General features: G+C 43.9%; 44 protein-coding genes and 2 pseudogenes (2 of these 46 running past the window's edge). 28 read left to right on the top strand and 18 right to left on the bottom strand.

Annotated elements, in window-relative coordinates; all coding sequences use genetic code 11:
- The 3 genes from A8C56_RS02470 to A8C56_RS02480 form a co-directional block, all read left to right on the top strand.
- Positions 1–873, top strand: the 3' portion of a protein-coding gene (locus tag A8C56_RS02470; RefSeq protein ID WP_169818737.1) for a tetratricopeptide repeat protein. Its footprint begins 780 nt before the window's first position; only the last 873 of its 1,653 coding nucleotides appear in the window; the start codon falls outside the window, past its left edge; its stop codon occupies positions 871–873.
- A 148-nt stretch (positions 874–1,021) separates the two neighbouring features.
- The gene (locus tag A8C56_RS02475; protein WP_157097839.1) at positions 1,022–1,465 is read left to right on the top strand and encodes a hypothetical protein; all 444 of its coding nucleotides are present in this window, start codon (positions 1,022–1,024) and stop codon (positions 1,463–1,465) included.
- 647 nt (positions 1,466–2,112) lie between these two features.
- On the top strand, positions 2,113–2,892 hold the full coding sequence (locus A8C56_RS02480; RefSeq protein WP_067751583.1) for a heparin lyase I family protein: 780 nt from the start codon (positions 2,113–2,115) through the stop codon (positions 2,890–2,892).
- A gap of 91 nt (positions 2,893–2,983) precedes the next feature.
- Here the strand turns inward: A8C56_RS02480 and A8C56_RS02485 are convergent, their stop codons facing one another.
- The 3 genes and pseudogenes from A8C56_RS02485 to A8C56_RS02495 form a co-directional block, all read right to left on the bottom strand.
- Positions 2,984–4,045 (bottom strand): alpha/beta hydrolase, encoded by a 1,062-nt coding sequence (locus tag A8C56_RS02485; RefSeq protein WP_067751586.1) that lies wholly within the window; start codon positions 4,043–4,045, stop codon positions 2,984–2,986.
- Positions 3,997–4,388: pseudogene (locus tag A8C56_RS02490) on the bottom strand (YidH family protein). Before A8C56_RS02490 ends, A8C56_RS02485 begins: the two are co-directional and overlap by 49 nt.
- Before the next feature lie 139 nt (positions 4,389–4,527).
- Positions 4,528–5,694: a multiheme c-type cytochrome gene (locus A8C56_RS02495; RefSeq protein ID WP_067751589.1), complete on the bottom strand. Its 1,167-nt coding sequence runs from the start codon at positions 5,692–5,694 to the stop codon at positions 4,528–4,530.
- Positions 5,695–6,400: 706 nt separating this feature from the next.
- Here A8C56_RS02495 and A8C56_RS02505 point away from each other — a divergent pair.
- From A8C56_RS02505 to A8C56_RS02535, 7 genes are all read left to right on the top strand, one after another.
- A complete protein-coding gene (locus tag A8C56_RS02505; RefSeq protein WP_067751595.1) occupies positions 6,401–6,916 on the top strand; it encodes an RNA polymerase sigma factor in 516 nt (171 codons plus the stop codon).
- A gap of 91 nt (positions 6,917–7,007) precedes the next feature.
- Positions 7,008–8,009 (top strand): FecR family protein, encoded by a 1,002-nt coding sequence (locus A8C56_RS02510; RefSeq protein ID WP_169818739.1) that lies wholly within the window; start codon positions 7,008–7,010, stop codon positions 8,007–8,009.
- Between the two features lie 84 nt (positions 8,010–8,093).
- Positions 8,094–11,207: a SusC/RagA family TonB-linked outer membrane protein gene (locus A8C56_RS02515; RefSeq protein WP_067751601.1), complete on the top strand. Its 3,114-nt coding sequence runs from the start codon at positions 8,094–8,096 to the stop codon at positions 11,205–11,207.
- Positions 11,208–11,230: 23 nt separating this feature from the next.
- Complete coding sequence (locus A8C56_RS02520) at positions 11,231–12,883, top strand: RagB/SusD family nutrient uptake outer membrane protein (RefSeq protein WP_067751605.1); 1,653 nt, start codon at positions 11,231–11,233, stop codon at positions 12,881–12,883.
- 26 nt (positions 12,884–12,909) lie between these two features.
- Positions 12,910–14,421, top strand: coding sequence for a sulfatase (locus A8C56_RS02525; protein ID WP_218917230.1), 1,512 nt, complete (start codon positions 12,910–12,912; stop codon positions 14,419–14,421).
- A gap of 51 nt (positions 14,422–14,472) precedes the next feature.
- Complete coding sequence (locus A8C56_RS02530) at positions 14,473–15,981, top strand: sulfatase family protein (protein WP_067751611.1); 1,509 nt, start codon at positions 14,473–14,475, stop codon at positions 15,979–15,981.
- 52 nt (positions 15,982–16,033) lie between these two features.
- Positions 16,034–17,590, top strand: a complete 1,557-nt coding sequence (locus tag A8C56_RS02535; protein ID WP_067751615.1) for an arylsulfatase — start codon at positions 16,034–16,036, stop codon at positions 17,588–17,590.
- Positions 17,591–17,787: 197 nt separating this feature from the next.
- Here the strand turns inward: A8C56_RS02535 and A8C56_RS02540 are convergent, their stop codons facing one another.
- The 3 genes from A8C56_RS02540 to A8C56_RS02550 form a co-directional block, all read right to left on the bottom strand.
- Positions 17,788–18,015, bottom strand: a complete 228-nt coding sequence (locus A8C56_RS02540; protein WP_067751618.1) for a helix-turn-helix transcriptional regulator — start codon at positions 18,013–18,015, stop codon at positions 17,788–17,790.
- Positions 18,016–18,087: 72 nt separating this feature from the next.
- Entirely contained in the window at positions 18,088–18,324 is a 237-nt protein-coding gene (locus A8C56_RS02545) for a helix-turn-helix transcriptional regulator (RefSeq protein WP_067751622.1), read from the bottom strand.
- Positions 18,325–18,408: 84 nt separating this feature from the next.
- Positions 18,409–18,762: a hypothetical protein gene (locus A8C56_RS02550; protein WP_067751625.1), complete on the bottom strand. Its 354-nt coding sequence runs from the start codon at positions 18,760–18,762 to the stop codon at positions 18,409–18,411.
- Between the two features lie 588 nt (positions 18,763–19,350).
- On the opposite strand from A8C56_RS02550, the gene A8C56_RS02555 reads away from it, so the two are divergent.
- Genes A8C56_RS02555 through A8C56_RS02565 form a run of 3 tightly spaced genes read left to right on the top strand, consistent with a single transcriptional unit; the run spans position 19,351 to position 24,587 of the window.
- Entirely contained in the window at positions 19,351–19,944 is a 594-nt protein-coding gene (locus tag A8C56_RS02555; protein ID WP_067751628.1) for a TlpA family protein disulfide reductase, read from the top strand.
- Positions 19,945–19,961: 17 nt separating this feature from the next.
- Positions 19,962–23,186, top strand: coding sequence for a SusC/RagA family TonB-linked outer membrane protein (locus A8C56_RS02560; protein ID WP_067751631.1), 3,225 nt, complete (start codon positions 19,962–19,964; stop codon positions 23,184–23,186).
- 24 nt (positions 23,187–23,210) lie between these two features.
- Positions 23,211–24,587 carry a RagB/SusD family nutrient uptake outer membrane protein gene (locus tag A8C56_RS02565; RefSeq protein ID WP_067751634.1) on the top strand — a complete coding sequence of 459 codons (1,377 nt, stop codon included), beginning with the start codon at positions 23,211–23,213 and terminating at the stop codon, positions 24,585–24,587.
- 34 nt (positions 24,588–24,621) lie between these two features.
- Here A8C56_RS02565 and A8C56_RS02570 read toward each other — a convergent pair whose 3' ends face one another.
- Together A8C56_RS02570 and A8C56_RS02575 are read right to left on the bottom strand one after the other, a co-directional pair.
- The gene (locus A8C56_RS02570) at positions 24,622–25,026 is read right to left on the bottom strand and encodes a hypothetical protein (RefSeq protein WP_157097840.1); all 405 of its coding nucleotides are present in this window, start codon (positions 25,024–25,026) and stop codon (positions 24,622–24,624) included.
- Positions 25,027–25,280: 254 nt separating this feature from the next.
- Positions 25,281–26,267 (bottom strand): helix-turn-helix domain-containing protein, encoded by a 987-nt coding sequence (locus A8C56_RS02575; RefSeq protein WP_067751641.1) that lies wholly within the window; start codon positions 26,265–26,267, stop codon positions 25,281–25,283.
- 89 nt (positions 26,268–26,356) lie between these two features.
- On the opposite strand from A8C56_RS02575, the gene A8C56_RS02580 reads away from it, so the two are divergent.
- The 7 genes from A8C56_RS02580 to A8C56_RS02615 all read left to right on the top strand — a co-directional run bounded on the left by A8C56_RS02580 (position 26,357) and on the right by A8C56_RS02615 (position 38,711).
- Positions 26,357–26,980, top strand: coding sequence for a GNAT family N-acetyltransferase (locus A8C56_RS02580; RefSeq protein WP_067751644.1), 624 nt, complete (start codon positions 26,357–26,359; stop codon positions 26,978–26,980).
- 47 nt (positions 26,981–27,027) lie between these two features.
- Positions 27,028–28,083 carry a heparan-alpha-glucosaminide N-acetyltransferase domain-containing protein gene (locus A8C56_RS02585; protein WP_084489954.1) on the top strand — a complete coding sequence of 352 codons (1,056 nt, stop codon included), beginning with the start codon at positions 27,028–27,030 and terminating at the stop codon, positions 28,081–28,083.
- On the top strand, positions 28,080–29,387 hold the full coding sequence (locus A8C56_RS02590) for a lysine N(6)-hydroxylase/L-ornithine N(5)-oxygenase family protein (RefSeq protein WP_067751650.1): 1,308 nt from the start codon (positions 28,080–28,082) through the stop codon (positions 29,385–29,387). The genes A8C56_RS02585 and A8C56_RS02590 overlap by 4 nt, the downstream gene beginning before the upstream one ends.
- Positions 29,388–29,563: 176 nt before the next feature.
- On the top strand, positions 29,564–30,490 hold the full coding sequence (locus A8C56_RS02595) for a sugar phosphate isomerase/epimerase family protein (RefSeq protein WP_067751653.1): 927 nt from the start codon (positions 29,564–29,566) through the stop codon (positions 30,488–30,490).
- Positions 30,491–30,727: 237 nt separating this feature from the next.
- The gene (smc, locus tag A8C56_RS02600) at positions 30,728–34,258 is read left to right on the top strand and encodes a chromosome segregation protein SMC (RefSeq protein ID WP_067751655.1); all 3,531 of its coding nucleotides are present in this window, start codon (positions 30,728–30,730) and stop codon (positions 34,256–34,258) included.
- A 409-nt stretch (positions 34,259–34,667) separates the two neighbouring features.
- On the top strand, positions 34,668–36,215 hold the full coding sequence (locus A8C56_RS02610; protein WP_067751661.1) for a family 43 glycosylhydrolase: 1,548 nt from the start codon (positions 34,668–34,670) through the stop codon (positions 36,213–36,215).
- 363 nt (positions 36,216–36,578) lie between these two features.
- Positions 36,579–38,711 (top strand): GH92 family glycosyl hydrolase, encoded by a 2,133-nt coding sequence (locus A8C56_RS02615; RefSeq protein WP_245645719.1) that lies wholly within the window; start codon positions 36,579–36,581, stop codon positions 38,709–38,711.
- Between the two features lie 99 nt (positions 38,712–38,810).
- On the opposite strand, the gene A8C56_RS24285 is transcribed toward A8C56_RS02615, so the two are convergent.
- On the bottom strand, positions 38,811–39,071 hold the full coding sequence (locus A8C56_RS24285) for a hypothetical protein (RefSeq protein ID WP_157097841.1): 261 nt from the start codon (positions 39,069–39,071) through the stop codon (positions 38,811–38,813).
- A gap of 464 nt (positions 39,072–39,535) precedes the next feature.
- Between A8C56_RS24285 and A8C56_RS02620 the strand changes: the two genes are divergently transcribed.
- From A8C56_RS02620 to A8C56_RS02635, 4 genes are all read left to right on the top strand, one after another.
- Positions 39,536–40,402 (top strand): beta-1,6-N-acetylglucosaminyltransferase, encoded by an 867-nt coding sequence (locus A8C56_RS02620; protein ID WP_067751667.1) that lies wholly within the window; start codon positions 39,536–39,538, stop codon positions 40,400–40,402.
- 114 nt (positions 40,403–40,516) lie between these two features.
- A complete protein-coding gene (locus tag A8C56_RS02625) occupies positions 40,517–43,150 on the top strand; it encodes a non-ribosomal peptide synthetase (protein ID WP_067751669.1) in 2,634 nt (877 codons plus the stop codon).
- Between the two features lies 1 nt (position 43,151).
- The gene (locus A8C56_RS02630; RefSeq protein WP_067751672.1) at positions 43,152–43,979 is read left to right on the top strand and encodes an alpha/beta fold hydrolase; all 828 of its coding nucleotides are present in this window, start codon (positions 43,152–43,154) and stop codon (positions 43,977–43,979) included.
- A gap of 201 nt (positions 43,980–44,180) precedes the next feature.
- Positions 44,181–44,393, top strand: coding sequence for a dodecin family protein (locus A8C56_RS02635; protein ID WP_067751675.1), 213 nt, complete (start codon positions 44,181–44,183; stop codon positions 44,391–44,393).
- An 84-nt stretch (positions 44,394–44,477) separates the two neighbouring features.
- Here A8C56_RS02635 and A8C56_RS02640 read toward each other — a convergent pair whose 3' ends face one another.
- The 3 genes from A8C56_RS02640 to A8C56_RS24290 form a co-directional block, all read right to left on the bottom strand.
- Positions 44,478–44,930: a DUF6496 domain-containing protein gene (locus tag A8C56_RS02640; protein WP_067751678.1), complete on the bottom strand. Its 453-nt coding sequence runs from the start codon at positions 44,928–44,930 to the stop codon at positions 44,478–44,480.
- A 273-nt stretch (positions 44,931–45,203) separates the two neighbouring features.
- Positions 45,204–45,404, bottom strand: coding sequence for a CsbD family protein (locus tag A8C56_RS02645; RefSeq protein ID WP_067751681.1), 201 nt, complete (start codon positions 45,402–45,404; stop codon positions 45,204–45,206).
- 129 nt (positions 45,405–45,533) lie between these two features.
- Positions 45,534–45,704, bottom strand: coding sequence for a lmo0937 family membrane protein (locus A8C56_RS24290; protein ID WP_157097842.1), 171 nt, complete (start codon positions 45,702–45,704; stop codon positions 45,534–45,536).
- Positions 45,705–46,023: 319 nt separating this feature from the next.
- Here A8C56_RS24290 and A8C56_RS02650 point away from each other — a divergent pair, with 319 nt between their 5' ends.
- The 3 genes from A8C56_RS02650 (at position 46,024) to A8C56_RS02665 (ending at position 50,988) form a co-directional block, all read left to right on the top strand.
- On the top strand, positions 46,024–47,163 hold the full coding sequence (locus A8C56_RS02650) for a class I SAM-dependent methyltransferase (RefSeq protein ID WP_067761517.1): 1,140 nt from the start codon (positions 46,024–46,026) through the stop codon (positions 47,161–47,163).
- A gap of 574 nt (positions 47,164–47,737) precedes the next feature.
- Positions 47,738–49,525, top strand: coding sequence for a cytochrome c oxidase subunit I (locus A8C56_RS02660; protein ID WP_067751687.1), 1,788 nt, complete (start codon positions 47,738–47,740; stop codon positions 49,523–49,525).
- Between the two features lie 380 nt (positions 49,526–49,905).
- Positions 49,906–50,988, top strand: a complete 1,083-nt coding sequence (locus A8C56_RS02665; RefSeq protein WP_067751690.1) for an IS110 family RNA-guided transposase — start codon at positions 49,906–49,908, stop codon at positions 50,986–50,988.
- 331 nt (positions 50,989–51,319) lie between these two features.
- On the opposite strand, the pseudogene A8C56_RS02675 reads toward A8C56_RS02665, so the two are convergent.
- From A8C56_RS02675 to A8C56_RS02700, 6 genes and pseudogenes are all read right to left on the bottom strand, one after another.
- Positions 51,320–52,188: pseudogene (locus A8C56_RS02675) on the bottom strand (IS982 family transposase).
- 444 nt (positions 52,189–52,632) lie between these two features.
- Positions 52,633–53,808 (bottom strand): type II secretion system F family protein, encoded by a 1,176-nt coding sequence (locus tag A8C56_RS02680; protein WP_084489957.1) that lies wholly within the window; start codon positions 53,806–53,808, stop codon positions 52,633–52,635.
- Positions 53,792–54,331, bottom strand: coding sequence for a PulJ/GspJ family protein (locus A8C56_RS02685; RefSeq protein WP_067751699.1), 540 nt, complete (start codon positions 54,329–54,331; stop codon positions 53,792–53,794). Before A8C56_RS02685 ends, A8C56_RS02680 begins: the two co-directional genes overlap by 17 nt.
- Entirely contained in the window at positions 54,318–54,713 is a 396-nt protein-coding gene (locus tag A8C56_RS02690) for a hypothetical protein (RefSeq protein ID WP_067751702.1), read from the bottom strand. Before A8C56_RS02690 ends, A8C56_RS02685 begins: the two co-directional genes overlap by 14 nt.
- Positions 54,701–55,978, bottom strand: a complete 1,278-nt coding sequence (locus A8C56_RS02695; RefSeq protein WP_067751705.1) for a hypothetical protein — start codon at positions 55,976–55,978, stop codon at positions 54,701–54,703. The genes A8C56_RS02690 and A8C56_RS02695 overlap by 13 nt, the downstream gene beginning before the upstream one ends.
- Entirely contained in the window at positions 55,975–56,508 is a 534-nt protein-coding gene (locus A8C56_RS02700; protein ID WP_157097843.1) for a toxin-antitoxin system YwqK family antitoxin, read from the bottom strand. Before A8C56_RS02700 ends, A8C56_RS02695 begins: the two co-directional genes overlap by 4 nt.
- A gap of 429 nt (positions 56,509–56,937) precedes the next feature.
- Here A8C56_RS02700 and A8C56_RS02705 point away from each other — a divergent pair, with 429 nt between their 5' ends.
- On the top strand, positions 56,938–57,671 hold the 5' portion of the coding sequence (locus tag A8C56_RS02705; RefSeq protein WP_067751711.1) for a hypothetical protein. It continues 316 nt past the right edge of the window; 734 of the gene's 1,050 nt are visible here — the first part of the coding sequence; the start codon lies at positions 56,938–56,940; its stop codon lies off the right edge, out of view.

A 57,671-nucleotide genomic window follows, 5' to 3' on the forward strand; every position in this document is an offset into this window, starting at 1 on the left:
GATAGTGCTTTAAAAAATATTGCAAAAACGTTTTACCTGACGCTGAACGACCGGAAACAATATTTAAAATCATATATAGACCTGTACAAAGAATGGGGGAACTATAAAAAAGCACTGGAGCTGTCGGACCAGTTAAAAAAAGTGACCGACTCTATTGCAGAAATGACCAATAAGAGAAATATGGATATCCTGGATGCCCGTTTCCGCTTTCACGAACAGGAAACCCGTATTACTGATTTAAAAAAAGAGAACAACTGGAAAACCCGGCTTGTAAAAATATCCGTTGTGGCAGTCATCATGAGCTTTTTGTTCATCGGTATGCTGATCTATTCAAAAAGACTCAAATCAAGAGTGCTTCTCCAGAAACAACAGGTGCTTAAAGAGGAGAATGCACGCATGAAGATGGAAAAGGCTCTGGCAGAAGAAAAAGCCGTTCGTGTAAAAGAAGACCTGGATCATAAAAACCGGGCGTTATCGGCAAGCGTTGTGCATAGCGAACAAATGGCGCGCATCCTTTTTGGTATTAAAGAGAAGTTATCGGATACCGAAAAACTGAGGGATCCGGCATATGTAGAAGATATACGCAAAATCATTCGGCATAATATTCATTTGCAGGAAGACTGGCAAAAATTTAAAATGCATTTTGAGGAAGTGCATCCATCCTTCTTTAGTAAGCTGGCGCTCATAGCTCCCCAGCTTTCAAAAAATGAACTGAAGCAATGCGCCTATATACGTATGAATATGTCCAATAAAGAGGTCGCCGCCCTGCTAAATGTATCCCCTGACAGCGTTAAAATGAGCCGTTACCGGATCAAAAAGAAACTCGGTCTTCCTTTCAGTACCGATTTAGGAGAATATATTGCTTCCTTATGATAGCGATACTGTATACTGCAATTAAACCGGTTACGTATATATAATATTCATTGTATACAATTTGTAACCTTGGATGGTTACGATTTGTAAACCGGATAAAGTACCCATCACCAGAGCTCTCCGTTATTTTTGGCAAAACGGAAATTTTATGAAAAGAAAATTTGTTACTCTGGGAATGGGACTGTTGCTGCTATCGGCGCTCCTTGTTTCCTGTAAAAAAAGCGATGCCGATATCCGAAAACATGCTTCCGGCACCTTTCATGCCTTTGAGGCTTTTATTAACGGCAAGGATTTTACATTACCTACCAAGGATGAAGCATTTGATATTGAGATCAACATGTCAAATGAATCGGAAGCTACCATTACACTGATTTATTATGCCAAGGGAAAACCACAAAAACTGGATCCGATCCCATGTGTATTTCAAACAGATGAAGATGGCTTTGGTGTTTTAAAAGAGAAAGCATCCGGTAAAGTATTAGTGCTGTACTATGATGCAGATACAATCGATTTTTATTTTCCGGCAGGGCATGGGGATACTGTTTCTGCTTCAAGAGACGGGAAAAAGCCCGGCTGGTGGGATGAGGATTAATCCTTCTACCCGCCGCTTCAGCGTAATTGCGAATAACTGGCAGGTTGCTACATGAAATAATACCGGGCAGTATCTTTGGGTGGAGCGCCAGTGCTGTACTTATGCACCTGCAGGAACGCCTTATTCTTATAAGAGCTTCCTGTCCACCCAAAACTGTTCATAAGTAACAGGAGCTCCCCCGGCGATTAAGGCTGTTCCGGCTGAGCCTGATTACAACGCTTACTGTTTATACTGCAAGAGCGCCTGTTTTTCTTTAAAGATTTGTCGGGGATATGGGGTCCTGTTTTTTACCGCCGGAATATATCGTTAAAAAAGGCGCTTCATTACAGGTATCGGGTCACTGACGGGCTATGCCATAATGCATGAATACTTTGCCAAAATCCGGTAACAGCGGCTGTATTGGAATTGTATCTTAGGGATCGGTTAAAGGCGGCTTCAGTTTAACAGAAAAATTAATGCAGCATTATACCGTATTAAGATAAGAGCAATAAGCCTTATGCCTTTGCCCTTTATTTTAATGCAAGGCCAGAAGCAGAACAGCCTGCCTGACCTGGTATTGGGGAATATGTCTTGCCGGATCGGCTCATTATTTACGATGCTTGTATAACGATTGCACAATTCAATTATAAACCTCTAATTTCAAAAAAATGAAAAGAATCACGACCTGTCTTTTAGGCATTGCCTGTGCTATTGCCCTGTCTCAATGTAAAAAGGAATCAACGACTGAACTCCGGAAGGCAACTGATGAACAATCTATTGCATCTGCAAACGGAACGTTAGGGGCCCTCTCCCTGCTGTTTGATGGAGATGCGTCGCTGGGTTCGGCCAATGTATGGAAGGATATCAATATAGAAGGTGCCGGTACGGTAACAACGATCAACGATGAAACGGGCACCCTGTGCTGGAAATTTTTAAAACCCTCCGGCAGCCATCGTACTGAAGGGCATGGCGCCAAAAATTACCAGGCGGCAGCCGGGGATGAAATATACATTGGCTGGACGAGCAAACTTTATATGCCTTTAACGTTAAAGACCGATGCGGTGTTCCAATGGAAATCCTATCCTACCGGTACTGCTGCCAATCATCCGATTATGCTGCGCACCAGGAGCGGTAATTTAGAGCTGCAATATTTTGATAGCAGTCATGTGGCTTACGTGCCCTGGTCTATACCATTATCAACCAGCACCTGGCAGCAGTTTGTGCTTCGTATGAATTTATCCTACAGTGCTGCCACCGGGTACATAGAGCTTTGGTATAACGGCGTAAAGCAAACATTTTCCAACGGCAGCCAGCGTTATTATTGCCGCACGATGGATGCGGACTACTGCGATCCTAAATGGGGCGTATACGGGGGAGATGATGCACAGGCAACGCATATTGTTAAAGGCATCCGCATTGGTACCAGCTATGCAGATGTGGCGCAGTAATTACGCCCGGGGATGACTGCCGGAGGGCGTATGCCTTCAAAGCTAAAGTGCCGGCTATTACTCTCCCATAGGATATAACAGGGGCGCTTTCTTATTCCCGGGCCTGGCCGGTAATACAGGTAACGGTCTTTTCTACCAGGGCGTCTGTTTTTTCTTTAGGAATATTGTTAAAGCCGTGATCCCCTTTTTTAACAATGATCAGCCCGTTGCTAACCTTATTGGCATCCAGCATCCGGTGCAGCTTCCGGGACTGGCGCAGGGGCACCACCCTGTCCTTTGTGCCATGAAATATAAATGTAGGAACCGTAGCGGCTGTTATATATTTCAGAGGAGTGTACAGGCCGGCTGTTTGCATAACTTTTTGTTTGTCCGGATCAATAGAATAACCGGTAAGCGCATAGGCCAGCTTTTCCCTGTAGGGTAATAGTTTGGGAATAAATATTTTGGCCAGCAGCACGGTAAACCAGCCGGCATCCGGCTTTAAAAGTGCATTCAGGTCAGTAGGGCCAAAAAAGTCAATCACATAATTTGTTCTGGCTGAAAAGGAGGCCAGCTGAGGGCTTCCCGGCCATTTTGTATCATCGGTGTAGGCGGTCAGCAAGGCAAGATGGCCGCCGGCAGAACCACCCCAAAGCCCGATGTTTTCGGGGTCAAAGCCATATTGCTCCGCATGCGCCCGTACCCAGCGCACGGCATCTTTACAATCTGCAATGGGTACCGGCAGGTGTATGGTTTTACTAAGCAGGGTATAATCGATACTGACAACGGCAATCCCGGTTTTATTCAGTTGCTTTTTTAGCTGTTGTGTATAATAAAAGGTTTCAAGCGACCGGTCGCCCTCCACCCAGGCCCCGCCATGTATGATCAGTACCACCGGAAATTTTTTGCCGGCTGCTGTTGGTTCCGGAAGAAAAAGATCCAGCATTAAAGCGTTTCCATTCTCCGATCGTTTATAAGGGAGGTTTTTATATTCCTGCTGGGCGTTTAATACTGCGGTTTTGAATAAAAGGAGGAAAAACAATAAAACAGGCAGGGGCTTCATTTGCAAAGGGTTTTTATAAAAATAATTATTAAAAATGAAAGGGATGGCAAAGCCGGTTGTGGTTAATAGCTGATGTTTCTGAATAAATAAATCAGCAGTAAAACGCTGCATAATAACAATAATACAGCGCTCAGCGTAAGCAGCCGGTCAGACTGGCGGAAGCTGCCTGTATCCAGCAGCTCTTTGGTTCTCCGGTACCGGTAATAGGCAAAAATAATAGTGATGCCGCCCAGGGCGACCAGTATAATGCCAATAGCCTGGGAAAAGCCTGTACGGGGGGCAGTGCCTGTGGGGCATCCAGGGCCAGGGCAAGTTGCCGGATAAACAGGGAAAATTTTACCACCACAAAGCCAAAGCCCATGATGCCGATGCTGGTGCGTATCCATGCCAGGAAGGTTCTTTCATTGGCCAGGTGGTCGCTGGCTCCTGCTTTAGAATTTTTGTTTGCTTCCATTTTTTATAAGTATATACAGAACAGGCCAGGGGCTGTATTTCAAATATAATAAAGATCTCCGGCATATATAGATTTGATGCTGCCGTCAGCCTTAGTAAGCAGGAATTGATGTTGCTTCTTGCAGGAGTTAATAACCCGGCTATTGTGTTTTTGATGCCGGGTATATAGCAATATGGTGTGTTCTTAAACGGTATTGAATATCGCTCCGTTCGGCGCTGTTGCCAAAGTTCAGGCTTTTGGAGGCCTGTAGCGGCATGTGGCAGTTAATGCAGTAGTTATTTGCCTGCCGCATGGTAACGGCATGGGCAGATTGCTGGTGGCAGCTCATACAGCGCTGCACAAAAACCTCCCTGCTGTTGCGTTCATTCATATGCGTATCATGACAGTTCATGCAGGTAAGGTTGCTTTGCAGGAAACACTTGCTTTGCATCAATGATTGCATTTGCATGCCATGCGCATCCGGGTTGGCGGCCGCGCCGGGGTAGTACATGTAATAGTGCGACAAGGTATCGCCCGGTTTAAAGGCAAATATCGTCCGCAGTTCTACAGGATCACCGGAGTGGCAGGTAGCGCACAGGTCTAACTGTTGCTGCCGGCTCAGCGATTTTATGGGTACCATATATTTCGCCGTCCTTACCCCGGGGTGCTCCGTATGGAATGCTACATGCTGCGCTGCCGGGCCATGGCAGCGCTCACAGTCAATACCATATATAATGGTGGCGGGGTCTATTTTTTCGGTATACCGCATGCCCTGCTCCAGGCTTTTTTCAGCATAGGCGTAGGAGCTGTGGCACTCCATACAGCGGCTAACGATCAGGCGCGCATAATCAGGCTGATTTGCCCGAAGGCCCGGGCTGTTCGTCCACCGTTTTAGTTCCGTTAAATAGGTAAGGGGCAGCTCATACAGGGCTTCGTCTTTCCAGTAGCCAAAGGTCCAGGCCTTTTCACCGGAGCCAAAAGCAATATCCATGGTTTCACTGTTTACCTGCTGCCCTTTTAAAATATAGGACTGGGCCAGCTTATTATGAACAGCCTCCAGCTTTACCAGCTGACCGTTCGGAAAATGAACCGTATCATTTAAAGCAGTGATCAGTTGTTTAAATTTTTCAAAATCCACTTTTGAGGAGGTGTTAAAGTGGTTGGTATGCGTATAATGATCCGTAATATTCTTATGACATTGCACACAACTGGCAGCACCTGCATATTGCGGGCCTCTTGCATCCTGGGTGCGTGCATATTTGTTGGTGCATTTCAGCATACAAACAGAAAAGCTCAGCAATACAAGAAGTACAGTAATTATTTTCAAATGGGGCGTTTTTGTTCCGTAAACGAAAATACAATTTTATTTCTGTTGCCCCGCCAGTAAAGCAACTGGCCACATCAGAAAGGGTCTTTTATTAATAAAGGTGGCTTAAGGAAGTGTATGTACAAGGCTGCAAAATAGAAAAAAACAATGAAGTTTCAGAGGGTTTAGGACGACGGGCGCTGCGGAGGAAGCCAGGGCTACCCGTTTCATATTATGATTTCCAAATCCTTTTTTTAGATTGGTACTCTACTTTTTTGGTAGACTAACGAATTGTTCTATCTTTGTTAACTAAAAAGCAAGTGTATGCGCATGAACAGATTTTGTAATAGTAAGCTGTAACTTTACAATAGAGCTACCGTTGTTGTTTTCTTTGTCTATAAAGAGCTTTCTTGAATTTTATTCCATGTTAATTGGTCGGTCAGATGAAAGAGATAGATATAATCGGATTTACTTACTGTAAATCTTTTTTACAGGTGCCTTCTTTTTCTTTAAAGGTATGTCTGTAAGTAAAGGATGGAGTACCTAATACAAGCGTCCGAATTAGTTTCACTTCAGACTATTGTTCTTACAGTTAAATACGTAGTTGAAATGATAAAAAGACATATGTCTTTTTTTAATCCCGGGATTTTGGGTACTGATTTTATTCTTTTTCAACGTCTGCATGGATTACAATTTTTATTAATTTTAATCCGTATTCTCCATTCTGATGAGTGAATTTGATCAAGCTTTTTTTGAATCTGTATTTTATAAGTGCTATGACAGGCTGTATGCCGGCTTTTTAAAAAAAACCCGGTCTGAAACTATTGCAACAGAGCTTACACAACTTACTTTTATAAAGTTTTGGGAATATCGTTCCTCTTATACATTTGAGCTGCCACCCGAATTGCAGCTCAACCGTAAAGCAAAACAGGTATTTATTGACTGGCTGAGGAAGGAAGCTTATCAGCGTAAACTGGCTGCAGCTCTTCGGGAACATTCATTTTCGCAGCAGTCGGAAAGCAAATTTGAATTAAACCATACACTACAGGCAGCACTAGACCGTTTGCCTCCCACACGCCGGAAAGTATTTTCCTTGGCGTATATAGAAGGCTTTTCCCATAAGGAAATTGCCGGATTATTGGGTATTTCGGTAAAAACTGTTGATGCTCACGTGCTTAAAGCCCTGCATCAGTTGCGTAAAATATTGGCTTTTTATGCTGTTTTATGCGTAATAAGCCAATAAATTTTTTTTAGGGCAGTAGGTAATTTTCCAGTTTCAAACGTTCATATCTGTTATGGTGAAGACCCCGGATCCAAAACAAATCGAAGATTTTTTGTCTAACAGAAGCGGCTATGCTGAGGCGGAGGAGGTATATGCCTGGCTGACAGCCAATCCCGGGGAGCTGGATAAGATAATATTGACAGAAGATCTTCAGGCGGAGGAGTTGGTCTATACACCGGACAAAGTTAAAAAGGCAGCACTGGACCGGGCATTAGGCAGAAGCATTGCCAGGAGTGTGCCTATCCGGCGCTGGCTTGCAGCTGCATCGGTAATCGGCCTGATGCTGGCATTGGTGTGGCTATTCCGGGGCGGCAAAAAGGAACAGGGTACAGTTATGGCCTCTGCAATAACGGTAAGAAATAATACCGGTGCAATAATGGATTATCTGTTGCCGGACAGCTCCCGGTTGTCACTGAATCCCGGAGCCACTATTGTTTTTGAAAATGATTTTTCGATTAACAGGTTAGTAATGTTAACAAAAGGCGATGTGTATTTCCGGGTAAAAAAGGATGCCTTCCATCCCTTCCGCGTACTTGCAAATGGTATCAGTACTACAGCGGTTGGTACCCAGTTTTGGGTACAGCAGCTTACCCCTTACCGTGTGAACGTTTCATTAACGGAAGGCAGGGTAATGATCCGGGCTGCGGATCATTACTTTAAAATGGATACGGTTTTCCTGGTGCCCGGGCAGAATTGTACCATAGATAAAACAACGGGATTGGTAAGCGTATGGACCAGTGAGGCTAAAAGCCATCCACAGGACATAAAAGCTCCTTCCGGAAAACAGGGTATTGTTCAGAAAAGGAGTGCCATCGTGTGGACCAACCTTGAGATACAGCTTTCTGATGCGGAGCTGGTAAATGTCTTTTCAAAGCTGGAGAATCGGTATAACGTAAAAATAATAGTACCGGATACCAGTATATACCATGCAACCATTACGGGAAAAATATTTTATAATGATTCGCTGGATGTGCTCATTGCAGCTATTTGCGAGCTTAATCAATTGTCATATGAAAAAAGTAACGATACGATCTTCTTAAAAAGAAAACCATAAACGCGGTAAGCGGTAACAGCACGTAATTTTCGTCCAGAACTGCTGCATTTCCTATCATCAATTTTCGAAATTTAAAAGCCAAATATGCATAAAATTCCAAAACATTTATTACTACTGGCCATTGCTTTTATCCCTGCCATCAGCCTCCTGGCGCAAAAAAAAGTGAATGGTAAAGTACTTTCCGAAGCAGGAGAAAACTTGTCATCCGTAACCATTACTGTTCAAAATGCAACAACAGGAGAAAAAGAATTCCTTATTTCTGATTCCTCCGGTATCTTTTCCATTCCCTCATTAAATGCAGGGGAAAAGTACAACCTGTATTTTGAACATGTTGGCTATGCAAACGATTCGCTGGTCAATTATTCGTTATCAGTGAACGAAGCCAGCTCGTTACTGATCCGTATGAAGCCGTTAAGATCAACCCTGGAGGAAGTAGTGGTCGTTGGATATGGTACACAGAAAAAATCCGAGATGATCGGGTCCGTAGCCCAGGTAGGGGCAAAGCAGATCAACAACCGTACCGCACCGTCTCTTTCCAATATATTAACCGGCCAGCTACCGGGCGTTACGTTGATCCAGCGTTCGGGTCAGCCGGGCAGCGATGGGGCTACCATACAGGTAAGAGGGGTTGGCTCTTTTGGAGCCTCACCCAATCCTTTTATATTAGTTGACGGGGTGCCTGTAAATTCTTTTAATGATATTAATCCGAATGATGTGGCCTCGGTTTCAGTATTAAAAGATGCTTCTACTGCGGCCATTTACGGTTCCCGTGCATCTAACGGTGTTATATTGGTAACCACTAAATCGGGCGAGGGAAATGATGGTAAGGTCAGGGTGAACTACAATGCTTATTATGGTGCACAAAAGCCTACCGCCTATCCGAGGCTGGTAGATGCTGCTACCTATGCAACGCTGATGAATGAAGCCATTCCCAACTCTTACACTGCTGAAGATATTCAAAAGTTCAAAGATGGCAGTGACCCTTACGGGCATCCGAACAATAACTGGATCGACCAGGTATTTAAAAAATCAGCGCCTCAGACGGCTCATAATATCAGTATTTCAAACAAAACAAAGAATACAGATTATTTAATGTCCTTTGGTTTTCTTGACCAGAAAGGCATTGTCAGTAAAAATGATTATGACCGTTATTCTGTAAGGGTTAATATGACGAACCGGATTTGGGATAAACTAACGCTTACTTCCCGCATGAGCGGTGCGCAATATATAGACAATCAGCCGGCTCCACCCGCTAATGTTGATATTAACAACATGCTGGATGCCATTGGCCAGGCAGTAAGAACGCCCCCTGTATATGCTACTGTTTTAAGCGATGGTTCCCTGGGACTGGGTTTGGTAAACAAAGGAACGCCTTACACGTATTTGAACAATCCTTCATTCTATAAGAACAAGCAGACAGACCTGATGATCAATGAGCGGTTGGATTATAATGTGATACCCGACCTGAAACTATCATTGATCGGCGCCTATTCACAGCTTGCGGGCAATTCCAAACGGTACCTTTCTACGTTTATGTTAACCAATAATATCAGTACCGGCCCCGGCAACCTGACACTGCAGAATCAGGTCAATACGTATAAAACCCTCCAGGAGCTGGTTGAGTATAAAAAAACAATAGCCCGCCACCAGTTTTCAATACTGGCAGGGCATACTTACGAGTTTTCAGCTATCAGCAGTTCCTCTGCCAGCCGGTCCGGTTATACCAATAATGATCTTACAGAACTTGTAAACGGCGATGCAGCTACACAGGGGAATACCGGAACGTCTACTGAGTTAGCGCTTGATTCGTATTTTGGCCGTTTAAACTACAGCTTTGGTAATAGGTACCTGATTGAAGGCGTATTGCGTTACGATGGTTCCTCCCGTTTCCCCTCAAGTAAAAAATACGCGGCGTTTCCTGCCGTGGCCGTGGGCTGGCGCCTTTCTGAGGAAAAATTCCTAAAAAATAAAGTTGCATGGTTAAATGAGCTGAAGCTAAAAGCATCTTATGGTACCCTGGGCAACCAAAACCTGCCAACAAATATTACGGGTTTAAATAGTTACTATCCCTACCAGAGTTTATTATCACCGGGCTTTAATTACCCGTTTGGCGGTACAACCGTTCCGGGGGTTGCCAATACCACGCTGGTAGATTCCAATTTGCATTGGGAGTCAACCCGTACAAAAGATATTGGTTTGGAAGCCACTATTTTCCGGGGGCTGAACATCAGCGTAAGCTATTTTGACCGGTATACCTACGATATTATTGTTTCTCCGGGAAGCAGTGTATCAAGTATATTAGGCTTTACACCCGGGCCAACCAATGGCGGAGAGCTCAGTAATACCGGCTGGGAATTTACTCTGGGATATAACAACCATGTGGGCGATTTTTCTTATACTATTTCCGGAAACCTGAGTATTATTAACAATAAAGTACTGGATCTAGGTGTAGGCAATGTTACACAACCTAATGGCCTGGTGGGCAACGGCACCAGTTTATTTATTGGCTATCCTATGCAGATGTATTATGGTTATGTTGCAGATGGCCTTTTTAAAGATGCCAGTGATATTGCCGGCTATGCCGATCAAAAGGCCATTAATCCTACCGTGCAGCCCGGCGACATCCGGTATAAAGACATCAGCGGTCCTGATGGAGTGCCCGATGGTAAGGTGGATGCGACCTACGACCGTACTTTTCTGGGCAGCCAGATCCCGAAATACCAGTATGGAATTAATATCAGCCTGAACTATAAGAATTTTGACCTGTCTGTAACGGGGCAGGGGGTGGCAGCTGTAAAAGGCCAGCTGAACAATTATGCAGGGTATGCCTTTTATAACAATGGCACGGTGCAGCAATTTATTGCAGATGATCACTGGTCAAAAGAGAATCCTAACCCCAATGCCCGCTATCCGCGGTTGGAAGTGCTTACGAACGCAGGCTCACCCAATACCCTGTCTTCCTCTTTTTATCTGCTCAATGCCGGTTATTTTAAGATCCGGAACATCCAGTTAGGCTATTCACTGCCTTCCTCCTTGCTGAAAGATGGTTTTATTAAGTCATTACGTGTTAATGCGAGTGCACAAAACGCGGTTTCATTTAATAAATATCCAAAAGGCTGGGATCCGGAAGTAAATTCCAGCGGCGCTTTTTATCCTATTATGGCGAATTATAGCTTAGGCCTGAATGTGAACTTTTAATACACTCATTAAAAAAGATACTAATGAAAAAATATGTTATTGCCTGTTTATTACTTTTGATGCTGTTTTCGAATGAGTCCTGCAGAAAACAGCTGGACAGGGTACCGCCTGATTCTTTTTCCAGTGAAAATTTCTGGAGCAGCCCGGATAATGTTTTCCAGGCGCTGACGGGTGTATATCGTGGAAATATACAAATGCTGACGCCGCCCGATGCCGATGCGGAATATAACCCTACTGACTGGTGGTCTTATCATGGGCTACTGCTGATTGAATTTGCATCCGATAACGCTTATGACCGGCGGGGCGATAATTCGGCATGGAATACATTAACCAACGGGGCTTTAACAAACAATAACGCCAATATAGCTGCATGCTGGAAATTCAGCTACGCTAAAATTGCCCGTTGTAATTATTTCCTGGAAAATATAGGCAAAGCCAGTCTGGATGCAGCGCTGGCTGCCCGTTATATTGCAGAAGTGCGGTTTATAAGAGCCTGCCAGTATTTTTACCTGTCACAATATTTTGGTTCGGTACCGCTGGTTACCAAAACGCTTAATACGCAGGAGGCCAATACCGTTACCAAAGCCAGCCATGCGGATATTATAAACTTTCTTATACAGGAATACACCGAGGCTGCTGCTGCGTTGCCCCGGTATGGAGCGCTGACTGCCGGTGAAAGAGGGCGCGCCAGTGCGCAGGTGGCCCTGGCTTTTCTGGGCCGCACGTACCTGGCTGAACAAAAATGGGCCGACGCTGCGGCTGCGTATAAACAAATTATCGACTGGAATGAAAATAGTATTGATCCCAATTATACCAGCCTTTTTGATGGTAGCAACGAAACCAGTAAGGAGATCATTTTTGCAACGCAATACCAGCAGGACCTGGCGCCTAATTCAATGCTGCTGCATTGCTACCCCCGGGGATTGGGAGGGTATCATTTATACAACCCGCTGGGCAGCCTGGTAGAGTCTTACGAATTTAATGATGGTACCCCTTTCTCTTACAGTGATTCCCGGTATAACCCTTCAGATCTTGGTCAGAACCGTGATCCCCGTTTAAAGTACAGTATTGTTTATACCAATCAGGTATTTAAAAATTACCTGTACGATAGTAACCCGGATCATCTGACATCGCTGGATCGCGTTTCCACTACCCTGCAGGCTACACGCACAGGGTTCTGCCCCCGTAAATTCAACTCAGAAACTTTTAACGGGGCCCTTGCCAATTCCGGCATTGACCTGCCTATAATAAGGTATGCAGAAGTGCTGCTGAGTTACCTGGAGGCCAAATTAGAAAATGGCGATGCGATGGACCAGGCCTTACTGGATGCAACCATAAACCTGGTAAGAGGCCGGACTTCAGTAAATATGCCAAAAGTTACTGAAACCGATCCTGCAAAATTGCGGGTAATATTAAGAAGGGAACGCAGGGTGGAACTGGCTATGGAAGGCATCCGCCTTTGGGACCTGCTCCGGTGGAAGATTGCAGGAGATGTGCTGCAGGGTAATTTTTATGGCCATCCTTATCCCGGAGCCGCCAACTTAAACACACCCTCCGGTATGGCTGCCGATCCTTACAGCAGGTGGTATGTAACTAAAAAAGCATTCAGAAAAGGACAGGATGAGCTTTGGCCGGTACCCTTATCAGAAGTGAACATTAATCCCAACCTGAAATAATATTCGTGTAACAATATAACATGCATATGAAACGACTATTGTTCCTTCCGGTATTCATGGTGTTTTCATTGCTTACGACCGCGCAGCAGCGCCCCAATATCATCCTGTTTTTAGTAGACGATATGGGATGGCAGGATTGCTCATTGCCCTTCTGGAAAGAGAAAACAGCGTTGAATAAAAAATACCATACGCCTAATATGGAGCGCCTGGCGGCAGAGGGAATGAAATTTACCAATGCATATGGGGCGCCGGTCTGTACACCTTCACGCACCGCGCTGCTTACCGGTATGAGCCCTGCCCACCTGCGTATTACCAACTGGACGGCGCCTGCTAAAAACAGCAATACAGACAGGGAGGATGACCAGTTTGCACCGGCAGACTGGAATATCAATGGCCTCAGCCCGGTGCCAGGCATTCAAAATACAGCGTATGCTACGCCGTTTCCCCGTCTTTTAAAAGAGGCGGGCTATTATACCATTCATGTAGGCAAGGCACATTGGGGCGCTGTAGGCACACCCGGCGCCAATCCCTATAACATGGGATTTATGGTAAACATAGCCGGTCATGCAGCGGGCAGCCCGCAAAGCTATTGGGCCAGCCAGAATTATGGGAATTTTCCCAAACAGCAACCCCGCGCACAGGCGGTACCCGACCTGGAGCAGTATTTTGGAACGGATACGTTTTTGACCGAAGCGCTGACACTGGAAGCGCTGAAAGCGCTTGAAGAACCGGTAAAAAGAAAGCAGCCTTTTTATTTGAATATGGCGCATTACGCAGTGCATACACCTATTATGGCAGACGAACGCTTTATAAAGAAATACCTGGATGCGGGGCTCGACAGCACGGAAGCGGCTTATGCCACATTGGTGGAAGGTATGGATAAAAGCCTGGGCGATATTATGGATTACCTGGAACGGAAAGACATTGATAAAAATACGGTGATCATTTTTATGAGTGATAACGGAGGGCTCAGCCTTGCTCCTGAAAGAGGGGGCAAAGCGCATACCCAGAATCTGCCACTCAGGGCCGGTAAGGGCTCTGTGTATGAGGGCGGCATACGCGAGCCCATGATCGTAAAATATCCAGGTATAACAAAGCCGGCCACCACGGCAGACCAGTACGTTATTATTGAGGATTTTTTTCCAACCATACTGGAAATGGCCGGGGTGAAAAAATATCAGACAATTCAGCAACCGGATGGAAGAAGCTTTATGCCGGTTTTAAAAAACCCCGGATGGAAGGACGATACGCGGGACCTGGTATGGCATTTTCCCAATAAGTGGGTTAAGGATGACGGCCCCGGTATCAACTATTTCAGCGCTATCCGAAAGGGAAACTGGAAGCTGGTGTACAGCATACGCAGCGGTAAAACAGAACTGTATAACCTGGATGAAGACATTGGTGAAGCGAAGGATCTTTCCGCACAGTATCCTGCAAAGGTCAGTGAACTGCGGTCATTGCTGGGCTTTCGACTGAAAAGCTGGAACGCTCCTATGCCGGTTGATAAAAAAACAAAGCAGCCGGCAGCATGGCCATAAGCCTGCTTATAACAGAGGGGACCTTATTTTTTAAAAATAAATTTTTTGATCATGTATAAAGTAGTCCTTTTTTTATGTACGATGTTCTTTGGGGGAAATGTTGCTCTTTACAGTCAGCAACATCCCAATGTAATCCTCATTTATGCGGATGACCTGGGCTTTGGCGATGTATCCTGCAATGGAGGCACCGGCGTCACCACGCTCAATATTGATCAGCTGGCAAAGGAGGGCATCCGTTTTACCAATGCCCATACCACGTCTTCCACCTGCACGCCATCGCGTTACGGGATTATGACCGGTGAATATCCGTGGCGCAAAAAGGGTACGGGCATCCTGCCCGGTGATGCGGCCCTTATTATACCAACCGGTAAGCTCACCCTGCCCGGAGTATTTCAGCAGGCAGGGTACACTACAGGGTTGGTAGGTAAATGGCACCTGGGGCTTGGTAATACCGTGGAGAAAAACTGGAACCAGGAAATAAAACCCGGCCCTAACCAGGTAGGTTATCATTATTCGTTTATTTTCCCGGCCACTGCAGACAGGGTACCTACGGTGTTCCTGGAGAACCAGAAAGTGTTGAATATTGATTCCGATGATCCCATTACAGTAGATTATAAAACCAGAGTGGGAACGGATCCTACCGGGAAGGAGCACCCGGAACTGCTGAAACTGAAATCGGATCCTGAGCAGGGACATAACAATACTATAGTAAACGGTATCGGCCGCATCGGCTATATGACTGGGGGAAAGCTGGCGCGCTGGTCAGATGAAGAGCTGAGCTTTACGTTCCTGGAAAAGGCAAAAGAATTTATCAGGCAGAACAAAAAAACGCCTTTTTTCCTTACTTATAATCTTACAGAACCACATGTACCCCGGATGCCCGCCACCATGTTCAGGGGTAAAAGCAAACTGGGGCTGAGAGGAGATGCGCTGTTGCAGCTGGATTGGGCCGTAGGGGAAATTTTAAACGAATTAAGGGCGCAGGGAATTGAAAAGAATACGATAGTCATTTTCAGTAGTGATAACGGGCCGGTGTTGAACGATGGCTATGAGGACCGTGTTGTAGAGCTTAACGGCGCACATAAACCGGCAGGCCCGTTCCGGGGAGGAAAATACAGCCTTCTGGAAGGAGGTACCCGCGTACCGTTTATAGTAAGCTGGCCCGGAAAAATAAGACCGGGTGTAAGCAATGCCCTTATCGGGCAAATAGATCTGCTGGCATCCTTTGCAAAATATTTGCATCAAACCATACCGGCTGGTAATGCGCCGGACAGCCGGAATATGTGGGCAGCCTTAACCGGAGCTGATCAAAAAGGGCGTGATCATTTGGTGGAGCATTCTGGTACATTGGCCATTGTAAAAGATGGCTGGAAGTACATCCCCGCTAATAATATACCTCCTTATTTTAAAACAACGGGCACTGAATCGGGCGGATCAAAAACTGATCAGCTCTATAACCTGCAAGCCGACCCGGCAGAGAAAGAAAACAGGGCAGCAACGGATCCCGGAAAACTAAAAGAGTTAAAAGCTTTGTTAGCGGCAGAATCGGCAGAGAAATGAGAGCAGTAACAGGAAAAACAAAGACTTTATATAGCTTTAAATAGATAAAATAATGAAACAATGCATAGGTGTTTTCTTATTGATGACCTTTGTTATAGCTGGTTACGGGCAACAGGGAAAAAACAGGGTACTTACAAAAAAACGTCCCAATATTATTTATATATATGCTGATGACCTGGGCTATGGCGATGTGGGCTGTTATGGTCAGGCAAAGATAGAAACACCACATATTGATCAATTGGCAAAAAATGGTATACGGTTTACGCAACATTATGCGTTCCCGGTTTGCGCTCCGTCAAGATATTTATTAATGACGGGCATTCATTCCGGCAAAGCCTATATCAGGGGCAATCATGATTGGGGAGAGCGGGGGCCGGTATGGGATTTTAAGGCAATGGAAGAAAACCCCTATTTGGAAGGTCAGTGGCCGATCCCTGATTCTACGCTTACTATAGCTGAAGTGCTCAAAGATGCCGGCTACACTACCGGGCTGGTGGGCAAATGGGGATTGGGCGCTCCTTATACCACCGGCTTTCCGACACGGCAGGGCTTTGATTATTTTTACGGGTACATCTGCCAGCGGCAGGATCATACCTATTATAACGGGCACCTGTGGGAAAATGAACTAAGGATTCCGCTGGACAATAAAGTGGTGGCCCCTAATGTAACGTTTCCTGATAGCCTTGATAAGATGGATGAACGGAATTATCGGAGCTATCAGCAAAACGTATATGCGCCGGATCTGCTGATAAAAGCCGCCATTCAGTTCATTGAAAAAAATAAGAGCAAGCCTTTTTTCCTGTATTATCCATCGCCTTTGCCGCATGTGTCTTTACAGGCGCCGGAAAAATGGGTGGATTATTATCACAAAAAATTGGGTGACGAGCAACCTTATTTAGGAGGTTCTTATTTCCCGTGCAGGTATCCGCGGGCTACCTATGCGGCTATGATCGCTACATTGGATGAGCAGGTAGGGCAATTAATCGAAGCCCTGAAAAAGAACGGGCTTTACGATAATACAATTGTAATGTTTTGCAGTGATAACGGGCCTTCTTTTCCTGAAATGGGTGTTGACGCGGAGTTTTTTAACAGCGCCGGCCCCTTTTCATCCGCTGCGGGCCGTACAAAAGGTTTTGTGTATGAAGGGGGCATCCGTGAACCATTTATTGTGCAGTGGCCGGGAGTAGTAAAGCCGGGTACTGAGTCAGACATGGTTGCTGCAACTATTGATATAATGCCAACGCTGTGCGATCTTTTAAAACTGCCGGTACCTGCTAATGTAGACGGGTTGAGCATATTGCCCACTTTACTTGGCAAAAAGGAGCAGCAAAAGCAACATGCGTATCTTTATTTTGAGTACCCGGAGTATGGAGGGCAGCAGGCAGTAAGAATGGGCAACTGGAAAGCCGTACGAACAAATATATTAAAAGGGCAAATAAAAACACAGCTGTTTAACCTGGATACGGATATACAGGAGCAAAATGATGTTGCTTCGCAGCATCCGGATATTGTAAAAAAAATAGATGCCATTATGGAAAAAGAACATCATACCCCGGAAGTAAGCCGGTTCCTGATGCCGGCGTTGGAGAAAGGAAGGAAAAAACAGTAAGGCTCTCCCTGGCCCCACCTCCTACAAGAAGCTATAACAGCATTAAAAGAACGCTACTTATTCATTCTTTGCTACTGTTTTTATATAGTTGTTCAGTTCCTGTTCTGTTATGGAATCAAAGGCTCTCCCCAGATTATGCAAAACTATATCCCGGCGCATTTAAAATACCCTGTAACCTTTTACATTCCTGTAATTATTCAATTTTCACTTTTATCATTGGGCCTGGTAGAAACCAGTAACTGGCGTACGTCTTTGTTTACAAACTTTGCAATTTTAAAAAGATCCTGGATAGAGGGCTGGTTGGTATTGGTGCACCAGTTGGAGACAGTAATTACATGTACTTTCATGTATTTGGCTAAATCTGAGTTTTTCTTGTCGGCCTCGGTTAAGACAGTCTTTATCCTGTTATACTTTATTTTTGACATCTTGCACTGATTTTATCAGATTTAAAGCATCGTAATTAGTTTTTAGCATAGATTTTCAGTTCTAAGCGTCAATTATTTTGCCGGTTGAAATACATAGTCTACCGCATCCATCGGGCTTATTAAGCAGGAAGCTTCCACTTTCAGTATACACGCTATTTTAAAAAGTGTCTGGATTTCCGGTTGCTTAAAATTCCGGCACCAGGTAGAAACGGTTCCCGGTGTAACTCCAAGGGCAGCAGCTAAGTCCTTTTGACTGGTTTCCCGTTCCGCCAGCACCACTTTTATTCTATTGAAGTTTTTTCCTTCCATGCCCTTAATTACCTTTTAAATTGAAGCAATCAATTTGAGAGGTTCTGGTGAAAAGCTTCCAAAAAGAAGCGTGCATAGTGCTGTTTATTTATTCTTTGTCTTTGTATCCTTTGTCTTTGCTAACGCTTTTATATATTTGTTCAGTTCTTGTTCTGTTATGGAATCAAAGGTTTCCCCGAATTGTTTGAAGCTATATCCCAGTGTATTTAAAATACGATATAGTGTATAGGTCTTCATTTCAGATTTTGCAGTTATAATGTCTGAAATAGTAGCTTTGCGGATCCCTGTGCTGCTGGATATTTTACTATAGCTGTCATCTATGCCGGGAAAAGAAGGACTGTCAGGAGCGCGGTTTACATCCTTATTTTTAAAAATAAGTTTTTTCAACGCCAACGCATACCTGCACTTAATTGTATACTGCCCTTCTTCCTCAACCATATGGAAAAAAACAGCTTTTCAAAATATTTTTTGTTACGGTGTAGCGTAACATTCGTTTTTTTCCTATATTTACGTTAGAATTGTTGTATTAAATTTGCGATTACTTCATAAAAGCATTTGAAGCATTCGCTTAGAGTCTCGAATAGAAACCTGAGAAATTTCTAATTGGAACGGGATGATAAGACGAATAGCTCACGACCCGGGCGTGGGCTCTCTTATCCGTTCCAGGGCTTCTCAGGGCCTCTATTCGGTAAGTTGAGCACCGCGCCTTTTTTTGTTCGCTTGCCAATAAACGGGACTCATCTAACTTATATGAGATGAGCAAACTGCCTGCATATTATTTTTTGCATCATCAGACCTGCAATTTAGGAGGCCGGCATCACGCCCTGTTTAATGCCAGGTTTGCCTGCAAGCCTAAAAATCCTGTATAAGGTTGGTTATTACCGGGCGGCGGGCTGGTTTTTCTCATGTAACGGCCCGGCCTGCTCCGGTATCGGAGGGCGCTGAAAACACCTTTTGAATGCTGATCTATTTTGCTATGCCCATAATTTTCCTAAATAATATTGCTTCATTCTTAATGCTTAAAATATGAAAAAAATAACGCTGCTGAGCGTAATGGCTGGCCTATGCACCTGCATTTTTAGCCAGGACTATGGTTATGATTTAAAAACTCTTGATGCTCCCTTGTTTATTGGAGACTATATAAAAAAAACAACACCACTGGGTAGGTTTATTAATTATAAAAAAGATACGGCATCTCTTGCAGATTTTGAGGGCCGGTTGGTCATATTAAGCTTCTGGTTCACTACCTGTGGTTCCTGTGTTGCCATGTTCCCAAAAGAAGACGCATTGCAAAAGCAGTTTAATAAAAATATACAGTTTATAATGGTTACTTATGAGCCGGAGCAGAAAGTACGGGCCTTTATTAAAAGCTGGGAGCAGAAAAACAATACCCATTTTAATATGCCGGTAATTGTAGGGGATACAGTGTTGAGAAAAGCCATCCGCAATTTTGCCAATCCAAATTACGCATGGTTGTTGCCGGAGGGTAAGCTGGTGGCCCAAACCACAGAATATTTTATTAACAGCTATGGCATTAATGCTGCACTGTACAGCTGGGCTGAAGAGAACAACCAAACGAGGTACAAAGCTCCGGCGAAAAATAAAAAACCAGTTCGCTAACCTTAAACAAGCACTATATGAGAAGTATAATTACAGCCATTTGCGTGTTGCTGCTGGTGGCAGCTCATGCACAATCCATGCATCCATTAAAAGGGCAGGTTAAAGACTCACTTACCGGAATACCTGTTGCTGGTGCTACTCTTTTTTCCCTGTTTGGCAAAAAAGCTGCGCTTACGGGTGCGGATGGCAACTTTACTCTGGAGGTAACAAAAGAGGACACAGTTATTATATCACATGTTAATTACACTACACAAAGAGTACCGGTAAAGTGGAACCAAAGTTATCTGGTAGCAACCCTGGCTCCCAAAAATCTACAGATGGAAGAAGTAACTATTAATACCGGCTACCAGAAGCTAAGACCTAACGAAGTAAACGGTAGTTTTTCTGTAATTACAAATGAAAAACTGAACGAGCAAAAAGGCACTTCTGTTTTAGACCGGCTTAATGGAGTTACCCCCGGTATGTTATTTAAAACCGGCAAAAATACCAGTAACGTCAATAACCCTTCCGTTATTTCCATAAGGGGAGAAAGTACAATAAATGGTCCGCTTGATCCCCTGATCATATTGGATAATTTTCCATATGATGGAGATATAAATAATATAAATCCGAACGATGTGGAAAGCATCACTGTATTAAAAGATGCTGCGGCTACTTCTATTTACGGAGCAAAGGGTGGCAATGGGGTTATAGTGATCACTACCAAAAAAGGGAAGTTTAGCTCTCCTGTAAAGGTAGATGTAAGCAGCAACGCAATTGTTACCAACAGCCCCGATCTTTATCAATACAATCAATTGAGCGTTGACGAATACATAGGGGTAGAGGAGTACCTGTTTAATAAGGGATACTTCAACAGCACTATTAACGGGTTCTTTAAGCAAGGTATAACCCCCGCCGTAGAAGTATTTTCAAACAGGCGTAAGGGTTTGATAAGTGCAGCAGATTCAGCTGCTCAGATTGATTATCTTAAAACGGGCGATGCACAGGCATCATATAATAGTCTTTATAACAGGAGTACGGTAACCCTGCAAAACAGTGTTTCAGTTAGAGGTGGAAGCAGTGCCATTGCCTGGATGCTGGGAGGCAATTATGACAGAACCGTTAATTACGACCGCTCAAAAAACAACCGGGTAAACTTTCGTTTCAACAGCAGTTTCAAATTAGGAAAGCGGGTAATACTGAATGCAGGCGCTAATTATACCGCTACTACTATTTTGGCAGGCAGCCCTGCTTATAACAGTATCCGGGTTTACAGTAACCGGGCAGTGCCTTACCTGCGCTTTAGAGATGAAGCCGGTAACCCGATAGCTTTAGCAAAGGATTATCTGAGAAGTTATACCGATACTGCGGGGCAGGGAAGGCTGCTCGATTGGAATTATTACCCGGCTACAGATAATGATTTTATAAAGGATAAAACCAACAGGGAGGACCTGATAGGTATAGCAGGTCTTACAGTAAAAATTATAGACGGACTGAATTTATATGTAAACTATCAATATCAAAAACAGACGGGAAGCCAGGAGAGATTGTATAAAGAGGAAAGTTATTATGCCCGCGACCTGATAAACCGTTATACCCAGTTGGGTGCTACGCCATATACAGACACATTCCGTATACCCAGGGGCGGAATTTTGCTGAATAATTATTCCGGCATACTGTCTCATAACGGAAGGGCCCAACTGGCATATGATCACCGGTGGAAAGGTGTTGTTACTGCATTATCTACAATAGCCGGTATGGAGCTGCGTAGCACGGTAAGTGATGGCGGCAGCTACAGCCTGTATGGTTATCAGGAAGATCCGCTTAAAAGCATACCTGTTGATTATTACACTGCTTACCCAACATTTATTACCGGTTTTACATCCCCGGTTCCTTTCGCTCCTCAAAGGAATGCGGTTGTTACTAACCGGTTTGTATCAGTATACTGGAATATGGCGCTTACGCTGTATAACCGCTTTTATGTAAATAGCAGCCTGCGGCGGGATGCAGCAAATATTTTTGGTTTAAAAACCAATGATAAGTGGAATCCTTTCTGGTCTTCCGGTATTGGCTGGGAAATTTCTAAAGAGCATTTTTTTAATGCCAATGTGTTTAACTATCTGAAGCTGAAAGCCACACTGGGTACCAGTGGTATTGTAAACCCTAACAAAACGGCAGATGCCATTATATATCTTTCAGATGCCCCGGTCTCACAATTCTTAAGAGGAAGCGTATCAGCTTTAAATAATCCTACCCTCAAATGGGAAAAATCGAGACAGCTGAATATCGGGTTTGACTTTGCATACAGGCACAACCTTATTACAGGTTCTATCGAATATTATAATAAAAAAGGGAAGGATTTGTACGGACCGGCCCCATTCAATTATACAGCCTGGGGCGGAGCATCAACAATGGAACTAAATGTAGCTAATATGGAAGGAAACGGTATTGATGCAACGTTGAATTTCCGGGTAACAGATGGCGCAGTAAAATATACAACGAGTATTATTTTTGATTATAACCTTGCAAAAACAACAAAGTATTATGGACCTGATGCTGAAAAAACAGCCTTGTTGCTGGGAGATGGAAACACTATAAAGCCAATTGTTGGAAAGCCCTTGTATGCTATTGTAGCATATAAATGGGGCGGGTTAAATGCACAGGGAGATCCCATGGGATATGTAGGCGGCACTTTAAGCACTGATTATGCAGCTATACGCAATGAAGCAAACGATAAAGGCATAGAGGGTAATGTTCTATATATAGGCCCGGCGAATCCTGTAATTTACGGGGCCTGGAATCATACAATCCGCTGGAAGGGGTTAGAGCTTACCTGCAACCTGTTGTACAAACTGGGCTATTATTTCAGAAAAGATGCACTCAACTATCAAACTTTGTATACCACCGGGGTGGGCAATCCGGAGTATACAAAGCGCTGGCAACAGCCGGGAGACGAAGCCATAACAAATGTTCCTGCGCAGGTGTACACGAATTACCCGCAGTTTATACAAAGGAACACTTTTTATAATTCAGCTGAGATCCATGTGCTTCGCGGAGATCATGTGCGGCTGCAATATATCAACCTTGTATACCACCCTGTAATTTCTCATGTTTTTATAAAAGATGCTGCGGTTAGCTTTAATGTAGCCAATCTTGGGATTTTATGGCGACAGAACAGGTATGGCCTGGATCCCGACTATAATTATACCACAACCATACCCCCGCGGCCGCAATTTTCTATAGGGCTTCAGGCAGGGTTTTAAATTCATTTCAAAAAGCACAGACATATGAAAATAATTGTTTCTGTTATACGAGCATTCTATTGCTTTGCAGCACTGGCCTTCCTGGCTTCCTGCAGCAGGTTTCTGGATAAAAAGGCAGATTCCAGTATTGATACGCCTAATTCAATACAGGTTTTACAGGCGCTGCTGGATAATTCTGATGTATTTAATATTTCTATAACTCCGGCCTTCGGAGAAGCGTCAGCAGATGATTATTTTGTTGAAGAAACAACACTTAAAACACTGGAGGAGCGTCTTAGCAGTATTTATACCTGGAATCCGATTCCTTATAAATACAGTAATGATTGGTCTGCCTGTTATACAACGGTGTACTATGCCAATTTGTGTCTTGAATCAATAGAGAAAATTCCGAGAAATCCGGCTAATGAAAGTCAATGGGATTATATTAAAGGCGCCGCATTATTTCACAGGGCATATGCATTCCTGAACCTCGCCTGGACATTTTCGAAAGCATATGATGAGGCTTCTGCAAATACGGACATGGGAATTGACTTAAGATTGCAATCGGATTTTAAAGTACCTTCAAAACGAAGTTCGGTAGCCGAAACTTATGAACGAATTATTTCAGATGCAAAAGCGTCGTTAATTTATCTGCCGGATTCAACCAATCATGTGTTCCGGCCTTCCAGAGCCGCGGCATCGGGGCTTTTAGCCCGGGCCTATTTATCCATGCGCAATTATGATAGTGCATTTAAGTATGCTGATATCTGTCTTTCAATTAAAAGTGATTTGCTGGATTATAATACTGTTACAGATAATGATAATCCTTTTTCAAATACTGCGTATAATGGGGAGACCATCTTTTACTCCTCTATGAATTTCTCATCTCCCCAGGAATTGCTGGAAAGAAACTATGGGAGAGCTATGATAGATACTTTGTTGTATAGCCAGTATGACGAAAATGATTTGAGAAAGACACTGTTTTTTATTTCAAACGGATCCTATTTCGAATTTAAAGGAATGTATAGCGTTGGCGTAAGCCGCTATTTTACAGGGATTGCCTTAGATGAGATTTACCTGATTCATGCTGAGTGCAGTGTGCGCCTTGGCAGGTCCCAGATTGCTCTGAAAGATTTGAACGAATTACTTAGGAAACGATGGAATAAAGATGATGCGTATAAAGAATTAGCTCTGAATGATGATAAGGAAGTGCTGGCATTGGTGCTTAAAGAACGGAGAAAAGAATTGCTGATGCGCGGGCTCCGCTGGGCGGATATAAAACGGCTGAATAAGGAGGGCGCTAATATTGTCCCTGCCCGCTTTGTTGATGGTGCTGTAATAGAACTGCCGGTAAATGATTCCCGGTATGCATTGCCTTTGCCGGATGACATTATTAACATAACAGGCATGCAACAAAACTAAAGGGCTGAGACCCTTTAGTTTTGATAATTTAACCCTACTGATCCTGGTTAAATGCGCTTGCTGAATATGTTCCGTCCTTCGCTTCAGCAACTCTGTAGGTAGAGCCATTGCCCTTGTCGTTCAGTGCTGTAATGGTGAGGTTGGATCCGGCTAAAGTGGAATTTGTAGCATGAGCAGCATCAACGGCAATGGTACAGGCCTTAGGTTTATTAATATCTGAACAGGGACTGGCGGTGCCAATAAATTGCCAGTTAGAGAGGTCTCTGACAGCATCAGGGTCTGTGGCATCGCCCATGAATTCATAAACCTTGTCATTAACAACCGGCGCACGGCTTGGCATCCTTTTGCTACTGAAGGCAAAAGCAGCAAATGTAACAACGATCAGTGCCAGCAAAGGCAGAACAAATTTTAATGTCCGAAGACTTTTTATGTGCAACATAAAAATTGATTTTAAAAGGTTAAACAAAAAGATGTAATAAAGCTTGTTTTACTGCGCAGTAAATATAAGCTGCTGGCTGCTGTATTAAGGTTGATACAGCAAACCGGTTTTGAGGATGTTGCCTACTATTTTCTACAGGTGTTCGGCACCCCCTGGGGAAGCTGCACTAAAGGCAGTTCTTAATAAGTTCTTTGAATCATTTCATTCCAAAGATGCGGCGCAAATAAAGCGTTGAGGTTATCCAATCGTGTTTTTTATTTCCGGTAATGACTGGGCGCAAGCCCGTAATATTTTTTAAATGCCTTGGAAAAATTAGAAAGGGCGGAAAAACCCATATCCAGTGCAATATCCGTGAGTGCCTCATCGGTATTAATGACCCGTGTAAAAGCTTCATCCATACGGTAAGCGTGCCAGTAGCGGTAAGGAGGTATATGAAAACGGAGAGCGAATAGCTTTTTAAGGAAGGTTTCATTCATGCCGGCCTGCCGGGCGAGTTGACGCAAATTGGGTTCTTCTGTTAGATTTTTGAGCAGCAATATACTCACACGATTTACCTCGCTGACCTCATTTAATGTAATAATGCGGTTGTTAAGCTGCAATTCCATTTTGCAGGCCAGTGCGGCGCATAACAACAGCTTTACCAGTAGTTCCAGCATCAGCTCGTTTATCACAGGAGCCCGCAGTAACTGCAGAATCCGTTTGGCAAGGTATACCATATCCTGCGTGGCAAAAAGGTGACGGGGAAATATTTGAACAGCGGTTGTAGCAGCATCGATGGCTTCCAGAAAAGGGTTTACAACGTGGGGAAAGTAGGGAGCCAGTTGCTTTAAGAAGGGAATGGTGCAATGGATATCCAGCGTGGTATACTGCAGGCCCGGTTCAAATAACACACGGTCTTCCACGTAAGGGAGATAAAAGATATTGAACTGAGTTTCCTGCACCAGGCTATTGTACAACGTATTCATTTGCTGAAACACACTGTTGTGGATCAGGAAGCTGAATTCGATAACAGGTACACCGGCCCGTACTTTAAACCAGCGCCGTAGGTGTACACTATAAGTGCTGTACCAAATGGCATACTCTGCCATTTGCCTGTGCTGAAAGAGCATATGTCCCCAGCCGCCGGATAATACCTGACTGGTCATGGAAGGTATAATAAGGGATTGATGCTGGTGTGGTTGTGGTGTGGACCAAAAGAAAGCATCATTGTTGGGCGAGGAAATTTCAAACAGGTTATCCATAGTGTTCCGTATTTGGTTAAGGGTATTGCTTCCGGTTAGTAAAATGCCAGGAGCAGCCCATAGTTATTAATATAAAATTAATTATAAATATGAATAAAAGCAATAAAAATTCAGAGGGCAGCGGTTTTACTGTCCCGGTGAAAAAGCCGTTTTTATACAAAGAACGGTTAAGCGGAGATCGTCTTGAACTGGGCATCCGGCAGGTAGCTTTGCGCAAAGACCTGGCAGTGCTGTACCGCTGGACCAATCATCCACACGCCTACCGTTTTTGGGGCATGCAGGAGCACACACTCAAAACGCTTTATGAATTCTATGATCTAAAGATTACAGCGGGCCGGTTGCAGTTGTTTTTTGCCTGTGTTGATTCTGTGCCTGTGGCATTGATCGAAGTGTATCCTGTGCTGGAATCGGAGCTGGCTGGTAAGGCGGACTTTACTGATGCGGATTATGGCATTCACCTGCTGATGGCTCCTTACCGGGAAATTAAAGCGGCAATATCTGTGAATATTGAGGGCCTTTCCGTATGGGTATTAAAGGCAGTGCAGCGCATGCTGTTTGATTTTGCAGCTGTGACGCGCATCGTGGCAGAGCCGGATGAATGCAATACCAATGCCTGCCGCCTGGCTGAAAAAGCCGGTTTTCGCTATGTAAAAACATTGCCGCTCGCAGATAAAACAGCGCGTCTTTATATGATCACGCGCGATGACTATTGAAATACATCAACTGATTTTTTTATTAAATCCAGTAAAATTTATACGATATGCTAACACAATACCAACGACAAGGCTTTTCACTGGCCAGAGGATTTGTAGTGCTGGTAATGCCGGCCATCCATACCGTACTGTTGTACAGTACCCTTCCGGTAAAGCAGGGCCTCCTGGGCATACTACTCGGTTTTCTGGCAGAGACCTCCGGCGCTCCCTTATTTATGCTATTGATGGGGCTGTTTATAGCGCTGGGGCGCGAAAAGACGGTTGCCTATATTCTGAAACGGTCTGTACTGTTGCTTGCAGCCGGATACCTGCTGAACAGCCTTAAATTCCTAGTGCCCTATTTTCTGGGGTGGATACCCCAACAGTTCTTAACCGATAACGGCCTGGCTATAAATGAAACAACACCAATACAATTATTCCTGACAGGTGATATTCTCCAGTTTGCAGCTATTGCTTATGCAGCCTGTGCATTGTTGAAGAAATGGACAAACAATAAAGCGGCTTATATATTTGTGTTTCTGCTGGTACTGCTGATAACTCCCTATACCTGGAAATGGCATAGCAATGGCGCTTTGGCTGCTCCACTGGCATTGCTGACAGCAAAGCCTCCTTATACCTTTTTCCCTTTATTTCCGTGGTTGTTGTATCCGCTGGCAGGATTGATAACCGGCAGTCTGCTTAAGGAGGCAGAAGGAAAGGCCTTTAATAGACTCCTGGCAGGATTAGCATTAGGATTGGCGTTAACAGGGTATGTAGTAATGCTTACAGAACCTGCGGACTGGCAAACGGAGTTTTACCGGTTGGGCAGGGGGGGCACCGTGTTTCACGTAGGGCTCGCATTAGGCTGGGTGTGGCTGTTTATAGTGCTGGCTAAAAAAGTGCGGGGCAATTACCTGTTTGGCCTGCTGCAATGGCTCAGCGATCATATCCTGCTTTTTTATATGCTGCAATGGATAGTTATTTTTTGGTCCTTCCCGTTATTTGGATATAACCGCCTACGGTTACTTTCATCCTTGCTGGCATTATGCACTACTACTGGTGTCAGTTGCCTGATCCTGTTTTTTACATTACCTGTTTTCAAAAAAAGTAAAAGTATTTTATGAGCAACAGTAATGAAATATATGATATAGCCGGTATCGGCATCGGGCCCTTTAACCTGGGACTGGCTGCTTTGTGCCACCCTATATCAGCATTAAAAACGGTTTTCCTGGAACAAAAACCGGAGTTTAACTGGCATGAAGGCATGCTGTTGCCAGGCAGCACCCTGCAGGTGCCTTATCTGGCAGACCTGGTAACGCTGGTAGACCCATGCAGCCCTTTCAGCTACCTGAATTTTTTAAGGAAACAGGGACGTTTACTGCAATTTGGCATCCATGAAAATAATGTGATCACCCGGCGGGAATACAACCGGTATTGTCGCTGGGTATGCAGTCAGCTGCCCGGCCTGCGTTTTAATTGCCAGGTTACAGATATCTGTTATCAGACGGAGCGGCAATGCTATGTGATCAGCAGCAGGCATTCCGTTACCGGCGCTGTTCAGAAAATTGATGCCCGGCGCATTGTTGTGGGCATCGGAGCGCAACCATCGGTACCGGCCTTTGCAAAGCCTTTACTGGGTGCTCAGGTCCTGCACTCATCCCGGTATTTAGAATATCGTGCTGCCATACTGCGTTCAAAGCAGGTAGCAGTAATTGGATCAGGACAAAGTGCAGCAGAAATATTTTATGACCTGCTGCAGTCGTATGCAGGAAAAAGAAGAGCGCTGTACTGGATGACAAGGTCGGCCCGGTTTTATGCCATGGAACATACAAAACTGAGTTTTGAAATGGCTACACCAGCGTATATTGAACATTTTTATAACCTGCCGGAAGCGCGGAAGCCTGTTACTATACGGCAACAGGACACCTTATACAAAGGCATCAACTACCAGCTGATCAACGCGATCTATGACCGTATGTATGAGCTGATGACGGAAGGCATTGTAGCCCCTGTTACTTTAATGACCAATGCAGCACTGCAGGAAATACGGCCTGCAAATCAGCGGCGTTGGATATTATGCTTTCACCATAGAGAACAGGATAGGGTGTTTGAACAGGAAGCCGAACATGTTATACTGGCTACGGGATATAAAACAGCACCGCCTTCTTTCCTGGAATCACTGGATACTAAAATCCGTTACGACGTCCGTGGCAGTTTTAGCGTATCGCGCCGGTATGCTATTGACGAGGCGGAGACTTTATTTGTACAGAACGCGGAGATGCATACCCATGGATTTACCGCACCTGAACTGGGCCTGGGCCCTTACAGGAACGCGGTGATCATTAATACCATACTGGGCACTACTTATTATCCTGAAGATGAGCAAACCGTTTTCCAGCAATTTGGCGCTCCGGGATATTCTCAATAATTGTAATCAACAGCAGCAGCATTTTTTTACGGATAAATTCAATCCCTGTAAATCAGCTAAAAAATGTAACTTGGATAAGTGGTTTATTTATTGATCCTGATGCCTGCGTCTTTAAATACACCAGAGAGCGGTTTCTTTTTGAATGCTTTGTTCCATAACAATAAAAGACAGGTTACATGATTAACAGAAGAAAATTTATCCGGTCTGCGGGCCTGTTTACCGCAGGAAGCGTTTTGCTGCAACAACGATCCATTGCCTCCGCCTTTACCAGCGCTGCCTACCCGCCCCCGGGGTTACAGCTGTTTACCTTGTTCAACATCATAGACCAGGATGTGCCGGGCACTTTAAAGAAAGTAGCGGATACAGGGTATAAGGAAATTGAGTCGGCCTTTTCCAAAAAAGGGGATTTTTACGGGATGCCTGCAAAGGAATTTTCGGCCCTGCTCAGCAGGCTGAGATTGTCCTGGAGGTCGCACCACGTACTGGGCGCGCCTTTTAAATTGCCCCCCGGGGCCAAGCCCCCAACAGATGCCAATGGCAACCCCATAAAAATTCCGCCCATGAAAAACCTGAGGGAGAACGGGCAGGAAATTGTAGACAGCATCGCCGGAGCTGGGATCCCCTACCTGGTTTGCGCCAGCACCCCCATTGAATCACCGGAAGAAATACAAAAGTCAATAGAAACATTAAATAAAACCGGCGAAGCCTGTAAGAAAGCGGGTATTACCCTGTGTTATCATAACCATTACCATGAATTTGAACCGGTAGAAGGAAAAACGCCTTACGAGCTGTTCCTTGCACAGCTGAGCCCGGATATTAAAATGGAGCTGGATCTTTGCTGGGTTACAAAAGCCGGGGTAGACCCGGTTGACCTGTTTCAGAAACACCCCGGCCGGTTCCCGCTATGGCACGCCAAGGATCTGAACAAAACAAAGGATGGCCCGGCACCGGTGGGTGAGGGAGTGGTGGATTTTAAACGCATTTTTGAACATGCCCAAACTGCCGGGCTGCAATATTATTTTGTAGAGCATGATATGCCCAAAGATCCTTTTGCAAGTATTACCCAAAGTATCCGTTACTTAACTGGAACATTAAAGATATAGCGGCAATACATTTGCCGGCATTGCTGATTGAAAACAAACCGCATCCATAACCGTTATTACAGGAAATAAAAGGGGGCAGCAAGCTTTAAAAAACCGGGGAATTTTATTATAAACAAGATTTATCCACAGCTTTTCCCCATTTTTGAATTGTTTTCCACGCTCCATTGTGCAAAAACAGCCTTTTGCATTGCGCCCGGAACCGTTATTTTCGCCTTCATATTAAATTAGAAGAATACTGTGCGTTTAAAAAGTCTTGAAATAAAAGGATTTAAAAGTTTTGCTGATAAAACGGTCGTGAATTTTGACGATAATGTTACCGGCATTGTGGGGCCGAACGGGTGCGGAAAATCCAATATTGTGGACAGTATCCGCTGGGTGATCGGCGAGCAGAAGATCAGTGCCTTAAGAAGTGAGAACCTGGATGCGCTGGTGTTTAACGGGTCCAAAACCCGCTCAGCAAGCGGCCTGGCAGAGGTAAGCCTCACCTTTGAAAATACACGGAACCTGCTGCCCACCGAGTTCAGCACCGTGCGCATTACCCGTAAGTTTTACAAGAGCGGGGAAAGCGAGTACCGGCTGAATGACGTACAATGCCGCCTGAAAGACATCCAGAACCTGTTTTTGGATACGGGGGTAAGTACGGATTCCTATGCTATCATTGCGCTGGACATGGTAGACGACCTGATCAAGGACAAGGAGAACAGCCGCCGGCGGATGCTGGAACAGGCGGCGGGCATTTCCATTTACAAGACCCGTAAAAAAGAAGCCAAACAGAAGCTGGATGCTACGGAGCAGGACCTGAACCGTATTGAAGACCTGCTGTTCGAGATCAACAACCAGCTGAAAGCACTCGAAAGCCAGGCCAAAAAGGCAGAGAAATACCACGAAATCAAAAAAGAATACCGCGAAGTGAGCATTGAGCTGGCCAAAGCGGCGCTGGAAGGATTTAACCTTACCTATAAAGAACTGAACGAACAACAGCAAACAGAAACCGATAAATCTGTAAAGCTGGAAGCGGAGATTGCCACAGCGGAAGCGCATATTGAAGAGGAAAAGCTGGTCTTTATAGAAAAAGAGCAGGCCCTGCAAAGTATGCAGGCGGCGTATAACGAGCTGGTGCAGCAGGTGCGCACCAAAGAAGGCGATAAAAACCTGGCCGTGCAGCGCCTGCAATACCTGAAGGAGCGGGAAACCGGGCTGCAGGACTTCCTTTCAAAGTCTGATACACAGCTGAAGGGGATTGAAGAAAGTATTGCCTTTACCCGGCAGCAGGTGAGCGATGAGGAAAAAGCGTATGAGGGCCTGACGGAGCAGCTGGAAAATTTTCGTGATGAGGTTACCCACCGGCGCAATATACTGGATGAACAGCGCCATGGGGTAGACCGCCTGCGCACGGAATACCAGCAGGTGCAACGGGAGCAGTTTGAGGCGGAGAAGAAAGTAGCGGTGGCAGATACCTCCATGCAGAACCTGCAGCGGGCGATTTATCAGATTGAAGAAGAATCTGCACAGCGGGAAGAGCAGTTGCAGAAGGTACAAGCAGAGCACGGCTTAAAGGAACGGGAACTGGAAGAAAAGAACGCTTCGCTGGAGCAGTTACAGGCCCATCATGATCATACCAGGGAACAGATCCTGCAAACACAGGGCATTGTAGAAGAACTGCGCAACCAGCTGGCAGACGAGAACCGCATCCTGGATGCGAAACGGAATGAGCATGATCTGCTGAAAAGCATGATCGACTCCATGGAAGGATATCCTGAAAGTGTAAAATTCCTGCATAACAATAAGGAATGGAATGCCCATGCGCCGATCCTTTCTGATATTTTATATGTAAAGGAAGAATACCGGACGGCACTGGAAAATGTGCTGGAACCTTACCTGAATTATTATGTGGTGGATGATCTGCAGCAGGGATTGCAGGCGGTACATTTGTTAAGCGACCAGAAAAAAGGAAAAGCCAATTTCTTCTTGCTGAATAAGATTGAAGTTGCAGAGAATGGTAACGGCCACAGCTTGCAGGGCGCTATTCCTGCGCTGGAAGTGATTGAGGTAGAAGCCCGGTACCGCAAACTGGCAGAGCACCTGCTGGGCAATGTATTTATTGCGGAGGGGGAAGAAGCGCTGGAAAACAGCAATGGCGCTGTAGTCATTGAAAAGCAAGGCAAATTTGTAAAAGGGAAGTTTACGCTTACCGGCGGCAGCGTGGGACTGATTGAAGGAAAGAAAATAGGCCGGGTAAAGAACCTGGAAAAGCTGCAGGAAGATATTGCCGCACAGGAGGAAGTGGTGCAGCACCTGCGGGCACAGATACAGGCACGTCATAATGAAGTAATTGCTTTTAATGAAGACCTGCGGGAAAATGCCATTAAGGAAACGCAGAAAGAGATCCAGGAGCTGACCAATGCGGTGTTTGCCCTGCAAAACCGCTCTGAGAACCTGCAGAGCCAGCAGGGCACTGCAAGGAACCGGGTAGAAGAGCTGACAGAACAATTACAGCATACCCAGGGCTCTGTTGCCGGTGTGCGCCAGTCGCTGGAGGAGTTTACAGAAATATTGCAACAGAACGCCAACAGGCTTTCAGAAGCAGAGGAAACCTTTAAGCAGGCAGAGGCAGGCTACCAGGAAGCTATGGCACAATTCAACGAGTTTAACCTGAACGTGACCCGCCAGCAAAGCAAGGTAACGGCGCTGAAACAGGAGCTGACCTTTAAGACCAACCAGCTGGAGGAGCTGAAACGACAGATTGAACAGAGCACCGTGCAGCTATCAGATACCGGCAATGAGATCATCAGCTCAGAGAGCACACTGAAAGAAATTGAAGAAACTTTGCTGAACCTGGTACGCAGCCGTGAACAGGATCAGCAAACGCTCAACGAAGCAGACCAGGCCTATTATAATATGCGCAATGTGCTGAATGAAAAGGAAAGCGAGCTGCGGCATAAGATACGGGAAAAGGAACAGGTTGAGCACCTGCTGGCTGCTATAAAAGATAAGCTGAACGAACTGAAGCTGCAACTGGCCGGTACACGGGAACGCCTGAACGTAGAGTTCAAGATCCAGATAGAAGACATCCTGGACGATCCGCGCAATACCGAAACTGCTATGGAAGAGCTGCAGGAAAAAGCAGACCGTATGAAAAAGCGCCTGGAAAACCTGGGCGAAGTAAACCCTACCGCCATTGAGGCGTTTACGGAAATGAAGAAACGCTATGAGTTCATCGTGGAGCAGAAAAGCGACCTGGTAAATGCCAAGGAAAGCCTGTTAAAGACCATTGAGGAAGTAGAGACCACCGCCAACCAGAAGTTTCTGGATACCTTTAACCAGGTACGGGAGAACTTTATGAAAGTGTTCAAATCGCTGTTTACAGAAGATGACCAGTGCGATCTTATATTGGAGAACCCGGAAAACCTGGCAGAAACCGGGATTGATGTAGTGGCCAAGCCTAAAGGAAAACGCCCAACTTCTTTAACACAGTTGAGCGGGGGAGAACGTACCTTAACAGCTACTGCGCTTCTGTTTGCCATTTATCTCATCAAGCCTGCGCCTTTCTGTATACTGGATGAGGTGGACGCGCCGCTGGATGATGCCAATGTGGGCAAGTTTACCAACATGATCCGCCAGTTTAGTCAGAACTCGCAGTTCATCATTGTAACGCACAATAAAACCACCATGAGCACCGTGGATGTGATCTATGGGGTTACCATGCAGGAGCCGGGTGTAAGCAAGCTGGTAAGCGTGGACTTCCGCAGCCTTGCTGCGCAGAATTAAGTGGTTTAGTTATTATTGTTTTTATGGCGCCACCTGTTTTACAGGTGGCTTTTTACTAATCCCGGGTACAGCACACTGTACTTATGTATAGGAAAGCACATTGCCCGCGTGACCCGTTTTATAATATTATAAGCAAGAACTGTTTCAAAGGAATTGAGCCGGCCATAACGGTGCAGGATGCAAAAAAGTCTGTAACCGGTACATTTGCATTGAAGTTGAAAAACCGGATGCGCCATTTGAAAAGGTCTTTAAATACTGTAAGCCGGGGTATAAGGAATACGGTTTAGAGCTGTTTATTGAAGAACTGGCTGCCGCGCTATTGCATTCCCATGCAAAAACGGTTTAGCTTTGGCAGCAATACTTTTCCTGACAGGCTGGTGCTTACTGAAATTGCATAAAACCGGTACATATGATTAAAATAAAAATAAGCATTATTGCAGGTATGGTATTTCTGTTGTTGTCAGGTGCGCTTTCATCCGCAGGGCAGGGCGTAAATTTTGACAGTAAAGGCCGGCAGCTGCTGCGCTTTGATGTTTTAGGCAACGCGGTGGATGCGCACGATGGCGAGATTGCCTGTTTTAACGGCACCTATTACCTGTATGGCACCAGCTACGATTGCGGTTATGAATGGGGGAATAAGGGAGCGCCATTTTGCGGGTTTAAAGTGTATGCATCCAAAGACCTGTACAACTGGGAGGATAAGGGCTTTTTGTTTGATGCAACAACTGCTATATGGCAATCGAGATGCAACGGAGCTACATATGGCTGTTACAGGCCCCATGTGATCTATAATGCAAAAACACGCAGGTATGTGCTCTGGATCAATGTGTATGATAACCGTGTTGGCTATCGTGTATTTACTTCTGCAACGCCAACCGGCCCCTTTACAGAAGCAGCAGAGCCCCGGCTTGCAGTAAACAGTCATATGCCGGTAGCAGGGTTAAACAATGGAGACCACGATACATTTGTTGATGAGGATGGAAAAGCATACCTGGCATATACGGACTGGCGGGCTAAAGGCGCCATTGTCATTGAGCGGCTGAGCGATGATTTTTTGACGGGAACGGGTGAATGTGTACAATCCGTAACACCTGGCAATACAGAAGCGCCCTGCCTTTTTAAGCGTGATGGCATATATTATCTCATCTATTCAGACCCCAATTGCGGGTACTGCTCCGGTACCGGCACATCCTATCGTACAGCGCCTGCTCCCTTAGGGCCGTGGTCCGATCCTGTTAAAATAAGCGATAATTCCTGCGGTGGACAACCTTCTTTTGTTTCTGCAATAAAGATTAATTCAGAAGCAGTATATCTTTACGGAAGCGATCTTTGGAATAATGCGGCTAAGAACGAAGCGCTGGCCAATTATTTTTGGGCACCTCTTAGTTTTACGCCCTCAGGCGGGATAGCCCCGCTGGATTGTATGGAGCGCCAGCAATTTATAAAAACAAAAAAGCCGGTACAGGCTAAAGCAGCTATAAGCACGGGAGCTGATGGCTTTAGCAGCAGCGATGATATAACAGGAGAGCAACAGTATGCACAGTCATTTATGGTAAAAAGATCCGGCATCCTGGATAAAATAACGGTTACGCTGTTTAAAAACAATTATCCTGATGCAGATTTGGTTACAGAAATATACAAAGCAGATTCCGGTAACCTTCCGCAGGGAACAGCAGTTTATACAAAAAGCATCCCGTCGGCTGTCATAGGGTGGGCGCCTAAAAATATAACGGTTAGCCCCGGTATAGCGGTTAAAGAAAAGCAGGCTTATGTAATAGTGCTGCGTACCAGTGCCACAAAGGGAAGTTTTGGCTTTGCCTGTAATAATCAGGATATATATGCCGGGGGAAAGGTTGCAGTCAGGAAAAACAATGAAGAAGAATTTCAGGTAATACCCGGTCTTTGTTTGAAATTTGAAGTCTTTATCCGCCCTGAAAAATCAGGGGTAGCCCCATAAACAGGGGTATATGAATGATCCCTGCTTGAGGGAAAAATGTCAAAAAAGGAGCCTCAAGCTTTTGGAATGAACCCTGTGAAATATTGAAGCAGACAAGGAGATGAAAGCATTTATTAGTTCTCAGGGATTTTCAGGAAAAAAAAGCCAGATCGGTTGCGTAAAACCAATAGATGGCCCGCCGCTTCCTGAGATTTAATTGGGCTGATGATCGTTATTTGTTACTTTTATAACTAAAACGATTTTGCAAAAAACGAAGAGGCATTGCACCGGAGAGCGCATATAAGCAATTGCTGTTTCTGTTTAAAGGAAGATTTGTTTATGTGTAAAAAAGGTAAATTTCTGCTTATTGTATTAGGAATGTTTATGGCGGCACTGTGTTCTGCCCAGCAGGCAAGGCAACGGCTGACCAGTTTTGTAAATCCGTTTATTGGCACGGCAACGTTATGGGACAGTACAGAACTGGGGTATAAGCCCACCCACAGGGCCTGGGGCGCTGAGGTTTTTCCCGGCGCATCGTTGCCCAATTCAATGGTGCAGGTTACTCCTGTAACCATGTGGCGAAGCGGTTCCGGCTACCAGTATGAAGATACGGTGATTTATGCTTTTGCGCATACCAGCAAGGGGCACTGGAATTTATGCTATGTGCCGCTGATAGCGGTAAGCGGAGATGTGAGCCCTGAGTCCTATTATTCCCGTTTCAGGCACACCAATGAATCGGCCAGCCCCGGTTATTACCAGGTGTATCTTGAAAAATATGGCATCAATGCCGAAGTAACCGCAACCCTACGCTGTGCTTATCATAAATACACCTACCAAAAGGGCGGGCAAAAAAAAATACTGGCCGACCTTGCGCGCTCCAACGAAAAGGTGCACGAGTGGAAGATTGAAAAGAGTGGTGATAATGCTTTTTCCGGCTATCAGAAAACAGGCAGCTCTTTTTATTTTTATGCAGTAACCAATCACCGTATAAAAGATATTGAATCGCTGAAAGACGGGAATACTGAAGTGCGTATAGTTGATTTTTATGATAACAAAAATCCGGGTGATCCGCTTGAAATGAAAGTGGGCTTTTCCTATGTCAGTGTTGAAAATGCCCGCAGGAACCTGGAGCAGGAGATGCTGAACAAAAATTTTGACCAGGTAAAGTCAGAAGCGGGCAATAGGTGGGAGCAACTATTATCAAAAATTCAGGTTTCAGGCGGAACAGCCGATCAAAAGGAAACTTTTTACTCCACACTTTACCGTTCTTTTCTTTGGCCGATCCTGCTAAGCGATGCAAACGGCCAGTTCAGAAATGCGAAAGGCGAAGTAGTGAATAAAGGGTTCCGGTATTACAGTGATCCTTCGTTTTGGGATGATTACCGGAATAAGCTCATCCTCCTGGGAATGCTGGCTCCTGATGTGGCAACAGATGTTATTCAATCGATCACCGACCGCGGAGCCATTAAAGGATATATGCCTACCTTTTTTCACGGGGATCATGCCTCTGTTTTTGTTGCCGGCAGCTACCTGAGGGGCATCAGAGGCTTTGATGTAAAGAAGGCCTACCGGTTGCTGCTGAACAATGCATTTGTAAACGGGGCAGGTGGAAGGCCCTACCTTAAAGAATATATGGAGCGTGGCTGGATAGCTGAAATGGATATTAAAGACCCTAAACTGGAAACGGTGGCAAAAGCCGCTGTTACCAAAACGCAGGAATATGCTTATGATGATTACGCCACAGCCCTGCTGGCAAAGGCACTGGGAGATGAGGAAAATTACAGCAAACTGATGAAACGGACCGGTAGCTATAAGCGTCTTTTTGATCCTGCTACCCAACTGATGCGGGGGCGCCTGGCCAATGGCGCCTGGATCACGCCTTTTAACCCGGAAGAACCTTATTATGAATATATGTACCGTGAAGCAAATGGGTGGCAATCGTCCTTTTTTGCCCCGCACGATCCGCAGGGCTTGATCGGCCTGTACCCAAATAAAGCCGCTTTTGAAAAAAAACTGGATTCCCTGTTTACCATACCCTGGAAAAATTATGAAGCGTACAACCTTACTTCCTTTATCGGGCAGTATTGTCATGGCAACCAGCCCGATCATAGCGCGCCCTACCTTTATTATTTTATAGGTAAACAGGAAAAGGCCCAGAGAATACTCAACAAAATATTGAATGAGTTTTACCGCAGGGGGCCGGAACGGCTGGCCTATGCGGGCATGGATGACGCCGGTGAAATGTCGTCCTGGTATGTGCTCAATGCGCTGGGTTTGTATACCTTTTCGCCTGCTGATCCGGAATACCTTGTAACGGTGCCCTTGTTCAGTAAAGTTGTGGTTGATCTGAACGGAACACGATTTAAGATCCTTAAAAAAGGAAACGGGGAAAAGATATCCGGTTTAACGTATGCCGGAAAAAAATTGCCGGGATATTTTATAAAACATAGTCAGCTATTGCTTGGAAAAGAATTGATTATTACTACAGATACCTTTAATAAGGAGCACCGGCAATAACCGGTAAAAGAATTGCCTATGAAAAGGTAATAGCCCGGCAGGGCTGTGCCCGGTATGACGAAACTGAGTGATTGCTTCTTACAGAGAAGATGAGAAGTATTATTCAGAGCCCGTACTGTCTGTTGCTTCCCTGTGATTCCGCCGTAGAAAGTCCTCATACATTATTCTTGTTTTCATTTCCTCGTATTTCCAGGAAGCACCAAAAGAAAGGTACATACGGTAAATGCTCCCGCGGAAATCGTGCCTGCCGGCGAGGCAGGGAATAGTGCTGATAATCCTCCATCTGCGCTTCCGCCAATGGCGGAAGTCTGCGTTCCGAAGGTTCGGAACAGCGGGACGTAACACGATAGTGAAATTCATTACAGGCAATAAAAAAGGGTAGCATTTTTGCGGGAAACTTTTTGGTCTTATTAAAATGTCATTTCCGTATTAGATACCCGGCGGAATGGCTGCTTACAGCGTTCAGAAAAAAACTGATTTTTTGCCCTCCTTATCTTTTGGAACAATATAAGTAACGGATGCCTCCCTGATCCTGTAAAGGGTATAAAATCATTCAGGCAGGTAAGAAGAATACCAGGGAATTTAAAGACTGGCCGGAAAAACGGCACCGATAAGCTCTTTTTCAGCACGGTTATTGAAACAGAAAAAGAGATTGGAATATTGAACACTAAATACTGATGTTAAGTAATCCTGGGGATGAAAAACAGGAAATTTTGCCCCCGGAATTTACTGAATAACTATATTAATAATTGTTTATATTTGATACCTGCTTCAGCAAACGAACCATAAATTAATTGTTAGTTGGTATAATTAACACTGCAAAAATGAAATTGGCACACCTGATACTTGTACATTCAAACCCTGTACAAACGGAGAAACTGATCAAGCGTTTGTATCATCCGGATGCAGATATTTATATTCATTTGGATGCAAAAGCCCCTATTGATGAATTTCAATATCTGACTGAAAATCAGGTTACCTTTATAAGAACCAGGGTTTCCATAAAATGGGGCGATTACAGCATGGTAAAAGCTACCTTAAGGTCCTTTGAAGAAATTTTAGCTTCAGGTGTGGAATATAGCCACATCAATCTGTTAAGCGGCCAGGACTATCCGCTGAAAAGTGCACAGGAAATTCAAAAATTCTTATTTGCAAACCAGGGTAAAACCTTTATGCGGTCCCTTGCCATACCCGAAGAGTGGGATGAGCCCGTAGGACGGCTTGAAAAATATAATTTAGGAGATCTTAAATTTCCGGGTAAATATATCGTACAGGATATCATCAACAAAATACTGCCTAAAAGAAAACTCCCTAATCATTTAAAGGCATATGGAAGATCGCAATGGTTTACCATAACACCTGAATGTGCATTGTATACGATAAAATACTTAAAAGAAAATAGTAATGTAAGGCGTTTTTTCAAAAGAACATGGGCAGCCGATGAGCTCATCTTCCAAACCATACTATTCAATTCAGAGCTTAAACATACAATAGTAAACGATCATTTAAGATATATAAAATTCAGAAAAGGGGATTCGCGGCCCAAAACACTTACTGTTGAAGATAAAAATGCGCTGTTGAGCTCAGGGAAGTTTTATGCACGTAAATTTGATATTCTAAAAGATAGTGCAATTCTTTATTTATTAGACAAAATAATTGATGCCGAAATATTGATTAACAATTGTGTATAATTATATATCTGGTTATACATTTATTTTTTATAATTACTTTAGCATTGTTGATATTTCCATTATTTAACAGAAGGCGTTTTTGCTTTACACCGAAACACTGAATTTTTAAACAAAATGGATGAAATAAACAAGACTATTGATTTGAATAATACTTTTTCAGCTTATCCGAATGAAAAGGCATTGGGGGAATTACTGACAGAGCAGGTAAAAAAGCATCCTCATCATATTGCTCTGAAGTTTAAAGAATCTGTTTTTTCTTATGAGCTTCTTCATACAAGAGTGAATCAGTTGGCGCGCCTGCTGGTTGATTCCGGTATACAGGTGGGTGATAAAATTGGCCTGAGCCTGGACAGGTCCGCTGAAATGGTGATTTGCTTTCTGGCCGTTTTAAAAGCCGGTGCTGCCTACGTACCATTAGATCCCGGATTTCCGGCAGAGAGGCTGAAATACATGCTTGAAGATTCTGCAGCTAAAGCGCTGATCACCTCAAAAAAGCTGAACAGTTTTTCGGGTGCATCGCAACAGGTCATTTATACAGAAGACGCTTTTGCTGAAATAGATAAATATGAGGCAGGTGATCTGGCTGTTGGCGTTGGCGGTAACGATCTGGCTTATATACTTTATACCTCAGGATCTACCGGGAAACCAAAAGGCGTTCAGATCGAACATCATAGCCTGATCAATTTGTTATTGAGCATGCAGAAGGCTCCCGGTATGAAACAGGGAGATGTTTTACTTTCAGTAACTACCATTTCCTTCGATATTTTTGAGCTGGAACTTTATTTACCGCTTCTTTGTGGGGGAACGTTAATAATTGCAGATAAAGATGTTTCAAGAGATGGGCGTAAGATCCTCGATATTGTCAGGAATGAAAAAGTAACGGTACTGCAGGCTACTCCGTATACATGGAAAATGCTCCTTGAATCCGGCTGGGATGAATATCTGCCTCTGAAAGCACTTTGTGGGGGAGAGGCATTGTCTCAAAAACTTGCGTCCCAACTGCTTCCAAAATGTGCTGAGTTATGGAATATGTATGGGCCAACCGAAACGACTATATGGTCAACCGTAAAAAAAATTGAAGATGCTGTTGTACCCATTACAATAGGAAAGCCTATTGACAATACAACGGTTTATATTTTAAATGACCGGTTACAGCTTCAGGAAGCAGGGGAAACCGGGGAGATCTGTATCGGAGGTGAGGGGGTAGCCAGGGGATACCTGAACCGCCCGGAGTTAAACGGGGAAAAATTTATAGAAGATACCTTTGGCAGTGTTGCCGGTAAAAAACTGTACAGAACGGGTGACCTGGGAAAACTGACTGCGGAAGGGGAAATTATTTGCCTTGGGCGGATGGATCACCAGATTAAGATAAGGGGATTTCGTATAGAAACGGAAGAAATAGAAGCGAGCCTGACTCAACTTGATAATATTGTTGATGCTGTTGTGATATTGCATACTGATGCTGTTGGCAATCAAAGACTGGTGGCTTATGTTACTAATGAAACGGAAATTGAAGCAACAGAGCTTAAAACATATATTCACAACTGGGAGCAGAAGCTTAGTAACAGTTTACCCGAATATATGCTGCCGCAGGCATATGTGCCGTTATTGAGATTCCCGCAAACCCCCAACGGGAAAATTGATAAAAAGGCGCTTCCGGAACCTGTTTTCAAATCGGACCTCACGGAATACGAAGCTGCTGTAACAGATACAGAAAAAAGCCTGGTCGATATCTGGCAAAAATACCTGGGAATAGAGCAACCGGGAATAGACGATGACTTCTTTGATCTGGGTGGTCATTCAATCATTGCTGTACAGATCATGGTACAGATCGAAAAGCAGATGGGCCGTTTGCTGCCTATATCTGCTTTTTTTAAGCATCCTACAATAAGAATGCTTGCCCGGGTTATAGACGGGAACGAAACAGATGAAGACTGGAAATCACTGGTTCGCATAAAAGCAGGTACCAAACCTCCTTTATATATTGTGCACGGTATAGGGTTAAACGTACTGATCTTTCATGACCTGGCGAAATACCTCGATCCCGAGCAGCCTGTATTCGGATTCCAGGCCCTGGGACTTGATGGTAAAGATGAGCCGCTGGATGATTTTAAAGAAATAGCTGCCTTTTATATTAAAGAAATGTTGGAACAGAACCCTGATGGCCCTTATAACCTCTTAGGATATTCTATGGGAGGTATTATAGCGCTGGAGATGGCGAAACAACTTAGGGGAATGGGCAAAAAAGTAACAATGCTCGGCATGTTGGACACCAATCTGAGAGAGCACGACGGCGATCATAAACCGGCTATCCTGTTTAATAAGATAAAAAGGCAATTTTCAAAGGCATTGTTTATAGGTAAATCCTTGTTCATTCATCCCCTTCGTACTATTAATTACCAGTTATTAGTCATGAAGAGAAAATTTCAGTATATTTTTAGCAGAAAACCTCCTCTGAGACCGGAATTGCCAAACGATGATATTCCGGAATATATGGAGCAGATCATCGCCGGGTTAGAAAGAGGAATGATGAATTACAGGGTTGAGCCATATAACGGGAAGATCTTTTTATTTAAAGCCAAAGAACGGGTATATTATGTTGACGATTCCAAATACTTAGGATGGAAGAAATATGCGAAGGGAGGTATAATTATAAAGCATGTACCCGGTGATCATAAAGTACTGCTGCATCCTCCGAATGTGATTGAGTTTGCAAAAGTTATGCAACAGGTTTTAAACAAATTATAAGATGCGATTACAACTGTTTTTTTTGTTGTTGCTTATAATTGCTATAGCGGGCTGTCATCAGCATCCGCCTTATGGCAACAACAAAGCTGCCGGGAGGTATTATAATATACGGGGCATCAGAATGTACACTGAAGTATATGGAAAAGGGCAGCCTTTGCTTATGATTCACGGGAATAACGGAAGTATCAGCACTTTTGAATTTAATATCACCCATTTTGCAGACGATTACAAAGTGATCCTTGCCGATGCCAGGTCGCAGGGCAGATCTGCAGATAAGAATGACTCCCTAACATTTGAAATGATGGCCGATGATTATGCAGCCCTATTAGATAGTATGCATATTGATTCTGCTTATGTACTGGGCTGGAGTGATGGCGGTATTTCCGGGTTGTTACTGGCTATAAGGCATCCTGAAAAAGTAAAGAAACTGGCTGTTTCCGGAGCAAATTTGTGGCCGGATACAACCGCTATAGAGCCAGCTGACTGGAGGGATAATATAAAGGAATTTGACAGCCTGGAACTCAAACAAAACCGGACTGTTGCTGAACGGCAGAAGATCAAGATGCTGAAACTTGATCTGACGGAGCCACATATAGCATTACATGCGCTTCATCAGATAAAATGCCCTGCGCTGGTCATCTCCGGCGATCATGACATGATCAGGCTGCAACATACACATGACATCTTTAAAAACATACCTCATGCTCATTTGTGGGTTATTCCTAACTCAAGCCATTACACTTTAATGGAGCACCCGAGAAGATTTAATGCCGGGCTCAGCAAATTTTTTTCAACGCCTTTTTCAAATAAGGAAACCGCGACCCAATAGGAAAATAAGTGCAGCTTTTAACGGGATCCGGCCCGCCTTTTATTTTTTAAGGTGCCGGCTGTGAAAAAAAATCCCCGTTCCCTGTAGTAGCTCTTACCCAAAATGCCGGGTGATATTGAATTACGCACAAAGTTTTATTTGGCATTTTATTTTCTGTCTTATTTCTGAAGATCTTTTTATAAATACTTAAAACAGTTTATTATGCCGGTTGTAAAAGTAATTGAAGTAATTGCCTCTTCAGAAACCAGTTTTGATGATGCCGTGAAGAATGCGGTAGCAGAAGTATCAAAAACAGTACATGATATAGATTCAGTGTATGTAAAAGGGCAGAAAGTACATGTAAAAGACGGACAGATCATTTCGTACGGAGCCATTTGCAAAGTATCCTTCCGGGTAGATGAATCAAGGGAATAACCTGTAATTACAAAAAATTCCCCTTGATCCGGCAGAGACTGATACTCCGGATCATGAAAATTAATGCTATAGCTATTGCACTCTTTATGAGTGAGCTGCCGCTTTACGGGTATGTGCTGCTTTTTTAGCTGCTGCAGACCGCTCGGCAGCGGTTCGCTTTTTGGCAGCGGTTTTCGCCTGACGCGATAAAGCTTCCCGCGAAGCAGTCTTTGTGCTTTCCTTTTTCAAAGCTTTCTCCCGCGCAGCGGAGCGCGTGGGTGAAACAGGTACATGGTCCTGCCCCTTTTTATAGGCACTGATCGCACTCTTTCTTGTCTTCTCTGATACCGTACCTTTTTGGGGAGGCTTCAGATCAACACCCGCCCGCCGGGCTTCTGACAGCCCGATTGCAATGGCCTGCTGCACAGAACGCGCACCATGTTTGCCTTTACGGATATTCTCAATTTCTTCTTTTACAAATTCCCCGGCCTGCGTACTGGCCGATTTTCCTGCACGCTTATCTGCTTTTGCCTTTTCAAGGGCTTCTTTAGTAGGCATCTTGAATAAAAATTTATATCGTTAAAAGATAGAAACATCTAAATACCCGATATGCAATTTATATACCAGAAGGCGCTTCGGGAGGTAAGCAGGTAACAAATGCAATACAGCTGTTGCGTCTATAAACAAAAACGCATCCCAGCGCAGTAAAAAGATAGTGTTTAACCGGCTCTTCTTGTTCAGTATAACACACTAATCAATGGTCTATGGGCCATTAAATGCACGCTCTGCAGATTTATCTACAACAGACAGGATGACGTTGCACCCTGCAAGTTACCCAAACTTGATTTTTTCTATATAATCATTGATAATTTCCTTCGTTTCACCGGTTTTCTTTTGGATCCTGCCAATGAGCTCATCCTCTTTACCCTCTTCATAAAGCAATTCGTCATCGGTAAGCGCTGACCATCTCTGTTTAAGGTTTCCTTTTATAAGGTTCCAGTTCCCTTTTATTTTATCCTGTAAAGTGCTCATGATTTTTGTTTTTAGATTTAATACAAAATGTTAGGTTTTGCCTGTATTTTAAGCAGGCCTTTTAATTTCAGCAGCTATGAATATGGTTTTGGATCAGTAATAGATACATTGCCGGTATTTGAAACCGGTTTAATCAACAGGTTTACGTCCGGAAATAATATTATATAATATTACAATGATAGCTATCACAAGCAGTATATGGATCAGATTCCCTAATCCCATACCGCCCCCAACTCCTATCAATCCTAAAAGCCATACAACGATACATATAACAGCTATTAACCATAATAAGCTTCTCATATTAACTATTTTATTGGTTAAAGAATTATTTATAAAAGCGGATATCCATTACATTCTGTTATCAAACCAAATATAATGCCGCATTACTGACTGTAATGCAACAGGGATCTCCTGTATCGGTATGGTACAATGTTTGGAAAGAAAAAAGACAGGCCCGGCTTTCTGTAAGCCTGTTTATTTAAGACTGTTGCCCTCCGGATTGCTGGTGCTTATTCTTTGTTTTTTGAACCATGCGGAAGAGCAGTATTTAAGTTATTCTGTTTATTGAGCAGGTAATTAATCATAAACTGCCTTTTGTTGCTACAATAGTATGGATACTATGGAACTTTCTGAAATCATTGTGCAAAAGATCAGGGAAGCGGGCCCTGTCAGTTTTAAAAAGTATATGGAGCTGTGCCTGTATCATCCGGATCTGGGATATTATATGGTACCGGAACATCCAACCCGGCCGGCAGGTGATTATTATACCTGTGCGAGCCTTACGCCTGTTTTTGGTATAGCCATTGGCAGGCAATTAGAAGAAATGTGGAATTGCCTTAACAGAAGTGTTTTTACTATTGTAGAAGTTGGCGGTGGCCCTGGCCTGTTGTGTAAAGCAATTCTTTCCTATCTCAGGCGGAATAAGCCAATGTATGACCGGCTCCGGTATTATATTGTGGAAAAGAATGCTCATACATCGTGCGGTCCTGAAGAAGATTTTGATCAGAAAGTAACCTGCTTCAATTCCCTTAAAGAATGCCCTGCTATTGAGGGTTGTATTTTATCCAATGAGTTGCTGGACAATTTTCCGGTTCACCAGGTGGTAATGCAGGATGAACTTAAAGAGGTGTTTGTTGACTACCGTGATGGGTTTGTTGAAATCTTACAACCCGCTGGTAAAGAGCTTAGGAATTATTTTTCAGAATTAAATGTAACACTTCCGGAGAATTTTAGAACAGAAGTGAATCTGGCTGCTAATTCCTGGATGCGCGATGTGGCAGATGTTTTGAATAAAGGATATATCCTGACTATTGATTACGGATATCTGTCATCAGAGTTATATCAGCCCAGCAAGAGCAGGGGTACTTTACTGAGTTATTACAAACATTCGGTCAGTGAAGACTATTTCAGTCATATCGGCAGGCAGGACATTACCTCTCACATCAATTTTTCGGCTTTGATACATTGGGGTAATAAGTACGGGTTCAGGAACTGCGGGTTTACACTTCAATGCTACTTTCTTTTATCATTAGGCATCCGGGATATAATCAATGAAATGCTTTCAGCTAACAAAAATGTAGTGGGTGCTTCTGCAAAGGCAGCACAGTTATACCATACATTACTTATGGATATGGGCAGCAGGATGAAAGTCCTTATCCAGGAAAAAGGAGGTTGCTGTAAAAATCTTTCAGGGTTAAAAATCCTGTACCGGGAAAATAGACGGCCCTTCACAGAATCAGATCGTGCTTGCTGCAAATGATGGTAAAACCAAGACTTTTCTTTTGGAAAATGCGCTTTTAAGTCATCATACTCTTCCTTTGTTATCTCGCCTTTGGCCAGTCTCTTTTTTAATATATCAGGTGGTGGATCTTTTTTAAGGCATTATAGAAGAAACGCTGACGCTTGAAATTGTAGGGAAAGGAAAACAGGTCAAAAACTGAAAAATGCCAGATATATTCAAATGAAAATAAGGAAAATAAAATGCCAGAATCATATAGGAAACAATATGAGGAAATGCTTCCACAAAATACGGGGAATGTTTTCCTCATATTGCTGTTGCTCTTAAGCCTTCCTGCGTTCCTGATCTGAGAGTAATTATTTCAGGTTCAAAAGGTTTGTTCAGAAAGGACTTTCATTGAGCGCTCTTTGGGCGTGCTTCAAAAGCCGGTTTACAGGGCCGTTTTTATGCAATTGTTTTACGAAAGATGGCATGGATTTTTTTTCATAAGAGTGAATCCTGTTTTAAAAGGCTAATGACTGATATTTTAATAGTCTGAGCTTGGCGCGCGGCTGTTTGTCAGGAATAATAACTCTAATAGATAAAACAGATAATTATGAATGATAGTACCTACTCAGAAACAGATTCAGCAGATCAGCTCCGAAATGCAGCCATTCCTCATATACGTGCTCACCAGAAAGAGAATTTTATAACAAAATATATTTTTAGCCAGGATCACAAAATGATAGCAAAACAGTTTCTGATTACAGGAATTATGTGGGCTATTATCGGAGGGTTGTTTTCTGTATTATTTCGCCTGCAATTGGGGTTTCCAGATCAAAGCTTTCCTGTTCTTGAAACTATTTTCGGGCAGTGGGCTAAAGGAGGAAAGATAAAACCTGAATTCTATTATGCCCTTATAACGATGCATGGTACGGTGCTGATCTTTTTTGTATTAACAGCAGGCTTAAGCGGCACCTTTGCCAATTTACTTATTCCTCTGCAGATTGGTGCACGTGACATGGCATCACCGCTTTTAAATATGCTCTCCTATTGGTTCTTTTTTGCAGCAAGTGTGGTAATGCTGTCTTCTTTATTCCTGCAAACAGGGCCTGCTTCCGGCGGCTGGACAACATACCCGCCATTAAGTGCGTTAGGCAGCGCATCCATAGGTTCCATGAAAGGAATGGACTATTGGATTACCGCTATGATTTTGTTTGTTATATCTTCCTTGCTCGGGGGGCTGAATTATATTTCCACTATTTTAAACATGCGTACAAAAGGCATGTCTATGGTAAGGCTGCCGCTTACTATTTGGGCGTTGTTATTTACGGCTATTTTGAGTGTATTATCCTTTCCTGTACTGTTATCAGCTCTTGTATTGCTGATGTTTGACAGGCATTTGGGAACCAGCTTCTATCTGAGTGATATTTATATAGGAGGAAAAGCCTTGTCTAATGAAGGAGGGAATGCTATTTTATTTCAGCATTTATTTTGGTTTTTAGGACACCCGGAGGTATACATTGTAATATTGCCTGCAATGGGCATTGTTTCAGAAGTAATGTCTGTCAATGTACGAAAACCCGTTTTTGGGTATCCTGCAATGATTATTTCTCTTGCGGCTATTTGTGTATTATCGTTCATGGTATGGGCGCACCATATGTTTGTCAGCGGTTTAAATCCGTTTGTAGGCTCTGTCTTTGTATTATTTACTTTGCTTATTGCACTGCCGTCAGCTATAAAAGTGTTCAACTGGCTTACTACATTGTGGAGGGGTAACATACGGTTTACTCCGGCAATGTTGTTTACAATAGGCTTTGTAAGCCTGTTCATTTCCGGTGGCCTGACAGGTATTTTTTTAGGGAACTCTGCTATTGATATTTATTTGCATGATACTATGTTCCTGGTGGCGCATTTTCATATAGTAATGGGCATGTCTGCATTTTTTGGAATGTTTGCAGGTGTTTATCACTGGTTTCCTAAAATGTACGGCAGGTATATGAACAGCACTCTGGGATATATTCATTTTTGGGTGACTCTGACTGGCGCGTACCTTATTTTCTGGCCAATGCATTATGAAGGCCTTGCCGGGGTTCCCCGCCGTTATCTTGACAAAAGCGCATGGGTGAGTTTTAATCAGTTTCACAGCCTGGATGCGATGATTTCTGTTGTAACAATAATTGTATTTTCAGTGCAGTTGCTGTTTGTATTCAATTATTTTTATTCCATCTATTATGGGCGCAGCGTAAGGATTTTAAATCCCTGGCAGGCTAATACATTGGAATGGACTACGCCGGTTTATCCTAAACACGGTAATTGGGAAGATGATATACCCGAGGTACATCGCTGGCCGTATGACTATGGAAAAGACGGACGGGATCATATTCCGCAAACAGAACCTTAATCCTGTTTTTGGAATAAGCTGCAGGCATTCGCTGCTCATGGAACTCCTGTCAGGAATTAAAAGAACACTGTCACCCAAAGCCCCGATAAACAGGATTAAGTTCTTTAAAATGACAGGTTCCTTCCAATCGTCATCCCGAGTAAACTATTGGTGGCTCAAATCAATGAGGCGATGACATGTAATAACTTTGAAGAAGCAGGTTACAGCAGTGTAGCAGTAATAAACTTAGTGTCTTAGTACCTGACCCTGAGCATTGCTTCAAAGAATGGTCCATCAATGTTTGGGGATACTGTATCAGGCAGTATTCCCGTTTGGCAGCTTGCCTTTTTGAGAACCTCTTTGGGCTGTAGCCTGCTTTTACTAACTCTTAAAAAGTTGTTATGTCAAAGGTAATTGAGTTTGAGCAACAAAATCCAGATGCAGCAGCCATAGATATCGGCTCCAAAAAGATTTTCGTTTCCACTGACGGGGTTACGGTGAAAAGCTATGATACATTTACGACTGGCTATCGGCAATGCATTGAAGCGCTCCTGCAACAGAAAATAAAACGGGTTTGTATGGAAGCAACGGGTATTTACTGGATAGCCTTACACCAGATGCTGGAGGAAGCAGGCATGGAAGTCTGCCTTGTAAATCCTAAAGAAGTAAAACAGGTAAAGGGTAGAAAAACCGATGTAAAAGATGCGTGCTGGATGCAAAAAATGTTTAGTGCAGGACTGGTACGGCAAAGCTATATACCCTCAGGAAAGTTAAAGGAGTTGCGCATGATGATCCGGGAGCGGGAAGATCTTATTAGTATGGGAAGTACCTATGTAAATAAGATGCAAAAAGCATTGGAGTTAATGAATATAAAACTCACAGAAGTGATTTGTCAGATAAATGGGACAAGCGGGATCCGGATGATCGAAGCCATCTTAAACGGAGAACGCAATAAAGAAAAGCTGCTGTCTCTGTGTCACGTAAGCATCCGTGAAAAGAAAGCACAGCAGGTAATCAATGCGCTGGAAGGCCATTATAATGAAAGCTGGTTGTTTCTATTAGAACAAAGCTTAAATCTTTGGAAGGTTCATCAGCAACAACTGTTGCTTATTGATAAACGTATTGAAGGCTTGTTGTGTGATCTTGAGCATGGCAAACAGTTCATTACAAGTGAACACAAAGCCAAGCCAATACGGCATCACAAGCCCATGATAACCGGCCTGCATCAGAAATTACTAAATATTTATGGTGCAGATGCCAATTGTATTCCTGGTATCACCGATTATACACTGCTGAAATTGTTGGGAGAAGTGGGAGCAGACATGAGCCGATTCCCAACGGCAAAACATTTTGTAAGTTGGTGTGGCCTTTGTCCGGGCCATAACCAAAGTGGTTTAAAAAGCAGAAAATCGAAAATGAACAATCATTCTAATGCCGGTCAGACCTTCCGGGAAATAGCCCAGGCATTACTCAATAGTAAGTGATATTCCCTGATTTGTCATTTGCCTGCGTATGATATTTTTGATCAAAGAAATTCCTTTTATCGGTCTGACAATTTTTTATTAACCCACTTTGTACATAGATATGATTGCAATTTGTATCAATTCTAACCTTATCATTCAAGGTCAGTTTTAAAAAGATTGGTTCCATTTCGGGGTCGCGTTCATTTAATAAGACTTCGCAATTTTCTGTGCAGACAAAAGCGGAATCAATTATAAAGGTCTGTTTGGGCTGTAAATCGGCAAAAGGCCTAAAAACCAAATTTTTAGAATAATCTAAATTATTCCCAGAGATTTTCTTTGTGACCCTTCCAATTTAAACCTTTATAGGAATATCCAACGTGTTTGTCAGTGTTTTAATGGAATAAAATATAGTAAGTAATCTGTCAAGAAAGGTATAGGCACAGAGCCCTGCATATACATTAATGATCGCGATGATTGGACTTCGATGACGGGTATGTTCAATATCACAAACGGTCTTTAAAATATCGTTGACCGATTCAATCACCCCTCGTTTTTTCAGCAATAATTTCTGCTCCATATTGATGAGTTTATTTTCATATTTCTGCGGATACCGCTCACAAGATGTAGCCCTGTTCCCAACAGCTGTTCAAATGCTTTTTGATTGATAAAGCCTTTGTCAGCAAATGCCCAGCCTTTTAGTTTGGAAAACAATCGGATCATGGTCTTTTCATTATTGTCTGCCACGTTACCTGGTGTAACAAAAGCGTTCATGATTTCTCCAAAGGCATTGATGACTAAAAAAAACTTGAAGCCAAAGAACCAACCTGTAGAACTCTTACCCCTTGCGGCTTTGCCTGCAAACACCTTGTGATTATGAATGCGTCTGTTGTTACAAACACACCATGTTGTACTATCTCCAAAATAAATCCCACACAACATTCCAATACGGCACAGATTTAAATAGAAAACAAAGTACAAGAGCATTCGTGGTTTTAGCTGTACAAAACGGTTATAACAAGGTGCTGAAGGAAACCACGATCGCAATGTTCCTTTTTCAATACACTGCTCGTAATAATATTGAAAACACTTGTAACCGCTATGGTGAATCGGTTTGCGAATATGGCTTTCCAACAATTTTGTTGATAATTTCTCATCAAAAGCTTTTACAAAATCGTCTAACTCACAATAAAGTTTTATAATTTTAAGTTCATTTAAGAGCATGGCATGAATTGGTTGATTACCTAATTTTAAAACTCATGCCTGCTTTTTTAAAGAACTTTTTATCTACACCTGTTGATAACCAATCAGTAATACACAAAAATCACGTTAAATAACAAGAGAAGGAAACTGTAACCGGCAATTTAAATACAGCGTAATTTTTGTGTAGAATAGATTACCCGCTTTTTATTGCTGGCCTGTCCTTATTCGCAGCGACCCAAACCCGGCGCAACAGTTTCTATACAGCTGGATTGAGACGAAGCTAAACCCGGATTAAAAATGACTGATTTTACAATTGTAAATGCCGTTGGCAGAATCCAGGAAACCGGCTATCTTTTAAACCTACACTTGGCAAGGGCATTAATATTGAAGCAGCGCTGAAAAAATTCCAAAAAGCATTCGCGTAAAAGCGCGATGATTAGAGTGGGCCAGGAACCCCAATGAAAATTACTGTATTGTATTTCCCATATTGAACATAGGCAGGTACATAGCTATAAGTACAATTCCTACAACTAATCCCAGGATAACAATGATCACCGGTTCAATGAATTTGCTCAGCTGCGTGGTTTGGTAGTCCAGGTCTTCGCTGTAACGGTCGGAGAGGTTCTTAAAAAATAATTCAAGTTCGTTTACCTCTTCACCCACTTTTACCAGTGCCACCATTTTAGAAGGGAACACCTTTTGGCCAGCCATACTCTCATGCAGCGGCAATCCTTTTAGCAGATCCTCTTCCATTTGGGAGAGCGCCTGCTCCAGCGGGTAAAAGCCCATCACCTGCTTGCCTAACGCCAAAGCCTGCACCAGGGGCACTTTGGCGCCCAGTAATAACTGCATGGTAGAAGCAAACCGTGCCAGGTAAATCTTAGAAACAATGTTCTTTACAACCGGTATTTTTTGCAGCAGCAGGTCTTTGTATTTTTTGTACCATGACTTGTTACGGTTGATACTAATGAAGATAATAATGGCGAGCAATAACAGGAATATTTTCCCTGCGGCCGCCTGCATAAAACTGGATACATTGAGTACCTGCCGGGTTAAAAAAGGCAGATCTCCTCCAAAACGTTTGAATACATCCGCAAACATAGGTACCACATAATTCATCATAAAGAACACAGCGCAAAATGCCACGCATAAAACGATAATAGGATAGGTGAGCGCACCGATGATCTGCCTGCGTTGTTTGATCTTTGCCTTATAATAAACAGAGAGCTGCTGTAATACCGTGTTGAGCTTACCGGTTTCTTCCCCGATCTCTACGGTAAAATATTCATAAGGGGTAAAGTTTTTATTTCCCCGCATAGCGGACGACAGGCTGCTGCCATTGATCACTTTGTCAAGAATAACCGTTAATATGGCTTTAGGTACTTTTTTGCGCAGCTCATCCCGGATCAGTTGCAGGGCGCTGCGGATGTCCAGTCCGGCGTCCATCAGGCTGCCCAGCTCCAGGTAAAAAGATTCCTTTATTTTATCGGAAAAGGATTTACCAAAAAGAGCAATGTCTTTGGAAAGGAGCACTTCCAGCTGCTTCATAAAAGAAGCCGGTTGCTTTACCCGTTCCTGCTCCTGTTCTTTTTCAGATGCAGCAATCGTCTTCAGCGCTTTTATATCAATAGGTTGATTCATTTATTGAAATATTGGAATTGTCATAATTTAAAAGGTCGTCCGTTGCATATTTTTTTTGAAGATACGTATAAAAGAGCTGTCCCTTATATCGATGCTGTAGGCGGATGCCTGTAATCAATGGGAGGGTATCGTTTACAATTGTTCTGTTGGTGATCCTTCCACCGGGCTTTAGCGTGTCCGTTCGAACGCCGATATTGCGCAGGATATAGTTGCTGTCCACCTGGTAGCTGATGGTTTCCAGTGTGCCATTGGACGCTTTTATCTGAATAATGATCCGTTCGGGATCTGTTTCAGCAGTAACGCCTGTTGCCTTCTCCATATCATTTTGCATTATCTTTTTTGTGGTAAAGTACTCGGTAAAAAAACGGTTGGTTTCAAAATTGCGCCGGCTTTGCCGGGTAATGATCATATACATGGTGGCGATCACACCAAAGAGAATGGCCATCAGCAGCATGCTCACTACCAGTTCCGGCAGCGTAAAGGCGTTGAGCGTATGCGAAAATTTTTTTTTAAGGCTGCGCATCGGTTAGTGAGTCCCGGAAGGTTTGTGTATTGATCAATAATAAACGGGTAATCAGGGGGGTATTGGCCGAATCCCTTTTGAAGATCGTAAAAACCACCTGGCTGATACCATCTATATTGCGATAGGGGGTCGTTTCACGGGTGACAGGCCAGCCGTCCACCATTGTTTTTTGTGTATTAAAATCTCTATGGGTCAATGATGCCTGTAGATAATCATCCAGCACATTCCCGGCCTTTTGTTTTTGCAGGCTGAAGCCGGAGGCATTCAGCGAAACGAAAAATTGCATCGTGATAAAAAATACAACCAGGATCAGCACCAGGGTAATTACTGATTCGATCAATGAAAACGCCTTTAGCTGGTATGGGATATTTAATCGAGCCATTGAATAACCGTTTGCCGGGCAGCGCCCGTAAATATAGAAAAATAACCCGCCTGGCGGAACCATTTGGAGGATTTTATAGTTGCATCGATGAGAATGTTCTCCATGCTCATGGGGCCGCGCTGCTCAAAGAAAAAATCAGTAAACACAGCGCCTTCAACAGCGCCGTTCAGATAAGTGTAGCCTTCATTATAAACCATTCCCTTTACTGTAGCCCCGCTTTTTATTTTTACGACCGGTTTAATATTGGTGTTGTTATTTTCCACAAGCGCCAGGATGATGCCGTGCAGGCTACTGCCAGGCTCTATAGTGACCGTAGCGCTGGTGTTCCCGATGCTGTTGACGCGACCGGCTCCAACCAGGGCGCTGGGATAATCAAAAGTACAACCGCTTTCAACGGTAATGCTGTCAAGAGCAATAGCCTGCACTGAACCTTTAAAGCCGCTGTTGAAATGAATAAAGGGAGCTACCAGCAGCACATTGTTTAATCGTGCCCCGGAGTTTACTTCAATGACCGAATCTGATACCAGCAGCAATTTGCCTGTAAAGCTCTGATTGGTAAGTGTACCGTTCCCGGGCAGCAGGATGGTTTTTTGTTCCTGTAAAAAAGATTGCTGATCATTATCTGGCATATGGATACCGCCTTTTTTATTGGCAAGCACTGCCAGTTCCCGGAAGTAGCTCCGGTATTCCGGTTGGAGGAAAGGTAATTCCTTCTTACTGCTGTCTATACTGCCCTCGATAAGATTTTTACGGGAGAAGCCTTTTTCCTGGAAGAAGCCGCTGCGGATGCCGGATTTGGGCAGGTATGCTTTTCCTTCAATATAGGTATCGCCTGTTACGGAAAGCGGCCGGTCGTGATCGGCAAGATATACACTGGCATCCAGGTAGGGAAACTGTGCTGCGCTGTATAAGAATGCTCTTTCTTTTACCCGGCCTTTATAGCTTACTTTGATTCCTGCTGCACGAAAGCATCCCCAAAGCTCATGGGTATAATAAATGGAATCGGGACTATTGTTTTCAAAAAGCAGGGAGCTGTCGTGTACCGGCTGCCGGTTGATAGCGGTGTTGGCCAATACCAGGGTGGTGCCAGATTCCAGGTCATCGGCCAGCCGTTGATCGATAGCATCTCTTATGGAAAAGAAACGGAAATAATACAAGGCCAGCAGCATCAGGCCACAGGTAATCAGTATGATCAGAGAAAGGATCAGGGTGGCCAGCAGCGAGCTGCCTTTGAATTTTTTATTCAACAGAGAATCAGTGCTCATTGATTTCTTACTGTTTTTGCCGGTTGCCGGATGCCTTTTTTGTAGCGCACTACAACGCTGCTGTCCTGTACCAGTTCCACCTGCAGCCCGGTAAAAAGGCCGTCCTTTTCATAACCGCGTTTCAGTAATTTGCCATTCTCATCATAGGTTTCAATATGCTGCGCACCGTCAAGAAAACGTTTTTTTGCCAGGGACTTCAGCTGGCCGTTTTCATACCAGGTACGCCAGAGCCCTGTTTTTTCACCCAGTTTGAACCGGCCCTGTTCCAGCAGATGGCGGTCCTTGTCCACTACTTTATAATACCCATGCAGCAGCTTGCCATAAAAGCTGCCTTCAGTTTGATAAATATGCCCCGACTTAAACCAGTAATAAAAATGCCGGGAATGGAATTGAGGAACGATGTCCGTTACCTGAAACAGGAAAGAGCGATCAGCGGAATCGATCCGTACCTGACCGTTATAGTATTGGGCATTTGTGTGCATGGGAGTACAAAAGTTAATCAGGATAACAAGAGGGTAAAGGCGTTTCATATTTTCTCACTGCGTTTTGTTGGATGTAAAGATAGGTGTTTGAAAAAAAGTAGAAAAAAGATTTGGAAATAACGAAGATGGTTTTGTACTTTTACCCTGTAACTAATGAATGAGATCAAAACATGAAAAACAAAAACAGAATAGCTGCTGATGGAAGTTGCCCGCTAAACGAAGCCGGTTAGGAAGGAATAGATGTAACAACCCCAATGATCAATACTGTAGCAACCCTGTAACTGTATTTCTGATTTTGTAAGAAGGATGGATTTTTAATGGTCTAAGTGCTTTGTGCAGCCCTGGTAGGGGTAAGGGAGTGGCGTATGCATCCATGTTCTTGCCTGCTTTAAGGCCATGATCGGATCTGCTCAGTTGCCCGGGATATCAGTGATTTATAAGATCGAATGGATTTAAAACAAACTGAAAAACTCACATATGAGAAAAACGATCAGAGCCGTGCCGCCTGTTATTGTATTTTTTACTGGTATGATACATGGATATAGTCAGAATTTACTGAACCTTGGGGGCTGGGTACCGGGAACGGGAGCCGTCACTGCTTTTGCAATAAATGGTGTTGCAACTGAAAACCAGCGGGAGTGGGGCTCTGGCCCCGGAGGAAACCGTGTGGTGGTATGGAAAGCCATACCTAACGGGGGTAATGATGCAGATGGCGGCTGGAACAGCACTGCTGTCAGTATCGATGCAGCATCTATGTACCGGCTCACAGTATGGATCAAAAAACTGAATTCCAATGATGGTACCACCTATTTTGGCTGTTCGCAGAACAATGTAGTTACAGCCCTGAACGGCACAGCCAATAACAATCCTTATTTCTGGGTTGGCGATCTTCCTGAACTGGATAAATGGTACCTGTTGGTAGGTTATGTGCATGGCAGTGGAGATTCTTCACTGGTGAGCATGGGAGGAGTTTATGACGGGGTAACGGGTGCAAAAGTGAGCAACTGCACGGATTTTAAATTTGCAGCAGGGGCAGCCCAGCTGGTGCACCGTGCTTATTTGTATTATGACCCCAATACCAGTGACCGGCAGTTTTTTTATGGCCCCAGGATAGAGCAGGTAAACGGGAATGAACCTTCCATAGCTACTTTGCTGGGTTCCCTAGGAACCGGTGCTGCCGGAGCTACCAATTTTTCGGGTAAGGTAGGCAT

The sequence above is a fragment of the Niabella ginsenosidivorans genome, assembly GCF_001654455.1.
GTDB lineage: Bacteria > Bacteroidota > Bacteroidia > Chitinophagales > Chitinophagaceae > Niabella > Niabella ginsenosidivorans.

Bases quoted from the DNA above. Each gene is read 5' to 3' on its own strand.
- A8C56_RS02475 (WP_157097839.1), top strand. From the start codon at position 1,022: ATGAAAAGAAAATTTGTTACTCTGGGAATGGGACTGTTGCTGCTATCG.
- A8C56_RS02480 (WP_067751583.1), top strand. From the start codon at position 2,113: ATGAAAAGAATCACGACCTGTCTTTTAGGCATTGCCTGTGCTATTGCC.
- A8C56_RS02485 (WP_067751586.1), bottom strand. From the start codon at position 4,045: ATGCAGCGTTTTACTGCTGATTTATTTATTCAGAAACATCAGCTATTA.
- A8C56_RS02505 (WP_067751595.1), top strand. From the start codon at position 6,401: ATGAGTGAATTTGATCAAGCTTTTTTTGAATCTGTATTTTATAAGTGC.
- A8C56_RS02515 (WP_067751601.1), top strand. From the start codon at position 8,094: ATGCATAAAATTCCAAAACATTTATTACTACTGGCCATTGCTTTTATC.
- A8C56_RS02520 (WP_067751605.1), top strand. From the start codon at position 11,231: ATGAAAAAATATGTTATTGCCTGTTTATTACTTTTGATGCTGTTTTCG.
- A8C56_RS02525 (WP_218917230.1), top strand. From the start codon at position 12,910: ATGAAACGACTATTGTTCCTTCCGGTATTCATGGTGTTTTCATTGCTT.
- A8C56_RS02530 (WP_067751611.1), top strand. From the start codon at position 14,473: ATGTATAAAGTAGTCCTTTTTTTATGTACGATGTTCTTTGGGGGAAAT.
- A8C56_RS02535 (WP_067751615.1), top strand. From the start codon at position 16,034: ATGAAACAATGCATAGGTGTTTTCTTATTGATGACCTTTGTTATAGCT.
- A8C56_RS02540 (WP_067751618.1), bottom strand. From the start codon at position 18,015: ATGTCAAAAATAAAGTATAACAGGATAAAGACTGTCTTAACCGAGGCC.
- A8C56_RS02545 (WP_067751622.1), bottom strand. From the start codon at position 18,324: ATGGAAGGAAAAAACTTCAATAGAATAAAAGTGGTGCTGGCGGAACGG.
- A8C56_RS02550 (WP_067751625.1), bottom strand. From the start codon at position 18,762: ATGGTTGAGGAAGAAGGGCAGTATACAATTAAGTGCAGGTATGCGTTG.
- A8C56_RS02555 (WP_067751628.1), top strand. From the start codon at position 19,351: ATGAAAAAAATAACGCTGCTGAGCGTAATGGCTGGCCTATGCACCTGC.
- A8C56_RS02560 (WP_067751631.1), top strand. From the start codon at position 19,962: ATGAGAAGTATAATTACAGCCATTTGCGTGTTGCTGCTGGTGGCAGCT.
- A8C56_RS02565 (WP_067751634.1), top strand. From the start codon at position 23,211: ATGAAAATAATTGTTTCTGTTATACGAGCATTCTATTGCTTTGCAGCA.
- A8C56_RS02570 (WP_157097840.1), bottom strand. From the start codon at position 25,026: ATGTTGCACATAAAAAGTCTTCGGACATTAAAATTTGTTCTGCCTTTG.
- A8C56_RS02575 (WP_067751641.1), bottom strand. From the start codon at position 26,267: ATGGATAACCTGTTTGAAATTTCCTCGCCCAACAATGATGCTTTCTTT.
- A8C56_RS02580 (WP_067751644.1), top strand. From the start codon at position 26,357: ATGAATAAAAGCAATAAAAATTCAGAGGGCAGCGGTTTTACTGTCCCG.
- A8C56_RS02585 (WP_084489954.1), top strand. From the start codon at position 27,028: ATGCTAACACAATACCAACGACAAGGCTTTTCACTGGCCAGAGGATTT.
- A8C56_RS02590 (WP_067751650.1), top strand. From the start codon at position 28,080: ATGAGCAACAGTAATGAAATATATGATATAGCCGGTATCGGCATCGGG.
- A8C56_RS02595 (WP_067751653.1), top strand. From the start codon at position 29,564: ATGATTAACAGAAGAAAATTTATCCGGTCTGCGGGCCTGTTTACCGCA.
- A8C56_RS02610 (WP_067751661.1), top strand. From the start codon at position 34,668: ATGATTAAAATAAAAATAAGCATTATTGCAGGTATGGTATTTCTGTTG.
- A8C56_RS02615 (WP_245645719.1), top strand. From the start codon at position 36,579: ATGGCGGCACTGTGTTCTGCCCAGCAGGCAAGGCAACGGCTGACCAGT.
- A8C56_RS24285 (WP_157097841.1), bottom strand. From the start codon at position 39,071: ATGAATTTCACTATCGTGTTACGTCCCGCTGTTCCGAACCTTCGGAAC.
- A8C56_RS02620 (WP_067751667.1), top strand. From the start codon at position 39,536: ATGAAATTGGCACACCTGATACTTGTACATTCAAACCCTGTACAAACG.
- A8C56_RS02625 (WP_067751669.1), top strand. From the start codon at position 40,517: ATGGATGAAATAAACAAGACTATTGATTTGAATAATACTTTTTCAGCT.
- A8C56_RS02630 (WP_067751672.1), top strand. From the start codon at position 43,152: ATGCGATTACAACTGTTTTTTTTGTTGTTGCTTATAATTGCTATAGCG.
- A8C56_RS02635 (WP_067751675.1), top strand. From the start codon at position 44,181: ATGCCGGTTGTAAAAGTAATTGAAGTAATTGCCTCTTCAGAAACCAGT.
- A8C56_RS02640 (WP_067751678.1), bottom strand. From the start codon at position 44,930: ATGCCTACTAAAGAAGCCCTTGAAAAGGCAAAAGCAGATAAGCGTGCA.
- A8C56_RS02645 (WP_067751681.1), bottom strand. From the start codon at position 45,404: ATGAGCACTTTACAGGATAAAATAAAAGGGAACTGGAACCTTATAAAA.
- A8C56_RS24290 (WP_157097842.1), bottom strand. From the start codon at position 45,704: ATGAGAAGCTTATTATGGTTAATAGCTGTTATATGTATCGTTGTATGG.
- A8C56_RS02650 (WP_067761517.1), top strand. From the start codon at position 46,024: ATGGAACTTTCTGAAATCATTGTGCAAAAGATCAGGGAAGCGGGCCCT.
- A8C56_RS02660 (WP_067751687.1), top strand. From the start codon at position 47,738: ATGAATGATAGTACCTACTCAGAAACAGATTCAGCAGATCAGCTCCGA.
- A8C56_RS02665 (WP_067751690.1), top strand. From the start codon at position 49,906: ATGTCAAAGGTAATTGAGTTTGAGCAACAAAATCCAGATGCAGCAGCC.
- A8C56_RS02680 (WP_084489957.1), bottom strand. From the start codon at position 53,808: ATGAATCAACCTATTGATATAAAAGCGCTGAAGACGATTGCTGCATCT.
- A8C56_RS02685 (WP_067751699.1), bottom strand. From the start codon at position 54,331: ATGCGCAGCCTTAAAAAAAAATTTTCGCATACGCTCAACGCCTTTACG.
- A8C56_RS02690 (WP_067751702.1), bottom strand. From the start codon at position 54,713: ATGGCTCGATTAAATATCCCATACCAGCTAAAGGCGTTTTCATTGATC.
- A8C56_RS02695 (WP_067751705.1), bottom strand. From the start codon at position 55,978: ATGAGCACTGATTCTCTGTTGAATAAAAAATTCAAAGGCAGCTCGCTG.
- A8C56_RS02700 (WP_157097843.1), bottom strand. From the start codon at position 56,508: ATGAAACGCCTTTACCCTCTTGTTATCCTGATTAACTTTTGTACTCCC.